A 57,671-nucleotide genomic window follows, 5' to 3' on the forward strand; every position below is an offset into this window, starting at 1 on the left:
CATATCCATGCTCCCATTTCCTTTTCCGATCGACCGGCGTGATGCATCAAGTCTCAGGCGCTCGCCAAGGATGGATGGACGTAGCGCAGGGCCGCATTCGCGCCGGCCGTGATGATGGCGTTGCGATCGAGTTTGGAGTTCTTGTTGAGTGTCACTTCGAAGCCGGCGTACCAGAAGCGCGGAACCAGGTAGTGAGGTAGCTGCTCCGATAAGCGTCCTGCTAGCAGACGCAACCCGTCATCCGACTGCGGTCCGAGAACGTAGGCATTAAGGGCGCGGGGCTGATCGTCCAGCGAAAAAATGCTGACGACCACCTCTTCCACGCCCGGTTGGGCGCGAATGTGGGCCTCCACGTCATCGAGGGCGATACGCACGCCCTGGATCTTGACCTCTCTGTCGATGCGGCCCTTGAAATACCAGAGCCCGTCGGCCGCTTTCCATCCCCAGTCGCCGGTGCGATAAAGGTCCCGTTCGGGAAAGGCGTATTCCTGCCGTTCAGGAAGGCCGACATAGCCACGGCCGACGCTTGCGCCGCGAACATAAATTTCCTGCGCCTGGTCTATGGCGTCAATGCCTGGCGAATGTCCGATACTTGTTCCCGCCCGCGCATATCCGATCGGAAGCTCGTGCTCCGCCAGGAGATGGTCATTGGTGATATCGACGCTTGTCACGGCGACGGTGCACTCGGTCGGACCATAGGTGTTGACGACGCGGCAACCCGGAAAGCGCTGAAACAGGTCGTTGACGATCGCCTTTGTCAAGGGCTCGCCGCAAAAAACGAAGGTCGCGCAATCTGGCAGACTATCGGAGCAGAACCGTCGGTTCTTTAGGAAGAGCCGGACGATTGATGGTGTGGAAACCCACAAAGATACCTTGTCGGATGCGAGGCGCCTGATATAGCCGGTCGAATTGGCTATGTCGGCGTGATCCAGTGCGGTTATCGGCAAGCGGTGCAGCCAGGACGTCCAGATCTCGAAGAGGGAGACGTCAAAGCAGTAGCGAATGTTGCCCGACACGGCTGAGAATGTCGCCGCCTCAGGCAGGAGGACATCAAGCCAATCGATGAAATCGACGAGGTTGGCATAGGTGACCTGAATACCCTTCGGCTGACCGAGCGTGCCTGACGAAAACATGATATAGGCGACGTCATCATCGGCAATGCCGGATGTTGCCAGCGCTCGAAGATGGCCGGGGTGTTTGATCCGGCTGGACTCGACGTCCACGCCGATTTCAATGATCGGAATTGCCACGTCGAGGCTCTGCAGGGCCTGGGTGGGGTCGCCGTGAGGTGCCGCGATGAGGAGCGCGCTGGCGTCGCAGGCTTGCGCAATCTGCCGAACTCGGTCAAGCGGCGTTTCCGGCTCCACCGGAACCAGCGCCCTGCCGCTTACCAGGCATGCCCAGTAAGCGACCAGATAGCTGGGATCCTTGTGTCCCCAGATCAGAACCGGGTTTCGCGCTTCGGCCACGGCCCTAAGTCGGCCAAGAAGTGCCAGAACCTGCTCGTGTAGGTCGCTGAAACGCAGATCGCCGGCCGGATGTCGGTAGCAGAAGTTTGAGCAGGTTTCGAAGTCGGCAAAGATTGCCAGCAGCCGGTCCACCGCTGTCGACGGTTGAGGATTGCGATCGCTCGCAAGCGCCGTTCTCATGCCACTTCCCCCTGCCGCAGGCTTTGGGTCACAAATGTCGCGAGGCTGTCGACAGTCGAGAAGTGTTCGGGTCTGAGCGAGGCGGGATCGATATCGAGATCGGCCACATTGTCCTCGATGAGGAGGAACAGCTCTAGCATGAGGCCGCTGTCGATACCCAAATCCTGCAGACGTGTCTCCCGCCCCACAGAGTTCGGTGCTTGAAGTTCCAACAATTCAACGATCGCATCGATAATCGCGTTCTCAATCGATTTCATGGCTTTTCCTCCTTGCTGATGGAAAGGGACTGATGCTCAAACGATTTCTGGAAGCTGCTCGCGAAGAACATGCTTGTCGATCTTGCCGTTATGGTTCCTTGTGAATTCATGCAGGATGACGATGCGTGCCGGTACCGCATGAGGTTCAAGGCGCTCGCGGCACCAATCCAAGAGGTCCTGCGAGCTGGCGAGATCCGCTGTCGAAAGTGTGACGAATGCCACCGGCCGTTGCCCGTGAACCGCGTGGTCTTCACCAATCACGGAAGCCTGGGAGACGGCGTCATGGGCGAGCAGGGCGCTTTCGATTTCGGTTGGCGCTACCTTATGTCCGGCAACCTTCAGGATATCGTCCGAGCGCGCCACGAAATAGAGAAAGCCTTCCTCGTCGAGCCTGCAAGTATCGCCTGTGTAAAGGACGAGCTCCTGAAGCTCTGGGCATATGCGCAGCTTCTCGGCCGTCTTTTCCGGGTTGTTCCAGTAGCCCTTCATAATCGTATTGCCACGAATGACCAGTTCCCCGGTCGCACTGTGGAAGTGCCTGCGGCCCTCGGCATCAACAAGCCATAATTGCGTGTTGGGGATTGCCTTGCCGATACTGGATTTGCGCTTGGCGAGCTGAGCGGGATCGAGATAGGTGCAGCGATGGCATTCGGTCAGGCCGTACATCGAGAAGATCGTGGCCTTGGCAAAGAGCTTGGCCAGCTTGTCGATATTGCTCGTATGTAATGCAGCGGCCGTGCTGGTGATACAACGCACGCTCGTCAGGTCAAACCGATCGGCGAGAGGCTCGATGAGCGGGACCATCGTCGGCACGATCGGTAAGACGGTTGCCCGATTGGTCACCACGCGGGAAAGGGCAAACAGAGGCTGGGCAAAGTTCTTTTCAACATGCAAGGTCGCGCCGACCAGCGTAGCCATGGTCAGCTGATGCAGCCCATAATCGAAGGTCAGAGGTATTGCGCAGGATATGATGTCGCTTTGAACATATCCCAGATACTGCGACACGGATCGCGCCGCCGTTGTCATATTGAGATGCGTCAGCATGACGCCCTTCGGATCGCCGGTGGAACCCGAGGTGTAAATGATTGCTGCCAGATCCCTGTCGATGATGGACCCCAGGTCGTCGTTCAAGTCGGCCTCGCCGCTTGTCGGGTTTTCGGCATCGAATGCGATCCATTTCGAGCCCATCAGGCCGGCATTGTGAAGTGTCAGGAAATAGACATCCGACTTGCTTGCCTGGACCGCTTCCACAGCGACGGAAAGAAGGGCGTCATCGACGATAAGGCTTCGTGGTCCGCAATCCTTCGCGATCCAGGCAAGCTTGTCGCGCTTCGTTTCCGGATTAAGTGGTACCGCAACCGCGCCGGCAAGGAGAACGCCCCAGAAGGCGATGCAAAATCCGACCGAATTGTGCATCAAGAGAATGACGCGCTCACCCTCCATCACGCCATTTCGTCGAAGGTCATGCGCAACCGCCAGGGCCAGCCTGTATGTCTCGTCATAGGTCAATTTGCGCTGCTCGTCTTGCACTGCAATTTGTTCCGCGCGCGATTTGGCGCTGTTGACCAGGAAACTCGTCAGCGTATTCGTTGAAGACATCATCGGCTTGCTCCATTGGAAAAGATATCTGCTTGTGGATCGTGCAGGCGCCGACGAAGCCTCCCATTCCGACCGATATGAGGGTCGCGGCGTTTGCGTCGGTATCGGCCCTGCTTAGTAGCTCCGACAGCAATAGAAACGGATCGCTCGTGTAGCAGTGGCCCACGTCCGGCAGCAGGCTCAGGTCGACACGGTCGTAGTCGAGGCGGTAGTCCCTGCACAGCTGCTGCCATGCGAGCCGATTGACATTGTGGGGAAGCAGCGGTGCTGGCCCGAGCCAATCAAATCCTGCCTCGTCGAGGGCCGCCTTAACCATCGAGCTGTGGCTGGAAAAGAAGGCGTTCATCTGTTGCGGCGTTCCGGCGCGCCCGAAATAGAACTCCGGCTTGATATGAAGCACGATCGGTTCGAATCTCCAGCCATCGTCCTCCCGATCGACGATGAGGCCGCAATAGGCTTCGCCCATCAATGTGCATCCCGGTACATACCTGTCGGCCAGAGGCACGTTGGCATGACTGTCGCCCGCAATGATGAGAACCGAGTGTGCGACTTTGCCGTGCAGCAAATGCCTCGCCATCTCCAATGCCCAGAACACGCCACTGCAATTGTGCTGGTCGACCTCATATTTGACCTTCACGCCGGCGAGCAGAGGATGGGAATTAAGTTCCGTGAACGGGGAGCGGCCCCGCGCGTATTGCAATGGGAGGCCGTGCACATAGATCATCGCATCGGGGCGTGGCCCGCTGTGGCTATCCAAAAGCTGGTCGAGGATCAGCTCGAAGTCGGAAGCTAGCGGCCCCGGTGCGCTCGGTGCGGATACCTGCTCTATCCCGAACAGGTGCTTGAACACCCGAGCCTCTGAAAGAGGCCGTCCGGCAGCGCGGATTATATCGTCCGCGTCAATCCGGCCGGCGGGTATATGCGCAGCGATCGCGGCAAGTCTCATAACACATCTCCCCGTTCTGAAGACAGGTAAACGCCGCTTGCGCCATCGGTCTCCCAGTTCATCAGCAGATAGTCGCGCCCCTCGGCGCTATGGTCCGCCAATGCCGCAAAGGGAGCAGAGCAGAGCAGCCGCGGTTCTTGCGGCAAAACGGGGCCCGACCAGTCGACATGGGGCAGGATGTGCCGATCAGCGACGAGGATGCAGTTTGCGGCATCCAGATCGAACCGTTTTGCAAGCCGATAGGCAGCCGTCTCAACCGTGTCGCATGGCTGGTTGGGTAGGCGGCGGTATCCGCGATAATGGAGAGGATCCTCGCAGCCTTGGCTCAATACGACCATGCTGGCGGCGTTGAAGGGATTGGCGGCCTCGACAATGGGGGAACGATAGAGAAGGTGCTTCTGGTCCATCGTGACCAGCAATGCCTTCTTTCGCCCGTTTGCGAGATAGCGCCCGATACAGTGAAGCGCAAAGAGCGAGGCCGATCGACCACGGTCGGAAACGGCAAAGCCGAGGCCGTCGTCGATTCCGAGGCTATGAAGCGCGAGATTGGTGACGGAAGTGCCGAGGTGAATATCCGGCAGCCAGTGTGCCAGTATGACGAGGTCAAGATCGCAGAGGTCCGCACGTTCGCGCAGTATAGGTAGCAAAGCCAGCAGCATGTTGGCAAAGGGGGCACGATCGCTGGCGGTCAGCCATCGTGCAACATTGCTGTCGTCGCGCGTATAGTCCTTGCCGTTCGAGCGAAAAAACCGGCTGGTGTAATCCTCCCAATAGTCGACCTGGTCTTGCCACCCGGCGATCGGCGGTTCGAGACCGTCGAACGTATTCCAGACAATCCGCTTCGGGTCCAGTGATATGGTCATTGCGGCATCCTTGCGACATAGGAACGAAATGCGTTCTGCGCGTGGATGTTGGATGCGCCTTCCATGTACTCGAAGGCCTTGGCATCGCGTGTCTTCTTTCTCAGGGTTGGGTCCATCATGAATTCCGCCGATGAGGGCAATGAGAATGCGCGCTGGATCACCCGGTCGGCAAATTGTACTGCCTGTAGCTTTATCAGGCTGATCTCGTGCGCCTTGGGACGACCGGTCTCATAGGCCGCAAGGACGATCTCCAGCCGCCGCAGCAACGCAGCATGTGTCAGCTCCAGGTCGGCGATGGCGTGGGCGGCAACCTTCGATGTGGCGCGAAGATGATCGAGAATTCCGCGAGCGGTCCCAAGGGCGAGAGCGGCCACGATCGGCCTGTTTCGCTCAAAGACTTCATTGATGGCCAGGAACCCGTCTCGTAGGCTCGGGTTGCCCCCGCCCAAGATCATATTGTCGTCGATCGGCAGCTCGTCGATAGTGATGCTGCAAAGCATGGCCCCGCAGAGCCCGAATGTCTGAAGATGCTCAATCTTCACATTCGAGGCATGCCGGTCCGGCTCGATCAGCACGAGGATCGGACGATTGGTCTCGGCGGCCTTTGCAAACACCAGGCCGATCGCAGCTCGTTGCGCATTTCCAACCAGCATTTTTCGGGCGGTGAGGCGCGGCGTTCCCGTCGTCGCCGAAACGGCCGAAATGCCAAGCGAAGGGTCGGAGCCGGCCTCCGGTTCGGTAACCGCAAAAAAGGTTCCTTGCGAGCCGGTTCTGTACCGGGAAAAAAACTGCTCGATCTGAGCCTCGGTGCCCATTTTCAAGATCGCACCGCCCGCTAGCGACGGACCTTGCAGGGCAAGAATGCAGGATGCGTCGAACCGCGCCAGGCGTTCGATCATCGCGATGTGGAGACTGTAGCCGCAGTCCTCGATGCCGAGGCTGGTATCACCGAGCGAAAACCCGTTGTAGCGCTCCGGAACGCCCACCAATGTGAAGGCACGCATGATCGGATCCGCCCAGAGATCACGCCATGCTTCCGTGTCCCGCTCGAGCTTGTGTCCCGTAGCGATAAGGAGATCCTTCAGATCGTCGAGCCGCTCGAGGCAGGGATGTTGAAACACGGACGTACTGCTACTATTGCAGGATGTCTTAATCTCTCTTGACCTGGATGCCCCAGAGATGCTTCGCGGGCGTTGCTCGTTCAGAAGATTCGCGATCGACGCGCGCTCGCGGACCAGCGTTATCGTCTCGCCATCAACCATGACTTCGGCAGGCTGCCCGAACCCGAGGAAGTTGACGGGAGAGGCGGTCGCTCCATAGGCGCCCGATTGGTGGATGCAGATCAGGTCGCCCGCCTCGGGACGATCAAGCAACACATCCTTTCCCAGGATATCCATCGGTGTGCAGAGCGGGCCTGTAATGGTCCACTGACCGGCGGCAGGCGCGCGGTCGTTCCCTTTGACCAGTGAAATGGGAAAATTCTTGCGCAACAGCGAGCCTTGCCCAGCCGCGGCGGAGTGGACATTGGATCCACCGTCGCAGATCGCAAAATTTTCTCCCTTGGTGACTTTCGTCTGCCTGATACCAGCGACGAACCGTCCGGCCGAGGCAACCATATAGCGGCCGAGTTCAATGCAAACCTTGGTCCGCGGATACTCCGCTTCATAGCTGGAAATGATCGGCTCGAGCTCGTAGCGAAGCGCGTCGAGATCCAGCGCTTCTTCGCCCTCGTGATAAGGTACGCCAAAGCCCCCGCCGATGTCGACAAAGTCGAGCCGGTATCCGAGCTTGGCTGCGACTTCGCTGGCAAGCATCAGAATCTGTCTGGTATTGTTGGCGATCGTCGTCGGCTCGAGGATGCGGGTTCCCATGTAGACATGGATTCCGGCAATCCGTGTATTTCCGTGCTGGCAGGAACGAGCCAGGACTTCGTCGATCGCGGCGATGTCGATACCGAACTGGGTTGCCCGGCCGCTCATCGAAAGTCTTGCGCCTGGGAAATGGAAATCTGGATTGAGCCGCAGCGCAATGTTCTGGACCCTGTCGAGATCGCGAGCGAGCCGGTCGACCCTCTCAAGCTCGGTTAGGGATTCAACGACGATGGCCTTTATGCCTGCGACCACGCATCGTTCCAGCTCCCTATCCGACTTCGCAGGCCCGACAAAGAGCATCCTGTCGCTTCCAACACCGGCAGCCGCGGCTGTCTCGAACTCGAGGAAGGAGCACACCTCGCAGCCCATGCCGGCCGTGACCAGCTCGCGAACAATGGAAAGATTGGGGTTGGCCTTGAGGGAATAAAAGAAATCCACCGATGGGAAGGCGGTCTTGAGCTTGAAATATTGCTCGCGAATGATCGCGGCGTCAAACACGTAGAATGGTGTTCCGACCGTATCGGCGATTGCCCATAAACGCTTGTCTTCGTCGAACATATCCGATTACCCACTTTGGCTCATGCGGCCCGGTTGACTTTGCTTTCAATGAAACGGGAGAGGTCGTCGATGCTCTGGAAGGCCGTCGATGAGGTGATGTCGAGATCGCTCATGAAGGTAAAGACATCGATGTTTAGTTCCTCGCTCAACCTTGCAACGAAATGGACAAGCTCCAGCGAGTTGAGGATGCCGGTGGCACCGAACATCTGGCTTCCAGCCAGAACTTCGGCAATGCGCGTGGGGCCAAGGCCGCTTTGCTCAAGAGAAAAGCGAATGATGGATCTGACATCGAGCATGTTTGTTCTCCTAAAAAGATGATCTGGATTTCCGTTGTCACAAGTTCAGTTCACTTTCACGAGCGCGGCTGAGGCCGTTGCGCCAAGACCGACGCTGAACAGCAAAACGAGGTCGGAAGGACCGATCGTTCCGTCACGTCGTGCCTGCATTAAGTTGATGAATGGATCGGCGCCGAAACAGTGGCCATAACGCGAAATGGTCGATAATGAGATCCGGTTCTGATCGAGTCCGATATGTTGGGCGATCTGAAGCCATGATGGCACGTTGACATTATGGGGCATCACACAGCGTAACTCGCCAAGCCCGACGCCAAATCGGGAAAGGGCCCGGTGAATCCCCTCGCATGCAAACTCGAGATAGCGCTTCGAAAATTCGCCGTCGCTTGCCTCGTCGGGACGCCCGGTGATCAGTGCAAAACGTCCGTCATGATAGACGTTGCTGTCCACGACGCCGTAAGGCCCGGCTCCATGCCCGACGAGAATGGCACAAGCCGCTTCGCCCATGATCGTGGCATTTTCGATGACGCGAACGACGCGATGAAACGCTCGCTCGCCGATCAGCACAAGCGCAATCTCGCCCTCGTCAAGCAACTCACCGAGGATATTGAGAGCCGTAAGACCAGTCGCACAATGGTTCATTGTGGCGCTGAAGACTTCGAGGCCGCGAGACGAAAATGGCTGCAACACTGATTGCATTTCTGATCCCACGAGGCTCGTTGCCGGCAATGTGTGGCAATGCACGACGTGAGTGAGCCGCGAGGCAAGCGCTTCATTCCTCTGCAGGATCAGCCGAGCGGCATCGTGCAGGAATGGCGCCAGCGAGCTCGTTGGCTCGCATCGAAAGGTCTCGAAACCCAAGAACCGCTGGAACATCCGTCTCTGATCGCAAGATAGTTGCAATTGAACAGCGGCTTCATCGATGCCCTCGATTGTCTCAGGAAAGCTAAGCTGGACATCAAACAGCGTCAGCATCGGCCCACCTCGCAGTTTCGGGGTAGCCGCCAAGGAAGGCAGCGATCCCCTCGACCAGGCTTGGATGGCCGAGGATCGAGCGGTGATTGCAATCGTCGAGGAACATCGCCTTCGCCTGCGGAGCCGACGTGACGATCGAATACGCTTCTTCGACGAGAACCTGCCAGTCCGAGTTGGCATGGATTACCAGCAATTTGTCCTGGAACCGCGCGAACGTGGAATGGCCGGCATCACATGGCGAACACCTGCGCAATCGCCGATAAGCGTGGCTGATCACGTGCTGCAGGCGCTCGGGAGCTCCGGTCTGAACGAGGTAGGCTTGCAGCAGCGACGTCAGCGATTGTGGCGCGCAGATCGTGACAAGCCGATGCGCCTGCAGCCCTTCCTCCAGCGCGATGGCGGCGATCAGGCCGCCGGCCGAGTGCCCGATTACGCAATCAAAAGGTCCATACACGGCGCAGTAGCGCGCAATCATCCGCCCTTTCTCGTGGAACGACATGGGCTTTGATGTCGAAGCGCCATCTCCAGGAAGATCAGGGTAAATCACTCGGAACCCATTCTGGGTCAGGGCCGTCACCAATGGCAGGATCATTGAGCTGTCCGCGTTCCAGCCGTGAATGAGTAGGACCCGTTTCGCCCGCTCGTCGCCGGAAAAGCGGACGGCAAGGCGCCCCTTTTCGGTTTGAATGATCCGGTCGATGGGCTGCGATGCGCCTGCGGGACGAGCTGGCGCCGATGTCCGCTCGAACCTATGCAATGCGAGCCATGCGCCGGCGAATGGTGAAATTGCGGTCAGTGCATGTATGTCCAATCGGCGAAGTCGCGATTTCAATGACCGAAACTGCGCGAGCTGAGGCTCTGGGCGCGCATTTCTGATGCGTGCGAATGATCTGAGATATATCACTGGATATAAAATCTCATACAACATGGGTTTTCTCCCAGCGCTGCATGACATGCACAAGTCTTGCGACGTATGATGCAAATAAGAGTGCGGAGGATATCGTCAGAACGTGGCATATGTACCCGAGCGACTTGCTGTTTTCCGCGGAAAAGATGATCGCGCATATGGTCGCGGCTTCAGCGATGATCGTGAACACCAAGACTTTCGGGCCGTCTCCGATCTGCTCGAGAATGATTTGAATGCAGACCACGCAGGGCAGGAGGAAGAACGTTGGCAGCAGCAACCACAAGACATTGTTCGACCACATATTCAAGGTGGCTGCGCTTTCTGGAACGATCAGGCCAATCGCGACCGCTCTTGCGAACAGAATGAAACAGGTCGCCATTGCATAGAGCGTGAAAACAAGCGGAATTCCAACGGCCAGATATCGATCGCCGGAAACGCCGGTTTGATTGTTCAGGGATTGGTTGACGAGAATTGCGATTGCGGATCCAGCTGCGACGGCGGGGATCGTGAAAGCAACGCGCAGCCGCAACACAACGAGAAAAGCGGAAACCTCGGTCTCGCCGAACCGGTCGATGATCGGAAAGAGAAACGCAGCGCTTGCACTTGCGACAAGAATGGAAAAGAAGACCGGGAAACCAACCGTCGATAGCAACGGCCACACTTTCTTGGCTTCAGGCAAGTTCTCCGGCGTTTCGGTATCTTTATGAGCAATTTTGCGAACCAGAGCGTAGACTATTGGGAGGAACGCGAGCGGGCCGACGAAATTGCCGATCATCACTGCAGTGAAACCCATCGAATAGCGATCCAGCAGCACGTAGGCGACAAGCAGGCTGAGAATAGCCGCAAATGCGAAGGGTACGATCGCCAGAAGTGCGTGCCCACTGCCGCGCAGGGCGCTGTGGTGGATCTCAAACACCAGGAAAGCTGCCATCGATAGCGCTGCGATCGGAAGATAGGACAGAATAAGTCCGAGGGATTGCGACTGTGGAGAGAGTATCTGGGAGGCCCAGTAAGCAAGCAACGCGATCGCACAGATCAGCCCTAGACCCACAAGGGAAAGCACACGAGAAGATCGCAGGACTGCACCGCTTGCCGGCGTTTTCTTGCAGCGTGCGCTGAAGACCTGATTGGTGATGGCCAGGCCCTCCATCATCGCGATGACAATAAAGAAGGCAGGCTGCATGAGCGACATCAGATAAATTGCCTGGGTATCGCCGTGGCGGGCCAAGATGGTCAGCATGCCGAGATTAAGGCCGGACAGGATGCAGGCAGAGATCGCCAGTGGAGCGGCAAGCGCGATAATTCGCCCCATCAAAGTGGGAATTGAATCCTGTTGGGCTTTAACGGTCTGAATGAGCGCGGCGTCGGAACTCAATGGCTCATCTCCCGCACATGAGTGGGAAGGGAAGGGGCCGGGGATTCGCGAAGAGTTGGCACATCGCGGCGATCCCTTGCGAGGACGGTATAGCCGACCTCATTCGATACCCTGCCATCACGCAACCCGATCCGTTCGAGGTCGTCCTTCAAGACGAGAACGTTTGAATGGGTTCCAAGGAGCGCGCAGGCCATGGAAAGCGCGTCTGCAGCCGCCCGTTCGTCTTCGACGCGAATTGCAAACACGTTGCGGTTCAGGTCCAAGAGATTGAGCAGCCACTGCAGGATCGGCGAACGTATGTCCAATTGATGACCGCGATGAAGGTAAAGGACGGCAAGCTCTCGTGCCTTATATTGCGTCTTGATGTGCTCGACGAAATCTCGCAGGCTCGCATCATGTGGTGAGTTTTCAGCGAAAACAACCGTTTGCAGCACCGCGGTCTCCTCAGTCTGGAAACAGTCACGCCACGGTTGAACCAGGTCCCATTCGGCTTCGGTCAAATCTCTCCACTGCGGCGAGACAGGAAGTGTCCCGCGCAAGACCACAAATTTCTCTGCTGATATGGCGGCCGCAATCATGGTTCGTCTCCAATCCGGTCGCAGTGAGTGGTGTGGTTTCGAGATGCTGGGTTGGTGAGACTGGGGGAGAATGCCGGTTCAGCGTAGATCGATGCAATCAGGGACGACAGATATTCGAGCGTGCTGAAGCCCGAGATCAGATAGCCATGTCCTCCCATGAGTTTGGAAACCTGAGCGAACTCCTCGCTGATCGCCAAATGCATCCCTTCGAGGTCGTGCGGCTGGGTGAGTTCCTCGACAAGCCTGATCTCTTCCAGAAGCCGGACAATCAGGTTGTTCGCATAGGCGAACCGGGTTTTGACCAGTTGATGGTGCAAGGTCTTTTGGCCGAAGCTTTGCCTGCCCTCCAAGTGCTGAAAGGCCATATCCAAGGCTCGCGCCAGCAGTCCCAGTCTCGCGGTTGCCACGGCAATGGCGCTGCGCAATACGTCGGGCCGCATCCTAGCAGCCGGCTCCACGCGAACCATCGCGATGCCGATCTGAGCAAGCGCAATGTCGCTTTGCTCTTCGATGATGCGCACGGCGCCCGCACCCAATGTGGGATTGACAAGGGGAAACTCATCCTCGGCGTCACGCAATGCATATCCGTTCGCCACCAAGTAACCTTCCCTGGAGGTCACGTATAGGCAAAATGCCCGAAGCATTGTGCTTGCTTCGCTGGCGCGAGCAAGCGCGAACAGACCTTCCGTGGAGATGCGGGCGGGAACGTGCAACATTACTCTGCCTCGGCGTAGACTTGTGCGGAGATGTATGCCGCAAGACTGCCGACGGAATTGAAGTCGGTCTGACCGAGAGCTGTGGGATCGAACCGGAGATTGGGCACCTTATCCTCAAGGGAAAGGAGGAATTGAACAAACATGAATGAATCGAGATCAAAATCCCGGTCGAGTTTCATGTCGGCTGTTATACCGGAGAGCGGCCGCTCTATAACTTCGGATAGGGCTGCTTCAATTGCAGAAACAATAGTATTGTTCATGTATATATCCTCATCTTAGTTGGCTGTGTCGTGAAGCGTTGATTGATCTGAGATGCATTTAGTGAGGTTAACTAAATCAATGGTAGCATATGCCAACTGACGCACTGTCTACCTTTGAGGGTGGCCATCCGGGTTCAAAAAACGATCCGGAGATCGAATTAATGACTATTCGATATGCCGAAAGTTGATGAAGCTGCGTCCTGTTTCGCGATTTCGGACACACGAAATCGCGAAATAGGACTGAGAATTTTCTGAAGGGCCGAAGATACAAGCGTGGGATTGCTTTGTATTTGGCTGGGCGCCCTTCCATAGGCCCAATGATCGAAAGGCAAACTTTGAATAGTTGCTCTAGCGGTCATGCCTGAAAGTCTGAGTGCGCCGGTGAAGGTGGTGGTTTTGCAATGACTATGCGGGACGGCCGAGCGGCAGCGCTCACCACGCGGCGAACGGCCGCGCAGGCGCGACATCTTCGTGGAAAGGCCGGGGTGAGTAGGCCGGAGGAATTTCACCTGCCGGCCTCTCGCAGAACGGTGCGTGAACCTCTCGATTCACACCGCTCCCATCAGGTAAACGTGTTCGTTCCGAACGCCTTCCAATGCACGAACAGTCCTGGATTTTCCCGCGCCAGCTTTCGCAAGAAGAGGCTGGCACGTGTCTTATGGGAATGAAAGCGCTTGAACTTCCGCCTGATCCAAGCCCTGAGTTTCTGATTGACGTAGTCAGCCAGAGTAGACAGGGCCGAACGACTGTAACGGCCATAGTAGGCAATCCATCCCCGAAGGAGTGGATTGAGCTGTTTGGCTATTTCGGCCAGCGTCCCCGGCGTTTGCCGCGGGATGTTCAAGCTTTTGATCGTGGCCCGCATCGACATCAGTGCCCTTGGGCTGCCCGCAGGCGTGTATCCACAGAAGAACTCATCTCGCTGTGTGTTCGCCACGCGTCGCGGCCGGAACTGATACCCGAGGAAGTCGAACACGACATTCGGGTATTTCCCCCTGCGCCTTTGGTCTTTGCAATAGACTCTTTTTTGAACGTCCAGCCACACCTGCGTAGCCAAGCGTCAAGCGCACTGCGGCCGATGGAGACGGACTTCTCCTCGCGCAGGAGCAACACTCGTTGAGCGTGATGTCCTTCGCCGCCTCGATCATGCCGATGATAAAGGCCTCGTGCGCGTCCAAGCCCGAGATCTGCAATACGAACCGGGGGTCGCAGTTCTCCTCTATCGACTTCACGGCGGTACTGAAGGAGGCGGAGATCGCCATCTCCATAGACGGCAGGGGTGCATGGCGCGACAACGTCTTCGTCGAGCGGCTCTGGCGGTCGATCAAATACGAAGAGGTCTATCTCCACGCCTACAAGACCGTGTCCGAGGCCCGCGTCGGCATCGGCCGATATCCGACCTTTTTACAACATCCGCCGCCCACATTCATCCCTTGACCGGCGGATCCCGATCAGGCGTTACTTCAACGCGCTGCGCCGATGATGGCGGCAGCATAACCGAGGCGGAAATCCACTTAACAAAACGTCCGTAGCTGATCAGACAAACCGAGCCAGCTCTCTCCGCTCAGTGTTTGGAGCGGCCGTTATTTGGGACAGCCCAGCGAATGCCGGCTGTGATTGCAAGGCCAAAGAGCGGCCATGATGCCCAGAAATCGCCATTCCACGACAAGAGATTGATGGCGATCAGCAGACCTGCAATGAAGAAGACCATGGACATGAAGTAGTCACCCTGTTTTCGTGTCTTCATCCACTTCAACAGCAGCAGCGAGATCAACAAGAGCAAAGGCCACCGGGTCCAGTAGAGCTGTGGCCACGAAATCGAAATAAGCACCTCAAGAAATAGTGCGAGCAAACAGATGGCGTGACCCGAACTGACCCTCTGCGTGGAGATAAATTTTAAGTTGCTGTCGATAGCGCGATTGTCGTTTCTCGTAACGCGATTGGCGACACTGCTGTCAGTTCGGACTGCGTAGCTTGCAACTCCGCCATCTATGTTTTTTACTTCGACCTGCCCCATAAACTCAAATCCGATGCTGAGCTTGTTGCGGACCTGATCATACACCGTGTTGGAAATGACAATCCCGCCGGGCGATGCCAATGACTGCAAGCGAGCAGCGACGTTCACCCCGTCACCATAGATGTTGTCGCCATCTACAATCACATCGCCGAGATTGATCCCGATACGAAAGCGCATGCAAGCCTTGTCCGGCAGCGAGAGGTTGTGTGAACTTGACTCGTTTTGAATATCGACTGCCGCTCGCACGGCTTCGACGACGCTGGAGAACTCTGCGATCAGTTCGTCTCCCCAAGTGTTGATCACGCGGCCGGAATGTAACTCAATCAACCGCTCCATGCAGTCTCGGCTTCGTTTGAGAGTGTGTAACGTTGTTTCCTCGTCCGCCCTCATTAGCCGAGAATATCCCTCTACGTCGGCGCAGAAGATGGTCGTTAGCTTCCGTCGTACACTCGGCATCATTATCTCCTTCCCAAAAATCGCAGAGCTTACCAACTGGCGCGAAATTATTGGTTCTGATTCAGCTTGTTTTCAGTTGAACTCAGTCCTGAGGGATCGTACGTCATAGACTCGGGCTGAGCGACCTCGAACATGTTCTTGTACCTACCAAATCACGAAATAGGATCGGCATCGTGAGACATTGGGCGGGTTTCTCGTCGGTTTTGACGGTCTTGGAGAATATGGGGTCGAGATTATGTCGATATGGGTGACGGCCATGACCGCTTACGTCTAGTAGCGACGATCCAAATTGCCGGCATTCCGGATCCCTTTGCCCAACCACTTCGCGCCGAAGAAGGCAAAAACCGTTTCTGGGAATTGACGATTTCGTTGCTGGAGTAAATCGCCCCAGGGACGTCCATCGATACGCCGCGCGCGGTCGTCAGCCCAAGCCAGATACTGGGTGATATGTTCTTATCGGTCTTCTGACAAACGGATCGGATTTCCTGACACCTGGCACGGCTGAGCAGTCGGCCCCGGCATTCGTCGCAGCAGTCGCGAGAAAGGTCGGAGACGGGAGCCTCGTCGAAACAGCTTTCGTCAATCTAGTCGGCGCGCCGGCGACCCAGCGCGCGCTGCAACACGGATGGGAGTTCGCGGATATTGCCCGGCCATTTCTGTTGCGAGACGTGTCGATCGCGGCATCGGTCACAGGTGTTCCGGGCTCCATCTTTTCCATCAGATGGCGGACGACACCGGCAAATCAGATCGCGCTCGCAGCGCAGGCAAGCGGATGGCGAATGCGTTCAACCGATAATAGAGGTCCGCCCGAAACTGTCTTTGCGCTACCATGTCTTCCAGATCGCGATTGGTTGCCGAAACGATCTGGATATCCACTTTCTGCATCTTTTGGCCACCGACGGCGCGGATTTCCATGGTGTCGAGGAAGCGCAGCAGCGACGTCTGCGCCGCAAGCGGTATATCGGCAACCTCGTCGAGAAATAGCGTGGCGCGATCAGCCATGCGAGCCAAGCCGGGAGCGCCTTCCGCGCGCACTGGTGAATGCTCCGCGCTCGTGGCCGAAGATTTCCGCGATGAACAATTCCTCCGGCACTCCGCCGCAAGAACGCCTTCGGCCCGACCTGGACAGTCATCGGTCTGACCCTCGGCAATCTGCTCAGCGGCATGGTCTCTGGATGATGGCCAGCACAGGCAGATAGCGCAGCGGGCTGATGTTCGAGACGTGAACAAGCACTGGAGCGTCGCCGAATGTCCAGTCAAGGTAAGATCAACATTGCACGCCAGGATGAAGTTCTTTATGATCCGCCCCATGAACAACACCGCGATCATCGCTGCAATCTATTATGCGACGCTTCCATAAGGAGCGGCGCGTTTCGATCATGCCTTGAAACAAGCCGCCGTCAGGCGGTTTTGTTCATTGTGGAGAACCCCTGGCGGCAATACCAGGAGAGTTCCGATGACAATATCCGAGGCCGTGGCCGATCACTTCGAACCGCGTTCGGCGGTCATGAAGACGCTGGTCGAACGCGGTTATGTGAACCAAGCGACCGATCTGCCAGGGATCGATGCCGCCTTCGAAGCTGGCATCGTGCCCGCTTACGTTGGTTTCGATGCGACTGCCGACAGCTTACACGTGGGCCACCTTCTTCCGATCATGACTCTTCGCCGCCTTCAGCAGGCAGGTCATAAGCCCATTGTTCTCATCGGAGGCGGGACCACTCGTATCGGTGATCCGAGCTTCCGGTCGGAGGTGCGGCCGATGCTGACGGACGAGCAAATCACCAGCAACATCGAAGGGATCAGAAAAGTCTTTGATCGTCTTCTGACCTTCGGCGACGGCCCGACGGATGCCATGATGGTCAACAATGCTGACTGGCTGGATGGCATTGGCTGGATCGACATGCTGAGAGACGTAGGCAGGCACTTCTCCGTCAATCGGATGCTGTCTTTTGACAGTGTCAGGTCGCGGCTGGAGAAGCAGGAGAACCTGAGCTTCCTCGAATTCAATTACATGATCCTCCAGGCGTTCGACTTCCTTGAGCTATCCCGCCAGACCGGCTGCCGCTTGCAAATGGGCGGGGCCGACCAGTGGGGGAACATCGTCAACGGCATCGACCTGGTCCGGCGAAGGGACGGGAACGAAGTTTTTGGGATGACTGCGCCCCTTCTGACAACAGCTTCGGGCTTGAAGATGGGTAAGACGGCTGCCGGAGCTGTATGGCTGAACGAGGATCGCTTGTCGCCATACAACTACTGGCAATTCTGGCGCAACGCGGAAGATGCTGATGTTGTCCGGTTCCTGAAGCTCTTCACGGACCTGCCGTTGGATGAGATCGAACGGCTTGGTCAGGCAGAAGGGGCCGAACTCAACATCGTCAAGGAACGTCTCGCCAACGAAGCCACGACGCTTGTCCATGGAGCTGGCTCCGCAAATCAGGCTGCGGCTACGGCGAGGCGGGCGTTCGGGCACGGTGAGGCTGCAGAGGGACTGCCGACGCTTCAGTTGGATGATGCGGAGCGCAGGAGCGGCGTAGCTCTGGTGGAGTTACTGGTCCGTGCTGGATTGACCACCTCGAAGGGGGAGGCGCGAAGGGCGATCTCGGGGCGCGGTGTGCGGGTCAACGGCGAGATCGTGGAGGACCTTAATGTGATGATATCAGACCAGGACCTTCCGATCCGGCTTTCCTTGGGTCGGAAGCGTCACACCGTCGTGAAGTAGCTCCGGTGCGCCGGGACTGCAGAGCCCGGCGCAACACTTGTCTGCTTTCAGGCCCGAACCGGACTTTAAATATGTCTAAAGTGACTTGGACATAAAAACGAGATTATGGCCTTTTGGTAGGTCGTCCAGCTTTCCAAACGATCGGTAGCCACACTTCTGATAGAGCCGACTGGCATCGGCATTTACCGTATCGAGCCATGCCCCATGACAGCCTCGCTGACGAGCCTCGTTTTCCGCCGTTTCGAGCAATCGTGTTGCAATTCCTTGCCCCCGTAACTCTTCCGGCACAAACAATGTGTCGATTACTAACCACCCCCGTGCGGTAAGGCCTAACAAGCCTCCCACCACCTCGCCATGCTCATCGAGAACGAGCGCCGCGAGCGGTCGTCGGTCTGATGGACCGATATGTCTCTTGTTGAATTCGATAAGGCCATTTTCGATGATCGCAACGTCCTCATCCGATGGCATGTCAGTAATATGAATTTCCATCGCTTTCCGCATTTGTTGGTTGGTCGATAACCAGCGCTTATGGCGCTTGCCTTCGCGGTGAAGGATATGAAATTTAGGCAGAGGTGCAATGTCCAGTGTTGGCGCATAATTGCCATAGCGCTTCGAAAAAACTCCGGCATACGCAATACGCCTGAATAACTGGCGTTGTAGCGGTATTGTTTGAAGATGGTCCCGACGATTCCACATTTGCGTTAGTGGCTTGGCCCGCGCCTCCTCCCTCCTTTCGGGGAAGTATCGCACATACGGGGTGACATCATCATCTCATACGCTACATCTTGCTGATCGCAGTATGATGGAGGCGGCAACTATGCGCCATGTGCGGTCATTGGTATCTGTCATATTGCCAAGCAATTGACGATATGGTCGCAGATAAAAGCCCCCAGAGACCGATGATGACGATCACGATTGTTTCCACCGCAGACCGCCCCGATCTCGTGACCACGACTGGAACTTGGCGATGGGAGGAATTCGTCAAGGACGGTATGGAGTTGAGTGAAATTCTTCGGCTTGAAGCCGAATGCGCTAGTAACGGTGCGCTCATGCCGACCGTACTCGTTATGCTCGACGAGCAGCGCCCTGTTGGTATGGTGGCGCTTTGTCTGGACGACTTGGAAGGGCGACCGGACCTCAACCCATGGCTGGCGGAGCTTTATGTCGATCCGGCGCATCGGGGCAAAGGACATGCTCTGCGGCTGATCGAAGAACTTGAGGCTTTGGCTCGAAGCTCCGACATTGAGCGCCTATCGCTCTATACCTCCACCGCCCAAGGCCTCTATTCGTTGGCGGGATGGACAACGACCGAGACTTTCGAGCGCCGGGGTAAGACATTTTCCCATTTTCCATCATGCAGAAGCACTTATAGCTGTATTCTCTTATGACCGCTTCGGGCCGATACCGTTGAAAAACTCGGCATTGCCGGTGCTTGAGAGGCGTGATTCAATCCTCTGGGTGATTTGCAGGGGACAGGCGAATGATGGGATGTCAGGCGGCACCGGCGCAGCTCTTCTACGACTTCTGCCTCGATGATCACGTTCCTGCGGACCACCTTCTGCGTGGGCTGATTTGCCGAGGTCGTAACCTCGAACGAACTCGTTTCGACTACAATCGAGACCTGCTTGAAGTGTGACCGCATCCACCATTTGGCTTAAGTTACGCGGCCATGGCTGGCTCGTCCAGAATGCATAATGTTGCTGTGCTGGCGGAATGGTTCCGATCGGGTCGAGACGCCGCCGATGGTTGAACCAGTCGACTCACTCGAGTGCTGTGAACCCCACCACTGCTTTCAGGCATTGTGAGGAATTCTGCGTTATTTGGCTTTAAAATTCGTCATTCGGATTCTCTGTAAAACTTTAATTTACCGCCGCATAAATCTTTGGCGCCAGCATGCCAATCTTCTAAACTCGGCTGGTGACAAGTGAAACTCCACATCGCATTGCAGCGAATTTTCTCGACCATATGGGCTCTACTACATAGCAACAGCGGCAACGTTGCGATCTCTTTCGCTCTGGTCCTGGTACCGATGTTGCTCGCCGTCGGCGCAAGTATTGACTACGTTCGAGCGTATAACGTCCAGGCGAAAATGCAGGTCGATCTTGACGCGGCCCTGATTGCTTCCATCAAGGAGGTCGATACCTTGGAGGACGACAAACTTCAGAAAAAGGTCGAGACCTGGTTTGCTGCCCAAACCGAGCTTGATAGCAGCAAGTACTCGCTTTCCGATAGCACCATCCAAATCAGCAAGACGAATAAATCAATCCAGGCCGTTGCGACCGCCAGCGTCGATACGACCTTCATGCGCATAGCAAACATTGATAAGGTGAACGTTGCAGTGACGTCATCAGTGGCGGGCCCTGCGACTTCATACATGAATGTCTACCTCGTGCTGGATAAGTCCGCATCCATGCTGCTTGCCGCCACGACCGCTGGGCAGGCTTCATTGAGAGGTGCCGCCAGCTGTGAGTTCGCGTGCCATACGGCTGAAAAGCAAACCTACAAATATAAGGGAGCGACCTACAACACCGTCTACGATCTATCAAAGGCGATGGGCATAGCTCTACGCGCTGACGTATCAGTTGATGCTGTGAAGGAAGTCCTCACGATGATTGACAGCGCCAATCAATCGAACAGTCATGTCAAAGTCGGCCTTTATACAATCGGCGCAAGCGCCACTGAGGTTCTTTCTCCGACCTATTCGACATCGACGGCGCTGAAATATCTCGCAACCGATTCCATGAAGCTCAACAGCGCAACATCGGAAGACGCGACATATTTTGATGTCGCGCTTTCCAAGATGGCAGCCTTCGTCGGATCCGCCGGTGATGGCGGCAGCGCGTCCTCGCCGTTGAAATTGGTGCTCCTATTGACCGACGGCGTTCAATCGAACCGCAGCTGGGTGATTAATAATCCCAAAAATAAGTGGCAATGCACGGAATACTCTGGATCGATCTGCATCCGTTACAATGCGAATTACTTCCCCGATCAGCCCAAAGTCTCGCCATTGAATTCGACGTGGTGCAAGACGATGAAGAATAACGCTGTCACGGTCGGTGTTCTCTACACGGAGTATTTGTCGATCCCCAAGGACTGGGGATACAATATGACTGTCGGCGAGACGATCAAATCGAGCGCATTTAAATCAATCTGGGGCGGTACGATGCGATCCGATGTTTCAGGTGGTACGACGAGGCGCGATTACATTCCATATGCTCTCAAAGATTGCGCTTCCTCCGAAGACTTGTTCATTTCTGCATCGGATTCGAACGAGATCGAATCCGGGCTATCCTCGCTCTTCCAACAATACCTGACCAGTGTCCGGCTTACTCAATAGGTTTTTGAAATGTCGATTCTGAGACGTTTTACCGGGGACCAGAAGGGCGCTGCTGCAGTAGAGTTCGCCATCCTCGCGCTTCCTTTCTTCCTTGTGATCTTTGCCATCATCGAAATCGCCATAATGTGTTTCGTAGCTGCAGGGCTCGATGCGGCGTTACACAAAACGGCTCGACAGGTGCGCGTGGGTACCGCTGCGACCGATCACTGGGATCTCAATATATTCAAAGCGACTCTGTGCGGCAATCTCGTCTATTACTTCGATTGCTCCAACAGCTTGCTCGTGCGCGCCACGGTCATCACGGACATGAATTCGGTGAACAAAATTTCTGGGATAGCCGATGGAACGCTCTCTGTATCCGAGGACTTCAACATTGGAAGCGCAGGTGACTACGTGCTTATCCAGGCATTTCTTCCCTGGATTCCGGTCGTGCAGTACTACAGCTATTCGTCGAGCAAGTTGGATGATGGGAGATATGTCCTGGGTAGTGCTGAACTTTTCAAGAACGAGCCGTTTTGATGTCGAACCCGACACCCACACCACCGGCGCTGCTGAGCAGGAAACTATCCAGCATTTTCCGCGAGTTTCTGCGCAATCGGAACGGTGCCTCTGCGATCGAGTTCGTTCTGGTCTTTCCGATCATGGTCGTCTTGCTTGCTGGCACCGTCGACCTTGGTCAAGCGCTGCTCGTTAGCCGTAAGATGAACCAAATTGCTGCCACCGTTGGCGACATGGTCTCTCAAAAAGCCACATGGAAGGACGACGACGTAAACGCCATCATCGCAGGCGCTGCAACCATTATCGAGCCCTTCGATACAAGAGACCTCACAATCCAACTTGCAATCGTCGACATTGACAGTGATTTGGTAGCGAGCGTGGATTGGGCCGAAGCCTATAATTCCGTCGCGTTGTCGAAGGGTGCGCCGTCGCCGGTTGTCATTCCCCCAGAGATTGCTTCAGCCGGCGTCCAATTGATTGCCGTAAATGCGACATACAGGCTGACCACGCCATTTTCCGGTCTACTTCAGATCATCACCGGCATCGACTCGTATCACTACAGCAAGAACTACATTATGAGACCTCGCATCCAGGATTCGGTTGCGCTGAAAACCTGAACCCGTGCTTTGAGATGCCTCGAGAGCACGCGACCACCGCCTATCCGAAGCCTTCCAAACGTACACGACGATCTCCGGATTGCCATCGAGCTTGAGTAAATTCCGGCAAGGGACAAAGATTGGTTCCGATATTTTACCCAACTTTACACTGACTTTACTGCCGTTAACGCTGGTATCGCTAGAACAGCCCAAACCGGGATGAGCCGCTATTTTTTGGTAATCCCGCCAATCGGGTTGCCTGCACATCACGCGTTGAAAGCATGGTTGATGAAACAAGCGGAGTGGAAATCGAGAACGACGGGGACCGATGATAGATGGCATTGGGAACTCTTCAATCTTCCCATTGTCAATATCCAGGCATATGTTGGCCCTGAGCATCATCCGGACGGCGAAGGCCGAGCGGCTACCTTCGATCGACCCGCGTTTCTGGAGCTAGTGCGATTCAGTGCAAAGTGGTTATGGCAAGTTTGCCTCCGCATGCAGGACCAGGATGACAAACGATAAAAATCGAACCTTTGGATCTGACGATCGTGGCTGACCAGCTACAGAACCGCGTCCGGGGTGACAAGAGCCCGTCGTCGGATATGCTCGGCCGTGTCGGCAATCTGGTAACCCGCCTTGCCCGCAATGCGTCGGAGATCGATGCCGCGCAGGCCGTGCGCTACAAGGTCTTTGTCGAGGAGATGAAGGCGAAAATCCCACAGGACGCTGATCGCCGTAAGCGCGATGCCGACTCGTGGGATCTCGTCTGCGACCACCTGCTGGTGCTTGACACATCGATTGACGGCGATCCTGAAGACCAGATCATCGGCACCTACCGGCTGCTGCGCAAGGATGTTGCCGATAAAACTGGCGGCTTCTATTCGGCTTCCGAATTTTCCATCGGTTCGCTGTTGGAACGCCACCCGGAAAAGAGATTCATGGAACTCGGACGTTCCTGCGTCCTGCCGGAATATCGCACCAAGCGCACTATCGAGCTTCTCTGGCAGGGGAACTGGGCCTATGCGCTGAAACACGGCGTCGATGCGATGTTCGGTTGCGGCTCCTTCCCCGGCGTCATCCCGGAGGAACATGCGCTGGCGCTCTCCTTCCTGCACCACACCATGGTGGTGCGTGACGAATGGGACGTTTCGGCCCGTCCCGAACTCTTCCGCACCATGGATCTGATGCCGGTTGAAGCGATCAATATACGCAAGGCGCTCGCCGCCCTGCCGCCGCTGATCAAGGGTTACATGCGCCTTGGCGCCATGGTCGGAAAGGGCGCTGTGGTCGATCACGCCTTCCGCACAACGGATGTGCTGATCGTGCTGCCGATCACCAACATTTCCGGCCGTTATCTCAACTACTACGGCGCCGACGCCGGCCGCTTTGCGAGCTGATGTGACGGAGTGGCGGCCACAGAGTCCCGATAGAACTGCGGGCTATGTCTTACACGAAAGATCGCAGAATTACCTTTGCAATTCATTGGTAAAGCCGTGTGTGGAGGCGCGGTGCCCGACCAGCGTCAGGTTCTCGACATTCGGTTCCGTGCCAGTGGCCCGAAGCCGCTAGTGCTCCTATTGATCCACTGGCAGATGTGCGGGTCGCAGGAAGGTGAGCAATGGGGAAATGGTGGCCGCGATGTGGGTGCCGAGCAGTTTGGAGTTTGCGGACCAGGATTGTCACACCATTGCATGTTCGTCGGCAGCGTAAGCTCACGGGGATAAGCCAGACCGGGCTTGCAGAAGGGCTCGGCGTCACTTTCCAAGAGGTCCAGAAATACGAGAAGGGCACAAATCGCGTCGGTTCCGAGCCGGCTGCAGGCGATCGCCAATTTTCTTGGTGTCTCCGTCGCTAGCACACCATTTTTCAGAATACGTCATCGCTACCGAGGACCTTTATTTCATGCTTGTAATCGCATAACGCGCTTAACTTCCGAATGTGACACGTCTTGAGAATGCGGGTGGCCACTATGGATAATTACAGCAGTTCTGCCACGCGACAGTCGCGCTCATCTGCTGCGACGCCAATTTTCCTGAGTGATCTCGATGATCATTAGGCAGCCATGTGCTCCCGTTTGCAGAAAATGCCCCCCACTGTTCGACGCGCGAGATAGTGAGCTTGAAATCGCCATGGCCGAGAGGGCTGTTTTGGATGGGTCATGCCCGCAGCCATGGCGTTGCCCGTCATCATTTCGAGCAAGCGACAGAGAAGCAGGACCAGATAATTCAATCAAGTCGTCACGGCCGCTAGACACCCAAAGGATCGCATCTTGAGATCGATGTCGGCGCTTTGTGGATAGAAGTGCAGCTTTCGGACCGTAGCTCCAGACGGTTAAGCACGCGGTCCAGGTAGACGAGACCCGGTTGTCGCTAAGCTGCCGAAATCAATCCGGCAGGTTGGCTAGCGGCAGAAAGAGATGTCGAGCTCACTCGTTTTCTTGCGACGGGGATGGCTATGCATCCTCCTGCCGTTGACCACATTTACTATTCTTAACGGATAATTAACACAACTTAACGCCGACCTCAGGTCAACTGAAACTATTCGAATCACCCACACTGACCGCCGTCAGTCGGAAGGTTTCTTAATGAGATTCCCTGGATTAGGATTCGCGTTTTCAATCGCGTTAACGTGTGCAATGCCGACAATAGGGCTAGGTGCCGCTGAAACTATTGTGGAGATCAAGAATGTCGGTGTCAGCGAAAGCAAGGTCATAAGACTGGGACTAAACAAAGCTCTCGTCGTTGAGCTCCCCGAAGATGCGCATGACCTCTTAATCGCAGATCCGACGATCGCAGATGCAGTGACTCGCACGTCGCGCAGGATTTTCCTGTTCGGTAAGAAAGTTGGCCAGACAAATATCCTTATATTCGGCGCGGGCGGTCGCAAGTTGGTGGACCTCGACGTGCAAACAGAACGCGACGTCAGCGGGTTGGAGGCAAACCTTCGACGCTTCATTCAGGATTCGCGCATCGACGTTGAAATTGTATCCGATAACATCGTCTTAAGCGGGACTGTCAGAACGCCTCAGGATGCACTTCAGGCTGTTGACCTGGCCAAAGCGTTCTTGAAAGGCGGAGAGGCTACAACCAGAAATCAGACCGCCGAGTCTGCCGAGAAGGGTTCGGTTGCGATATATGCTGAAAGCCGGCAATCTTCCCAGATCGTCAACCTTCTTAAGATCGAGGGCGAAGATCAAGTCACTATAAAGGTAACGGTCGCCGAAATCAGAAGGGACATTCTAAAGCAGGTCGGTTTTGACCATCTGATTTCGAATTCAAGCGGCGCAACCTTGGCCGAGCTTGGTGCATCAACCGCCGACGCATCAACAGCAACCGAAGGAGGCGGGTTGTCTGCGTTGTTCAAGTCGTCCATCGGCGGATACAATGTCTCCAGCACATTAAATGCGTTGGAGCAGGCAAAAGCGGTACGAACGCTCGCGGAGCCCACCCTGACGGCAGTGTCCGGTCAGGCAGCGACATTCAGTGCTGGCGGGGAAGCGCTTTACTCTGATACAGATGATGACGGAAACGCTACCCAATCAACCTACGAATACGGGATCCAGCTATCTTTCAAACCTATCGTTTTGTCGTCGGGGCGCATCAGCATTGAGATTTCGACGAGCGTTTCCGAACCTACGACCTCGGTGTCGGGATCGACGCCAACCTATGGAAAACGCTCCACCAAAACGACCGTCGAGCTGCCTTCTGGCGGTTCAATTGCGCTTGCAGGACTGATCCGCGACAATGTCTCTCAGACATCGAACGGGACACCGGGTTTGAAGAAGCTCCCTTTAGTCGGAACATTGTTCCGGCAGCGTAGTTTCGAACGCAATGAGACGGAGCTCGTTATTATCGCAACTGCCTATCTGGTCCGCCCAACGGCACGCAACAGCCTGGCGAGACCCGACGACAATTTCAGCCCTGCCGATGATGCATCAGAGATATTTATGGATCGCGTCAACAAGCTTTACGGCAGAGCAGCGTCAGAGCCCCAAAGGCCGTACGCCGGCAATGTAGGATTTATCTACAAGTAAAAGAGCTGGCTCGGTTGCAGGCCATCTGATCGTTTATCTTGGCCTTTGCCCGGAACGCGGCGACATAGATATAAGCTGCGGTATGGCGCAACAGTCGATGTGAGACGAGGGCTGGATTGTCGGGTTATCAGAATATCTTGCGGAGCTCGCCGCAGTTTTGCAGTAACGCCGAGCTCGGCACAACAAGCCCGGAATCTTTTACCTTCCGGACGTTGATCGATCTCCACGGTTGTAGTGTCACATCTCTTCGAAATGAACTCTGCCGTCTCCCTGTCGCTGACCGCTGAGAACGCGACCGAAAACGTATTCTCAAACCATCGGACGTCGCGCCGCGGCCGCCATCTGCTTCGCGCATCTTGCCGATAGGAGACCACAGTTGGCTCTGCTGCCGATCAAGTCCGAGCCGTCACCAACTCTTCCCATCAGCGAATCCATCCTGGCTTCGCGCTCGCACCAGCACATGAACGGCTCATCGGCCCCATGGCCAAGCTTGAGCCTTAAACCCGGAAAATTCCAGTTCCGCTAGCCCAAAATCGGGGAGCACCTCAAAAACCGCTGGAGCGAACTCAAAATCGGATAAAACTTGGGGGTAAGTCAGGGACGACACGTAATCTAGGACGCTCGCTTGGCGTCCGAGGATGATAGGCAGGCACCGTGCTTTTCTGAGCATTTTAAAGCCAGATTTTTATGGTGAACCAACGACACGCCCAGCGATACGAAACGGGCTTGCGACTGCAGCACCGGCTGCGTCGAAGACAAAGGCACCAATGTCGCTGGCACTCGAGCGCCCGCCGCTTTCAAAGGTGGCAAGCTGCGCCCCGAACTTGGCGAGCGATGCGTAACGGTCGTGCCCCAGTCCGTCAGATCCGGTCAAAGACGTTATGTCGACAACCCGGAGTTTCTCCTTCAAAGCGGCCTCCTTGATGACGGGGTCATCGATGTCCAGACGTCCAACACGGGGTCGCTCCCCCGCTATCAGGCTCGAGGCCGTGAGTGCGCGATCGTCTTTGGAGACAAGAAGAGTTAGCGGCGTCCGCATGCTGCCGACATCCCTTAGTTGCGATCGGAATACGTCCACATCGATGTCAGGGGCGGCCAGTACCACCATGAGCTTGTCGATCACATCGTCGCGGTGCTGAAGTTTGAGTTGGCGTACCGTTTCCATGACCAGGAACCCGCCCATACTGTGTCCGAACAGAATTATGCGGTTCACCTTTCGGGAAGCTGAGAGCGATTTCACCAAAGAGTCTAGCTGGCTTCGCGAGTACAAGGCCGCATCGCGGTCGGCAACATATCCGGCGACGGCTGCTGCCGAAGGCCAGGAAAACAGGATCGGAGCGCCCGGCTTTTTTGCGTCTGCGGCTATTTGCGACGTCCTGAACAGAGCCTCCTGATAGCTGTAGTTGTAACCATGTACGAAGATCCCGACAGTGCCGTCGAATTGCGCCGTGCGTACTGCCGCTTCCATAAACGCGTCCTGCGAAAGTTGTTTCCGCCTCGTGACTACAAACTGTCGTTCGGGATTCGGCTTCGCCGTCGGGTAAGCGATCGCGGTGTTTTTCCTGTTCGGAGGCACCGAAACCTCATACTGCTCATATGTCAGGTGTTCCGCCCACGTACTTCCGAACCCGCCACGCGCAGTATCCGGGCTCCTGTTCGTTGCTGTTAGAACGGCCACTCGTTCCGAGGCGGCTTCATCGACATGTACCGGATTCAAGACAGTCGACGTTGGTCTGGTGGCACAGCTTGACGACACCATCATCACGAAGAAGAGCAGGATATAAGGCGGCAGCTTCGTATGCCGCATCGAAAGGCGTTCTATCAATCGTCTACCACTTCATGGGATATTCGGCCAGCTGGTCTCAGGCCATTTAGAGCAAAATCTAAAATATTGTGTATCTGAGCTTCCTTGTGCCTTACCCTCTGATTGGAAATCAGTTTCGGATGCCAAACTTTCGCGGTCGCCATTATGAAGATTCTTGATGTGCGGCGGGGGTTCTGGGGGACGAACTCTCCCCTATCAATGCCATCGGCGATCACTGTTGCGAGGACATTGCGGATGCGGACGATGTGTCTTTTAACAAGGTCATGATCGCGGTCCAGGCTGAGGACGATGAGGTCATAAATTGCACGGTGATTATCCGCAAGGTCAATTGTCGTCAAATATTGTTTCTGTAGATACCTTCTGATCCGGGAAGCGGCATCGCCCGACAGCTTCGCGATCGAGAGCGCTGTCGAGTAATTGCCGTCTAGGATGTCGCGGAAGATGGTCCGTCGCAATTCCTCCTTGGAACCGAAGAAACGATAGACACTCGCCCGAGACATGCCAAGGTCTCTGGCGATGTCCGCAATGCGAACCTTCTGGTAGCCGTGTTGCCAAATCAATTGCTCGGCAGCCTGGATAATAATTTTAGCATTGGCTTTCACCTGCGCGGGCATGGCTCTCTCATCATTCCTCGCCTCCAGATTTTGGCCGTCCGATACACATCAGGCAGCTCGGTTCGAAGAGCATATGCTTTGCCAATAGGGCTATCGCAGATGCGGTCCTGCTAGGCTCGCGCTCACGTCTTGGTTGTTATTCCAATTGAACTGATCAATTGAATGGAGAATAACACTGCGTTCGCGGCCCACCGTAGGGCTGGAAGGTATTGTCATAGGCTCGGTAAGACCGATACCGATGCGCGCACCAGTCAAAGTGCCGTGGGTCATAACCCGACGAGTATTCTGGCCCGGGTGGGGGTGGGGGCGGCAAAATGAGGGGCGGCGGAGGCGGAGCGATTGGCGGCGGAATCAGTGGAATTGGACCGGGTACTTGAGCCATAGCGGCTGACTCGCCCACGAGTAGACAAGCGACCGCTGCGATTGTTACAAAGTATTTCATGGAGATAACCTCACATTCCTTGCTCCGCGGGAGCGAGTTAGTTTGGGACCGCGGCCTATCCGCAGTTCCGATGTCGTGTATTCGGAACGCGGGCAGGCCGGGATGAGACCTATCGGATCTTCTAGCGACTGAACTTCAGGTCCGGCTTGTCACCATCCCAACCCTGAAGACCTCCGGGAACTTCTTGGAACCGAAGGCACCTCGTGCCCATCCTGCCGGAAATGCACATCGCATCATCCTTGAGCGTCCAGGTGACGGACAGAGTAAACGGCAGAGGACCGCGAATGCTTCCGGATCCATCGTTTCGGAGAGTGAACTTGAGGTTTTTGCCATCCGGCGCAAGGGCCGACCAGGGAGCTCCGTCGGCGAGTATGGCTGCTGCCTTTTGTGGCGGCAGGAAAGTCTGCCCCCCTGCGGCAAACGACGTGCTTGAAGCAAGAATTGCGACGGATGCTGCTGCGAACCGTAGTCCTATTTTCATTTTCGGTCTCCTACTTTCATGCTTGAAGTTGTTGGCGTCTCGTTGCGAACGATGGAACGCGGTTGTCCGAAAGTGCAATTTCGTGTCGTCTACGCTCGCTATTGGGAGGCTGCAGCCCCCTTGTCGCTCCAGCCCGGTGGCAGACCGAGTTGACCGGCGACCGCCCCTTTGATACCAGGGGCCGAGCCGAATGCCTTACACGCGTCGTATTTCGGGTCGCCGCCAAGCGACGCCTTTAATTTTTGCATCGACGGCATCGACAGCGTTCCCTTGAAGGGGTCTTGCCCCTTGACGAGCATGCGGCTGAAATCGGCGCCAAAAGCGGAAGAGAGCGAATAGGCATCACCGACCTTGGAGACCCGGGCCTTTGTCGTCAGCATGTTTGCGCCGCGCGACCAGAGCATAGCCGCCTTCTGTGAGCCGTCCTGGCCAACCGCTTCGGCCTCGATGGAGAGGCCGCCGAGACCGATCGGAAGCCGCGGGATCGGAACGAACACCACCGCGGCTCCGAGTGACGCTACGGCCGAGGTAGCTGCGACAGTTCGATTCGTTGGCACAATGTCGGTGACGGTGGCGTGGACGACGAGATCTGCCGGCTGGCTCGCAGTCACGACCTTGAAGCGATCGCTGAGGCCGGTACAAAGCGCCCGGTCAACCGCGTTGGTGAGAAGGGCCAAGTCCTTGACGTCGAAGGAACCGCCGCTGACGGCATCCGCCGACGTCGGCACGATGCGCACTGTCTGTGCGGCAAGGACCGGTCCCGAGTCGACACGCAATTTCGCCTTCGTCAGCGTGCCGCCCGACGGGGTCATACCCGCATAGGAACCAAGTGAGGTGCCCTGATGCAGGGCTACGCTTGCGCAGGAGGAGAGCGATGAGAGCAGGACCGCTGACACTGCGGCCCGCAGGTGATTTTTCGGTAGGCGAAAGCTAAAGGTCATCAGGCGAGTCTTCTGAACCGGGATCGAGGGTTCAGGTTTTAGCGAGGCCAACGTTAATGGCGGTAAAGGCAGTGTAAAGTTGGGTAAAATCTTGGGGCGGATCTTTGAGCTGCAATGCCACCTAACCAGCGAACGAAGATCGTATTGCCGAGGAAGATGAACACAGTCGAGATCGTCAAAGGGAGTACGTATTAGTAAATGCGCGTGATTTCAAATCCGCCTGATTTACCATCGCGATGTCGCCGCCACCCGCCACATTAGCTCGACTTTCCGCTTCGATCTGAATTGCGGTGCACTTGTTGTGGAAAATAGCCAGCACCTACAGCGACATAAAGATCTACATAATCTTTGGCGAGTTGCTGGACGGCTTCGGCAAGGCTTGCTTGGGCATCGGAGACCGAACGCTGAGAGTCCAAGACGTCAAGCAGGGACGAGGCGCCTTCCTTATAGCTGGCAGTTGAAAGCTCCAGCGATTCCTGCGCCGTTTTCACCTGCCTGCGCCGCGGCTCCACCGTCTGCGCGTCGCGTCGGACCGCGGACAGCGCGTTTTCGACCTCTTCGACCGCGTTCAGCACCGCGGCCTTCCAAGCGAGGTACTGAGTCTTGGCGTCAGATTTTTCAATATCGACGTTTGCCCGCAGGCTACCGCCATCGAAGATCGGAAGGCTGAGCGTCGGTCCAAAGGACCAGGTGGTCAGGCCTCCGCCGTTAGCACCAGCCAACTTGACCCGGGTTGGTGAAATCGAGCCGGAGAGCGAGATCGACGGATAGAGCTGGGCTTCGGCAACGCCGATGTTGGCAACGGTCTCCGCCAGCTCGCGTTCGGCCTTGCGGATATCCGGACGGTTGCGGATGAGATCGGCCGGAATACCAGCCCGAATATCGCCATGATAGACCGGCTGTGCGCCTCCCTTGCGCAACTCCGCCATCAGCGAGGATGCCGGCAGGCCAAGGAGGGTAGCGATATGATGGGCTTCGGAATTGAAGCTGTTTTCGAAGCCCGGGATTTCGGCCAGCGTTGACTTCACCAAGCCTTCCGCCTGAACGACGTCCAGGCGAGAAGCTCCACCAACCGTGAGCTGCAGCTGAGTGAGATTGTATGTCTCTCGACGAGACTTCAAGTTCGCCTTGGAGAGCGCGATCCGCTCCTGATAATAGCGGGCGTCGATATAAGAGGAGACGAGATCCTTGAGGAAAGTGAGCTTTGCGTCGTCGGCCGTCGCATAAGCTGCCCCGAGCGAGGCAAGTGCGCTCTCTTTCGAGCGCCGGTACTGACCGAAGAGGTCAAGCAGCCAGGAGACGTCGGCCTCGCCGCCAGTGGTGTTGGTTGCGCCAATCTTTGTGCGTTGCGAACCCATCTCGCCTGATACCGTGTGCGACGCACCGACATCAAGGCTCGGTAATCCACCGGCGCCTGCGACTGTTACATTGGCGGACGCCGAATTGATGCGCTCCAGCGCCTGCAGCACGTCGAGATTCCGGTCAAGGCCGCGGGCGACCAGATTGTCCAGCTGCGTGTCACGATAGGCCGCCCACCACTGCGCCGTCAAAACATTGGCGTTACTCTTAATATCACCCTCATCGAATTTTGCAGGAAGTGGTGTCTCTGGGGGAACGTGATCCGGACCGCTCACGCAACCCGCTAGCAAAACCAATAGTGCCGGTGTGGCATAACGGAGGGAGATCATTCAGTTTTCTTCCTGTAACGCCGCCAAGTAAAGACTTGCGCGAAGCAATGTGCTCATGGGCGAATTTTCTGAACCGGGATCGTCCGTTCAGGTTCTAGCGACGCCAGCGTTAATGACGGTAAAGGCAGTGTAAAGTTGGGTAAAATCCAGGAACATCGGTCCTGTCGATTGCCGAGGTTCAACCTTGCCTGGGCTTCTGATTGGTCGATCCGTTCAATGTGTTCGAGGAGGCTCGATGGTGATGGTCATGTCCGTCGGGTAGCGATGCATAGCATGCCCGCCACGGCGCTCGATGGCCTACCCAGTGGTCGCAAGGTCTAGAGTGGCAATCGAACGCGCAAAATTTGCACGAGGGATACACCGTGCAGCAGCTCGCCGAGGATTATGTGCACCTTTATACCGTGGTGGGTGCTGGCAATTTGCTAGGCGCAAGAAAACAAAAAATCGAGCTAATGCGGGCGTCGCCCGTGGCATTGGTGGCGCTGCAGGTCGGGCGGATTGCTAATGCTGCTCCCGATCTGCGTCGTTGAATTTTCTCGACAACTCGGCCTTCATTCGCTTGTGAAATGGCATTTTGGCACCTGAGAGAGCTTCCCCAGATTTTACCGAACTTTACACCGCCTTTACCGTCATTAACGCTGGCGTCGCTAGAATCTGAACCCACGATCCCGGTTAAGAAGAACCGCCAATGACTTTCGCTGGCGCAGACGGGGCATCTCTAGTCTCGTGGGCGTGCGTCCATTAAGGAAATGCAGAAAATGAATAAAGCTCTGAATATCGTGCTCAAGCCGGGCCGAAAGGACACGGTTTTCAGCGAGGACGAGCCGCCAGTTGATGATTTTTCCTTCAACGCCCAAGTCGCCGACGTATTTGACGACATGGTCAGCCGCTCCGTGCCATACTACGAAGAAATGCAGCGTATGGTCTGTGAACTGGCGCAGGATTTCGCAAAACCGAATACCAACCTCTATGATATCGGTTGCTCGACGGCGACCACACTTCTGACGCTCGACCCGATCTTGCATCCCAGTGTGAAGTTCGTTGGCGTCGACAACGCGCCCGACATGCTTGAGAAGGCGCGGCAGAAGGTCGCCCAGACAGGCACACAAAGGCCGATAGAATTGCAGATGGCCGATTTGCATCAGGGCCTCTATATGGAGAATGCCAGCGTCGTCACGATGCTGCTCACTATGCAGTTCATCCGTCCGCTCTACCGCGAACGAATGATCAAGACGGTCTCCTCGGGCCTGAACGACCAGGGCTGCCTGCTGTTGATCGAAAAGCTGACGAGCGAGAATACTACCTTCAATCGACTGTTCATTCAGCACTATTACGATTTCAAGCGACGAAACGGCTATTCAGAGATCGAGATCTCCAAGAAGCGCGAAGCGCTCGAAAACGTTCTTATTCCTTATCGACTGGAAGAGAACATCCTTCTTCTCAAGGAAAGCGGGTTCCGGCACGTCGAGGTATTTTTCCGCTGGTACAACTTCTGCGGCATCGTCGCTGTTAAATAAGTGAAAAAAATGAAAACTGTGACAATCTCGATCGGCAATTTTCTGTTCAGGTATCGAAATCAGATCTTCCCGTTCACCATCGTTACGCTCTTTTTCTCCGCGGCTCCCGCGACGGAGGTATTCGAGAGCACGAAGGTCGAATTTGCCACGGATATTGCCGCATGGCTCATCGCCTTCTGCGGACTTTTAGTCCGTGGGACAGTGATTGGTTACGCCTATATCCAGCGCGGTGGCCTGAACAAAGAAGTCTATGCCAAAAACCTCGTCACCGAAGGCATGTTCAGCACATGCCGCAATCCGCTGTATGTCGGCAACTTGTTGATATATGCAGCCGTCTTCCTGATGCATGGAAACCCGGCAACGGTGGCCATCGGGATCCTATTGTTCTGTGTCATGTACCAGTGCATCGTTTGTGCGGAGGAGGCGTTTCTCGAACGCAAGTTCGGCGAGGGATACAGAGCCTATTGCGCTGACGTCCCGAGATGGATTCCGCGCCTCGCTAAAATTTCGCAGGCCACTGAAGGCATGGTCTTCAACTTCAAGCGGGTGATCGCAAAAGACTATTCTACTGTCTCCGCCACGCTAGTCACCTTGCTGCTCGCACAAGTATACGAGTCCATGGCGGCCCCGATCGCGAACAAGGATGTCCTGTACCTGTCCCTGCTCGTAACGCTCGCCATTGTAACCGGAGTCGCCACCGGATTGATCAGCCGGTTGAAGAAACGTGGCGTTTTCAGCGAAAACAAATCTGTGTAGCGGGCAAGTGGCGGAAACAGAGGGCGTGCCGGCCGTCTCCTTTGGCTCTGTCGGGCATGGAAACTGGGACGTGCGACCAGGCGGGACGAGTACAAAATCGAACGGGGGCGCAAAGCGCGGGGGCACGATCCAAACGTTCGAAGGGCGACAAGCGACTTCTTGACCCCGAGGTCGGACGATGGTGGCAATTGTCAGACGAATTCCGCCTTCGTCCAACACCTTCTGATATCTGTCGGACTATGATCGACCTAATAGACATCGACCAGGGGCGGCGCATGATGTTGCCTGGCCGTGACTTCAGCCTGTGACGCGGTGCACAAATCTTGGCGGCATCGGTGATTTTGCCTCATTGATGTCGATCGAGACGCCCGAAAGCACCAAACTTTACCTATCTTTACAATGTCTTTGCGCAGCTTAACGCAGTCGGCAGTACCTTTTTTGAAGCGGTCAGGCGATTCGTCGTTCAGCTTTCTGCAGAGACAAAATGCATCACGTGACGATCACTTGGGAAAACCAAAATCAGATCAAGAAGCTCATTGAGCTGATACGAGAAAACGTGGGCGAGCTTAGCAACAAGTTGCATGAGACGCGGAAGCGCGAGCGACTAACTCAGCAAGACGTTGATGAATGTGTCCGGCTCCTGACCCTTAGCAGCATGCTGCTTTTGGAGCTCCATCAAGCAGACTCGATTTGTGAAGCAGACGTCATTCCGCCCGCCACAGGGGCAGTGCAGTCGTATTCATGGCTGGCCCTCCGGTACCTCGCGCCAAGAGATAGTCGAGCCGACATCGGTGCAGACCCGGAACAATAGCGAGGGTGATGGAAATATATCAGAGTGCCAACCGGCGGTAACCACTTCAGTTTGCACGGATCTTGTCGCCCAATGCTTGATCGCCAAACGGCAGTAGACGGCCGGACGCCGGCCGGGAAGCGCGACGTCGACGATCTCTCTCGAGTTGTATCGGTGCTGACCAAGTTCCCTCGAGCCTCACCTTGCGCTGCGTGGGCCGATCGTCCGGCCCGTTGATCGTCCCATTCAATCCTTCGGAAATACGCGGAAGGTAACGCGCTGAAAACTTCAGCCTGCCACTCGACATGCTGTTGGCGAACCATGCCGAATAGCTGGGCGCTAGAGGAGACGACTGCACCGAGTTCGGCTGAGCGCGAGCGATGAGACCGTCATCGGCCGTGACGGTTGTCTGGGCAAGCCTGATCCTTGCGCTATCGAGAGCTGTCTCTTCGCATTCGAGGCTTACCGAGGGGCAGGCCGCTCCAGTTTCACAACCGATGTCATCGCGCCCATGAGTGGTCGAACGAGCATTAAAACGGCCAAGTTAGTGTTAAGGTAGGTAAAACTTGGTCGCGTGCTTGCATTTGTGCTGTATGAATGGCCAATATGAATGACGGACAAAATGAATGACTAAGGTTCTCCTCATCGACGACGATGTCGAGCTGACGACACTTCTGCAGGAATATCTGGGCGAAGAAGGATATGATGTCGCGACGGACGCAGACGGTCGCGCAGCTATTGCCGCTGCCGCCGGCAATACGGTCGATATCATCGTGCTCGATATCATGATGCCCCGAATGAACGGGATCGAGGTTCTCCAAAGGATCAGGAAGCTGAGCCAAATCCCCGTCCTGATGTTGACTGCACGGGGGGATGACGTCGACAGGATAGCGGGCCTGAATCTTGGCGCCGACGACTATGTACCAAAGCCCTGTTCTCCGGGAGAGCTTGCCGCCAGGCTGCGTGCGATCCTTCGCCGAGCGGGACAGCCCGCAGCCGGCGCGTCAACTGATACGTTAAAAGCGGGGCAACTCGTAATCCATCCTGGCAGTAGAACCGCCGAATGGCGCGGCGAGCCTTTGGATCTTACCGGTACCGAGTTCAGCCTGCTCGAAGTCCTCGCTCGCAGTGCCGGCCAACTGGTGTCGAAGCAGGACATCTCGAAACGGGCCTTTGGAAAGCCGTTGACTCCATTCGATCGTCGCATCGACGTCCATATCAGCAGCGTTCGTCAGAAGCTCGGGCTCAGGGAGGATGGGCAATCCTGGATCCAATCCGTTCGTGGCCAAGGCTATCAACTTCTCATGGACTGACCATGCCCCGGCTCTTTTGGAAGTTTTTCACGACAATTTGGCTCACCCTTGCGGCAACGGTCACGGTAATAATCCTACTCGTCAACTACTTTCAGACGGTTCCCTTCGCTCGTGAACTGGAGCTTCGGGAGCAGGAATTCATTCTAAACCTGACCGCGAACGTGCTTGCAAAGGATGGCGAGGATGCCTCGGCGCGTTTGGTGCGCGCAAGTGAGGATACGGTGCCACTCGGCCTCACGATTTCCAAAGCCGCCGAATCCGGTGCATGCGCGAACGAGAACATCGTCGACACAAGGTTCATCGTGAAGGACGGGGTTTGTTACCGGATCTCCGTTTCCGGACAAGCCAGCCTCGTTTTCGACTACCTTGCTCTGTTGATGCCGTGGATTGCTATATTCGTCTCGAGCACGATAGCGGCGGCGGCGCTTGCCCGATACCTCATTCGCCCTGTCGTGCACCTTCGCGACGGCCTGAGCGCGCTTGCCCACGGCCGATTCAATGTGCGGATCGGGGATAAGATGGCCGGCCGTAGGGACGAGGTGACCGCGCTTGCGCATGATTTTGATTCCACTGCCGCGCGGCTGCAGGAGCTTCAGGAAGCACAACAGAGGCTCTTTCATGATGTGTCCCATGAATTGCGCTCGCCGTTGTCTCGCCTGCAGGCGGCTGTCGGCGTTCTTCGCCAAAGTCCAGCGAAACTCGGCGCGATGCTGGACCGCATGGACCGGGAGGTCGAACGGCTCGATGCGCTGGTGGGCGAAGTCCTGACCCTTGCCCGGCTGACGGCCGGATCAAGCCTTCCGCTGAAAACGCAGACCCTAGATGTCATCGACCTCCTGAATGAAATCCTGGGCGATGCAGCGTTCGAAGCCCAGGCACGGGAAGTCTCGATTACAGCGAGTGTCGATGGCATCTTCCTCGCCGAGGTCGAAGGCGAACTAATCTACAGGGCGCTCGAAAATGTCGTCCGCAACGCCATCAAGTACACTGCCGAGCACTCGCAAATATCCGTGCTTTGCGAGACGACAGCCGACCTTCTCAAGGTCTGCGTCATGGATCAGGGACCAGGCGTCAGGCGAGACGAACTCGAACGTATCTTCCAGCCGTTCTCGCGAGGGAACGAGGCAGTGTCGAGGGGCGGATACGGTCTGGGGCTTGCGATTACCCGGCAGGCCATCGAGCGCCATGGAGGGCGGGTGTATGCGTCCCTCCCGGACGCCGGCGGGTTGGCCATCACCATCGAGCTTCCTCGCAAGCCGACGAGACATGGCCAGACGGACGAAAAGTCTGAACTGGATCGATCAACCAAGCGGAAAAGATAGAGGGATAGCGGCTGCCGCGGACGAGACGGCACGGCTCGAAACTCGGCCACCGACAGAACCTGCTTCCAGGATTTACCCAACTTTACAATGCCTTTACCGACGTTAACGCTGACGTCGGTAAACCTGAACCTGCAACCTCGGTTCAGAAGATTCGGCTCATGACCTATAGCTTCCAACTACCTGAAATCCACCCGTAGGCCGCGCTCCGCGTCAACTCGCATCACTCAGTGAGCGTCGGATGCCGACAGATGGTCTGCAGGTGGTTGGATCCTATCTGAAGGGTGGCCAGCTGATCGAGAACTGACCTTAGATTGAATATCCTTTCGCAACTTTTCCATTCCGCATGCTCTTAGCCGAAGGACAACCAGAAATGGATTGGGATTATGAGCTTCGATAACGACTATATCGCCCAAAGTGTTCTAGAAGCGATGCGGCATGGGCGCATCGGCTTTTCGCTGCAACACGTGAATTCGGTGGGCGAGGGGTGTCATGCCCTTTACTCCGAATGCTTGGGGCGGCTCATCGAGCCAAATGGAAGCGTCATCGACTCGAACGAGTTCATGGCCTATCTTGAGAGTTCGGGAAATGCACCTGCATTCGATCGCCACATGTTGTCGTTGGCATTCGCATGGCTTTCGACCAATGAAAATAGTACGCTCGGAGTAAATCTTTCAGGGGAGAACTTGTTCAACACGAAGTATTGGACTCGTCTCTACGACCAGCTCTATGGGTACCGATCGATTGCTTCTCGACTTGTGCTTGAGATATCCGAAATCGCTCCGGCCTTCCTACCGACAGCGAACGAGCTTATCCAAGATCTTCGCTTGCTCGGCTACAAAGTAGCGATCGACGATTTTGGGACGGGATTCTGCACGCCAGAATCACTTTTTTCCATCGCTGTGGATATCGTGAAAATCGACGCGTTCTTCGTCCGCGATCATATGCGCCAAGATGTGGAGCGTTTCCTCAATCACATTGTCGGCTTGGCAGCATGCGCGGCCCCGGTGGTCGTCGTTGAAGGAGTAGAGACTTATTGCCAGTTCAAACTCGCAAAGCAGGCCGGTTGCACACATGTACAGGGCTTTCTGCTCTCCGAGCCGACCCTTTCTCCTTCGTTCATGGGTGTGGCGGGTTTGGTGGCATAGCACGGTCTTTCCTCCCGCTGATCTCGCTTCGCTATTCCCATGCCCGCGTCCTGCACTGAGGTCACAATTCTCAAGTCCGCCTGGCATTGGAAAGACGACGATTGCCCGCGCTTTGGCACAGCGGCTGAATGCGGTCTTGTGCGCGCGTTGCAAGGGTATCCCCCGATCAGCCGTTTCGCAGCCATAGCGAAACCGCATTCCGGGAAGAAGAATCTCCTTGACGCCGGTGGCAGGCGGCAGGCGCCCGATCGGTTTGGCGAGCTCGGCTACGTCCTCTTCGAGATGATTGGCCACACCGAACCCCACGGGATTATGGCTATTGTGGGCCATTGAACCCGCTATCCCTCCTTTCGCGGGCATCCGCAAACCGGTGCTGGTTGAGGTATTTCGATCGAAAGCGTCCGTTGAAGGCTTCGATGAAGCCGCTATCCGTCGGCTTTCCCGGTCGTGGGTAGTGGTAGTGGACCGGTCAAAGTCGAGCGCTCCGGCGGCAACAGCCCGGCGTACTTTTTCTTCCAGTAAAGTAGGTCGCCTGCTTCTCAGAGTCGCCGTGCTTTTTAAACTATTCTAGAAATTTTACCCAACTTTACATGCCCTTTACTACCGTTAACACTGGCATGGGTAAAACCTGAACTTAGATCCCTGTTCAGGATTTTCGCAAATGACCTTCAGATCCGAGTTATCTGGACTACGTTCGCATGCAACGCCCTGCGCAACAGAGATGGGCCACCTCTCAATCGGTACACCAGGGCAAAGCCGGTCACCACCCGTGCATCCCCCGCTGCCATCTCGCGCCGCTCAAGGAAAAACTGACCAACGGCCACCATCGCCGCTCCCACGACTATCAACTATCCGTTTCACAACGTCATCGAGGCAATGAGATGTCACGCATCTACGATTTTGCATCCAAAGTAGTCCGGCGTATTTACGAAAAACGTATCAATGCGCCAGCAATTCTTGACGCAGCTACCGAATTTCCGAATTCAACGAAATTCATCGCTGATTGGCAGAGCATCCGCGAAGAAGCGTTCGCGGTGCGTCTGAACAGGGCGCCCCGCTTCCACGACCTCATGCCGGAGCAAACTGAAATTTCGGCGAGTGACGGTCTTGATTGGCGTATGTTCATACTCAAGGCCTACGACGTTGCTGTTCCCGAAAACCTCGCGCGGATGCCGGTTCTCAGCCGACTGCTCTTCGAATGCCCTGAAGTCAAATCCGCGGCCATTTCTTTCCTGGCTCCTGGAAAGCATATCCCTATCCATCGCGGACCCTTCCGGGGAATCATGAGATTTCACCTTGGCTTGGACATCCCACGGCAGGCAGATGGTAGTCCCGCAACCGTCATGGTGATTAACGACCAGGAGAAGCGAATCTCCGACGGAGAAGGCATGTTATGGGATGACACCTTCCCACACGCGGTGACAAATTACGCCAATCAAGCTCGCGTCGCTCTTCTCCTGGACGTCTGGCGTCCGAGAATGCCGCTAGACATGGAAATCCTGTCTCGGCTGATTGTTCGCGGGGTGCAAGCAGGAATGCGCTACAGAGGAGTGTCTTTCGCCGCCTGAATGTAATCCCGCATTGGAGTGAGCCTGCGGACGGGGCGACGACCGAAGAAGTTTAGATGTTGCTGACTGACCATTGTTGCCACAGCGCATATGCGGAAGATCGGCATCGGTTAGGATGGGCAATTGTCGGGGACGTGAAGCATAGCTGATCCGAACATTCGGTCACCAGCAGAAAACGACTGTTTCGGAGATCGCGGGAGTGCCTTGGGATGGCTTCCGAAACTGCTCTTGAATTTTACGCGAGGCGGTCGACGATAGCGTCGGCAATCGTTGAATTGCCGATTAGTCCTACCAGTGATCGACGGGCACCTGACGGATGATGGGAGATCGCTTCTCGCGCCCCTCGAGCTCCAGGAGATTGCGACGCAGGAAACCATCACCGTCACTCGATAAGACAGAAGATAAAACCTCAGCCATCGCGGGAGCTTCGGCCAAGCCATCATAAATGGCATCGGGTTCTAAGCCGGACATCAAGGTGTGGCAGTCCACCTTGGGACTATATGACGTCATAGGGATTCGTAATTGCGAGCCCTCTCGGGCGCTTTTTAAGTTTAGCCACAGGTCGATCAGCGAAAAACCGGGCTGTCTTTCCAAAGAGTTCCAGCGGCAGCCTCCGCATATCCGAGGTTATAGACGGCGCGCATATAGTTGGTGTTGAACGGATCGAGCATCGAATAGGGGACCTGGACGTCGATCGACGCGAGATGGAAACTTGCGTTGGTCAGTTTGGAGTAGTTATAGAGGGCCGTCAGTGCGCTCTGTGTCTGCGACTTGACGAAGATCGAATATGCCCTTGCGATCACAGATAGAGTTTTATCCGGTGTGATGGAATATTCCGGCATCAGCGCGTTGTTCACGATCACATAAAAGTCGACGCTTTGTCTTTTGGTTGCCAGACGGGTGCTGCTTGTCAGCAGAAACTGTGGAAATGTGAGGATCTGAGACGCGGAACCTCCATCCGAGTGCATTTCCTCGAAGTGACGCCCACCCGACTCCGCCTTGATCATGACTGCCGGGTAGACGCCTGGGATGCTCGACGACGCCACTAGAATGTCCTGAAACAGCTTCAGCGCGTCCGGCCGGCCGCTGTTGGCGATGACGCCCATGTTCCAAACGACGGCACGCTGGGTGTCGAGGTTGGTCGTCAGAACGAGAAGGCGGCGACCCTTGCGATGTTCGGCTGCAACCCGGTGCAGGATGGCGGGCGTGATAAAGCGCTCGACCATCCGTCTCAATGGGTCGGCCCTCAGCAAGCTCGGCCCAAACAATCCTCCGGCTCGCTTGCTTCGGACAAGGTCTTCGGCGACGCCGCTCGTGTAGAGATGCACCAGGGTGTCGTCGTAAGACGATCCCAGGAACGCAAAAGGTGCAATCAGGGCTCCGGTACTGACGCCGGTGACGACATCGAATTGCGGGCGGCTCTTCTCGGCGCTCCACGCAGAGAGCACGCCGACGCTGAAGGCGCCGCCGGCGCCGCCGCCCGAGATCATCAGAGAGGTGAGCCTATTCCGCCGGGTCGCCGGCCTCCAGTCGAGGGTATTTCGTGGAGCCTCATCAGAACGGACGTCGAGATAGGAACGGATTTCGCCGTAGCCAGCGATGGTAGCTGTTTCAGCCTCCTTCGCATCAAGGGCTCTGTCAAGCGTCTGCGTGCATCCGAACAAGATGAAAGCGATCGGAACCAGAGCGATAAGTGCTCGCATCAGGCGCATCTTCAAAGGCAGGGCCGTTTCGATGCATCGTTACCCGACCGGCGCACTTGGGGTGGCAGGACGCGCAGGCGGCGCGGGGCCGCCTGCGGGGGGTGTACGTCCCGCGGCCTCGTTCCGGGGGAGGGAACTCGACCGAAGAGGTTGCCATACAGATCAACAGGCATCGCCTCGACCCTGACCATCTGGCCAATTGTTCGCGAAGAAACAATCATCTTTGACCTTGCCCTCTCTTTGAATGGAGAGGCTTAAAGGCGATCGTCGCGCGATCGTTGGATGCGTGGGCTTGCTGATCGGCGGTGGCGTTGCGTGACCCGGCCCGGCGTACGAGCCGCTTGAGCGCCTCGTTCAGATCATCGATGAAGGTGAAGATGACCGGAATAACGACAAGGCTGAGCAGCGTCGACAGCATAACCCCGCCGATCACCACGATGGCCATCGGCTGCCGGAAACTTGAATCGCCTCCCGTCAGGCTGAGTGCGACGGGAAGCATGCCCGATGCCATTGCGATCGTGGTCATGACGATTGGTCGCGCCCGCTTGTGGCAGGCATCTACAAGAGCATCGAACCTGGACATGCCCTGACGGCGTGACATGATCGCGTATTCGACGAGAAGAATCGAATTCTTTGTCACCACGCCCATGAGCATAAGCAGCCCGATGACGACCGACATTGAGAAGCTGGTTCCGGTCACCACAAGCGGCACCAAGGCACCACCGAGCGAGAGCGGGAGAGCCATCAGGATGGTGAATGGCTGCAGGAAATCATGGAAGAGCAGGACGAGAACCGCGTAGATGCAGAACACGCCGATTGCCATTGCAAGGCTGAAGCTCTGGAACAGTTCCGAGCTGCGTTGAATTTCGCCTTGCTCCACAAGGGTGACACCCGGCGGCAGGTGCTGGAGCGCCGGCAGCGCCTTTGCTTCGTTATGAACGTCGCCCAGGATGCGGCCGTTGAGCTCGACGGAAAGAGTGACATTGCGCATGCGATCGATGCGGTCGATCTGCGAAGGACTGCCGCCGATCCGGATTTCAGCAATCGATCCGAGATCGACGTTTCCGCTCGTTCCGGCCACCCTCATGTTCTTGATGTCATCGAGCTTCGTGCGTGTCTCGGGGGAGAACCGGACAACGATCGGAACCTGCCGCTGTGGCAGGTTGAGTTTAGGCAATGCGGAAGAGTATTCCCCGTCTGTCGCCACGCGCACAGCTTCAGCGATGGCGCTGGACGTCACCCCGAGTGCTGCTGCACGCGCAAAATTTGGCGTAATCTGGACCTCGGGAGCCTGTCTGGACGCGGTCGATGTCACCGCGCCGATACCGTGCAGAGTACGGAGCTGCTCCTCCAGCGCTGTGCTTGCGCCATCGAGAGTGTTGGCGTCGTCACCGGCAAGGGTGAGCTCAAGCTTCGTGCCGTTGGCGCCGCCGCCGACTGCGACCCTAACGCCCGGAAGGACGGAGAGCCCCTGCCGGATGTCATTTTCGACTTCCGACTGCTTACGGTTGCGCTCATCGATGGGTTTCAGCGTGACGACGATCGTGGCGGATCCGACACTGCTCGTGGTGGTGACATCGGGACCGCCGCCCGATGATGCCGAACCGATCGAGGAAAAGACATGTGTCACGTCGTCGAGCTTGCTCACAATGTCCGCGGCTTTTCTGGTCGTGGCTTCAGTCTGCTCGATGGTAGCACCGGGTTGTAGAGTCAGCGTGACCTGGGTCCTCGCGTCGTCAGCGGCGGGCAGGAAGCCCGATTTCAGGAAGGGGATCGTGGAAAGCGAAAGCGCGACGACGACCGCGGTGACGGCCACCGTCGTCTTCCGGTGCTTCAAGGCTGCCTTCGCGGTTGCTATATAGGCACGCATGATGCGGCCGTCCTTTTCCTCCTCTGTCGAATGGGCCTTCATGAAGTACGCTGCCATCATCGGCGTCAGCAAGCGTGCGACGACCAGTGAAGCGAGGACGGCGACGGCTGCGGTGACACCGAACTGGCGGAAGAGAAGTCCTGGTATGCCGCTCATGAATGCCGTCGGCAAAAAGACCGCGACCAATGTGAACGTGGTGGCGATGACTGCTAGTCCGATCTCGTTGGCCGCTTCGAGCGCGGCATCGATCGGCCGCTTGCCCATCCGAAGGTGGCGGGCGATGTTCTCGATCTCGACAATCGCATCATCGACCAGGATGCCGACTACAAGCGACAGCGCAAGCAGCGTGACGATATTCAGGCTGAAGCCAGCCAAGTACATGACAAGAAAGGTCGGGATGACCGACAACGGCAGCGCAACGGCCGACAGGATCGTGGCACGCCAATCCCGAAGGAAGAGCCAGACGACGACGATCGCGAGGATCGCGCCTTCGAACAGCATCTGCATCGAACCGTTGTAGTTGTCGATGATCGGTCCGACCGTGCTGTATGCCTCATCGATCTGCGCATTCGGGTGCGCGGCTGCGAACTGCTTCATTGCCTTGTCGACATCAGACGCGACGCCGCTGTCCGAGAAGCCATTCGAGCGTTTGATCTCCACCGCGACCACCGGTTTGCCGTCGAGATATGCCATCGAGGACCGGTCCGCGAAGCTGTCCGTGACGGATGCGATGTCGTCGAGGCGAACCTGCTGCCCGTTGGCCAACGGAATCCTCAGCCCCTTCAGATCCTCGACCGATGCCACCGCGCCGAGTGTTCGCAATGTCTGGCGGGTGCCGCCGACTTCTCCGAGGCCACCGGATGTGTCCGCCTGAACGGCTTTCAGCTGTGTCGATACCGTGGCCGCCGTGACACCGAGAGACGCCATCGTTGCGGGATCGAGATCAACATGAACCTCGCGGTCGATCCCGCCCACACGGCTGACCTGCCCTACGCCCGGCACCGACAGGAGCGCTTTCGTCATATCGTTGTCGATGAACCAGGAAAGCTCGGTTTCGTTAAGAGCAGTCGAACGGACAGCGTAAGTGACCAGCGCTGAATTCTGCACGGTGACCTTCGTGACGCTCGGCGTCTCCATTTGCGCCGGCAGATCGGCCTTGGCACTATCCACGGCATTGCGGACCTCATTCAAGGCTGCTTCGCTGTCCTTTTCCAGCTTGAAGGAGACTCGGATCGAGACGGTTCCATCGGTGATCGTCGTGGTGATGTGGTCGAGATAGCTCAGCGAGGCAAGATTGTCCTCGATGGTGCGGGCAACTTCCGTCTCGAGTTGTGCCGGTGCTGCACCGTCGAGCGTGGCGGTGACGCTGATGGTCGGAAGATCCATATCCGGGAAGTTTTGGACCTGCAGGAGCTTGAATGCCAACAGCCCGCCGACTGCAAGCATTGCGAATAGCAGTATCGCCGGTACGGGGTTGCGGATTGACCATGCGGAGAAGTTCATCAGCCTTCTCCCGCAATCTTCACGACATCGTTGTCCGACAGAAACGCTCCGCCCGACGTCACGACCTTCGACGACCGGTCTAGACCGGAGACGATTTCGACTTCACCATTGTTGCGGCGGCCTGTCTCGACGCGGATGCGCCTCACTCGCTTGTCCTCGCCGGCTGTGAAGACGTAGCTTATCCCGTCACGAAACACGATCGCCGTCTCGGGAATCGTCAGCGCCGGCGTGGTCTCAAGTTCGATGCTGCCGGTGACGTAAAGGCCGACGCGCGGACGGACATCGGAGGGAAGCGCGACATAGACAATCGCCCGGCTTGTATCGGTGCTGACCGACGGTCCCACGAGCCTCACCTTGCCCTGAACGGGGTGGCCGTCCGGCTCGTTGATCGTCACATTCAATCCTTCGGAAATGCGCGGAAGATAACGCGCCGAAACCTCAGCCTGCCACTCGACACGTTGCTGGCGGACCAGGCGGAACAGCTCGGTACCTGAGGAGACGACTGCGCCGAGTTCGGCTGAGCGCGAGGTGATGAGACCGTCGTCAACGGCCGTGACGGTTGTTTGGGCAAGCTTGATCTTTTGGCTGTCGAGCGCCGCCTCTTCAGAGGCAAGACTTGCCGTCGCCGTCTGTTCGTCAGCCAGATATTCGACGATCTTCTCGTCGGAAAGGGCGCCCGAATGGCGAAGCTGCCGGGCCCGGTCCGCATTTGCCTTGGCCTTTGTCAGGTTTGCTTTGGCGGTCACGACCGCCGCTTCCTGCTTTCGAAGATCCGCCAGCACGCTGTCCTGGGAAAGCCGGACAAGCGTCTGCCCCTTGACCACAGCGGATCCCACATCGACGAGGATGTCGGTTATGCGCAGGCCGCTCGTCTCGGAGGCGACAATCGCTTCTTGCCATGGTTTCAGCCAACCGCTTGCCGGAACAGTCTCCGGCCACTGGCGTTGCGCCGGCGCCGCGAGCGAGACGGTGAGGGCGGGTGCCGCGGCTTGGTCCGCTACGGCATTGCGGAAGGAGAGCAGCAGCGCTGCCGCAACAAGAGCAACGGCGAATGATATGGACGGCTTTCTCAACGATGCATTCCTCGTAATTTCAGAGCATCGGCGCCTTCCCTGTTCCACACCAGCTCGACGGGGAGTTCATTGGCCCGATAGCGTAGACGCCGGGGTGGACGTTCATGGCCCACGTCCGATGTCCTCGCATCCACAAGTAGCCGAGCGAACGTTAAGTGCGGTCAAGTTTGTGTTAAGCTAGGTAAAACTTGGTCACGCGCTCGCGTTTGTGCTGTATGGATGGCCGATGTGGATGACGGACGACATAAACCAACGAAGTTCTCCTCAACGACGCTGCAAAGGCGATTGCGCAGGCGGTGTCGACAGAGACGGAGACTCAACCCTTTCAGATTTCCGACAACTAAGCCGTTCATCGAATGAGTGTCCTCTTGAGCCAATCGGCTCGGCGCTGGAGGCGCTTGAAGGAGCGCTTCGTCAAAGCTTGTGGTCACACTTGTCGTTCAAACGCCGGAACATGATGTCCTGTCGCAACCTTCCGGGAGGGCAACTTATCCGGTATGCGACGCTCAGTCCGATTTGCGAAACAGAGACCGCTGCGACGCGGCGAAATCAGCGTTCTTTTAATCTTCTCATTCGGTAATTGGCCAGCGCGCCAAGGCGCTCGGCTCTTCGCGCTCGCAGCGCCGAAACCACTACACTCGCGGATCCGCCCGAATGAATCGTGCGATTGTTGAGAATACTGTCGGATGCATGACGCCTCCCAACGACGCGGCCAGAAGGACCTCCATGAAGTTCCCACATTTTTCAAGTAAAGCACACCACCTCACCCTAGAGGCAGAATTGCCCACGGACTGCAATCCGGTTCCGCGATCCAACGGACTCTCTCCTAGGGGCATCGGCGCCAAGAATGAGGCCGGCAACTCGCTGCCCGCCTGCGCTGAGCGTCGCGCCGGTCCGGATCCGTACCTGACTATGGATGATGTGGCGCCGGTGCTGGCGTTGCGCCAAGATGAAGGTGCAGACCCGCTGGTCGCGGCATTGCGTCGATTGGGCGAAGCAATGGCATCCTGTTCCCTAAGCTTAGGCGACGACCGTCCTGCGGTCGCTGAAGAGACTGAAGCCGCAGAGGACCTGACGTGCTACCAGGATTCCGGTTTGACGTTTAGTGACGGAAAGATCTCATTCGAACTCCTGCTCGAGGCCGCGGCTGTTCCCATCGTGTACAAGAATCTGGAGGGCGTACATCTTGGTTGTAACCGCGCGTTTGAGAGTTTTTTCGGCGTCACGAAACAACAGCTCGCCGGTAAGACCATCTTTGATATCGTTCCCAGGCATCTCGCAGAACACGTTTCTGCTCATGACGAGCTCCTCGTTAAAGAGGGCGGCATACAACGATACGAAGCCAGGGTCGCGAAAGCCGACGGAGCCTTCCGCGATGTCTTCCTCAGCAAAGCATTGTTCACAAACAACCGCGGCGAGCCGGCCGGCCTAATCTCTGTGATGGTCGACATTACCGAGCGTAAGCAAGCCGAACAACGTTTGAAAGAGGCGCTTGAATTCGCCGAAGGGATCATTTCCGCGGTTCCAGACACTTTGTTCGAGGTAGACCGCGACGGCCGATATCTAGAAGTCTGGGTAAAAGACCCCGACCTCCTGGCTCAACAAAGAGCGCTACTGCTTGGAAAAACGGTAAATGATGTGCTCCCGCCAGATCAGGCCGCCATTGCTGTCGAAGCCCTTCGTGAAGCAGACGAGAACGGTGTTGCTTATGGCAAGTGCTTGCGAATCCCGCTACCGAATGGCGAAACTCGATGGTTCGAGCTATCCGTGGCAAAAAAGCCGGGCACCGACTCATCCGCGAGAACCTTTCTGGCGTTGTCACGCGACATTACGGAAAGAAAGCGGGCGGACGATGCCTTTAGCAAGCTGCGGACGCACCTGATAAGCGTGCTGCAGACTATTCCCGACATGGTGTGGCTTAAGGACGCGGAGGGGGCGTATCTATTATGCAACCACGCATTCGAACGTCTTACCGGGAAAACAGAGTCCGATGTCGTAGGAAAGACTGATTTTGAGCTGTTCGATATCGAGCTGGCAAAGTCATTCCGCGAGAAGGACCAGGCAGCTATCGAAGCCGGCCAGATACTCATCAACGAGGAATGGGTTGCCTCTGCCGACAACGGTCAGGCTGTTCTTCTTGAAACACGCAAAGTACCAGTATTCGGCGCGGAGGGAGGGATAACCGGGATCCTCGGCGTGGCGCGGGATATCACCGAGTTGAATGCCTCTCGCCAAAAGATTCACCAGATGGCTTTTTACGACTCTCTCACATCATTGCCGAACCGGGCACTGTTCCATGATCGCTTGCGGCAGATGATCACAGATTCGGCGGAGAGCGGTCAACTGGCGGCTGTAATGCTCATCGACATTGATCATTTCAAAGCAGTCAATGACGCAATGGGACATCCCGTCGGTGACGAACTGCTCTGTCAGGCGGCATTACGTCTAAATGCCGGCGTGCGCCACTGCGACACCGTCGCGCGTCTCGGCGGTGACGAATTCGCAATCCTTCTGCCCAACATTCGGCACAGCGACGAACTAAGCCAAATCGCGAGCAGGATACTCGAAACGTTTAGCGACCGATTCCTGCTAGACGGGAAGGAGGTGCATATTTCCTGCAGTATTGGGATTGCGCTTTATCCCGATGACAGCATTTATGCGAATGATCTGGTGAAATTCGCCGACTCCGCGATGTATCTTGCTAAACGCTCTGGGCGCAGCAGTTTCCGGTTCTATTCGACAGACTTAACGGCCAGCGCCCAACAGCGCCTGACGCTTGAAATGGAATTGCGACGCGCCATCGAGCGTGGGGAGCTGGAATTGTACTTCCAACCCAAAGTGCTGTTACGGAGTGGCATGATGATTGGTTCGGAAGCCTTGCTGAGATGGCGCCACGCGGAATTGGGCTTGGTTCCTCCGAGCCAGTTTATTCCGATTGCCGAAGAGACTGGACTGATCGCAAATTTGGGCCGATGGGTGCTGCGTGAGGCCTGCCAAACGGCGGCCGATTTGAATGCCGGTGACAAACCGCTCCATAAGGTCGCAATCAACTTGTCTGCCCGGGAATTTCAATGCCAGGACCTGACCCGAACCGTCGCCGATGTGCTTGGCGAAACCAGCTGTCGCCCAGGATGGATCGAACTTGAAATAACCGAGAGCCTCCTGCTCGATGAAAAAAATAGAACGCTGGAGACGCTTTCAGCACTGCGGGCCATGGGAATTACCATTGCTATAGACGATTTTGGTACCGGCTATTCGGCATTGAGCTATTTGACACGCTTCCCCATCGACACGCTTAAAATCGATCGGTCATTTATCAACAGCGTCGACAAGCGTAGCGCGGAATTGGTGAAGGCTATCCTGTCTATTGCGCGCTGCCTCGGACAAAGCGTCGTAGCCGAAGGCGTCGAGACGGCGGATCAGGCTGTGTTTCTAATGGCTAACGGGTGCGATGCCGCGCAGGGTTTCCTCTACAGCAAACCCTTGCCGAAGATCGAAATCCTAAGGTTACCTCGCTATTTCCGAGAGATCAGCCTGGTCGCCGATACTGTGCAAACGGCACCTGATACGGGGATCCATCCCTCGTTGGCCGACGACGAAGGTCTGCCGTTTGTGCGATCCGGGCGCTGGTCCAACAGCGCGAACTTCTCGTGATCTCATGCTGGACCGAGGTGCGAACAATTCGAACCCGGTCAACGGGATCCGAAACTCAGCGCCGAATGGGGTGGGCTTCGCAAGCGGAAGACTTCCCAATGTCTTCAAGGCCATCTCAGTTCTTTTTCGAGTAACTGCTGTTCCTTACTAGCAAATCTCGTTAGGGGACATCGATCTTCAATCGATCAGGTGGTGTGCAGGTATTCTGGTTGCGTCCGAAGGTGAGACACCAAAGCGCTTTCGATATGCGATCGAAAAGCGCCCGGCATGAGCAAAACCCCATTTCAACGCAATGTTTTTGACTGGCTGGCTGCGGTCGCCCTTTGAAAGCTCTTGATGAGCGGCATCCAATCGCAACTGCTGCAAATACGCCATGGGTGTCACCATGCGAAACTCTCGAAAGCCCATTTGCAATGTCCGCATGCTCACTCCACAAACACTGGCAATTTGGTTCATTGTCAGAGGTTCCGACATGTGAGCATGCATGTAATCGACCGCTCGCTTGACATGCCAGGGCAACGGCGGCTCGACTATGCGAAGTCTGCCTGAATAGCGATGAGGTATCGCGTCAAGCATGAGATCGATTAGTCCATCGCTTAGATTTCCCAACGCTGCTGGGGATTGCTGAAGCGTTCCGTCGCCCAGTTCCAGATGCATAAAGGCTGCCAAGCGAGCCAGGGCCAGTCCGGCACCGGTGCTCAAGTCGATCTCACGCGCCAGGTCCAGGTTGCCGTGAACTGGCACGTTCAAACGCTGCTCCAAGCGTCGTCTCAATTCACCGTGCGACACTTTGAGACCGAGATGCTTCCTGAAGCCGATGAAGCGTACCGTCTCTTCCGACCCGCCGTCGGCTACTATGGTGCGATTTCCTTCGGACAAGAAGTCGCGGCCATCTTTCGTGATGACGGCCCGCCCTTCCAACGGAACGAGAAGCACATAGGCATCAGTCGGATCTCGATGACGCATGACGAGGTCGCCTTTGTACGTGCTGGCTATGACCGACACGGGGCCGGCCACCAGAAGATGCATATTGTAGAAGAGCGGCTGCTTGCCCACCGGCATCATCACTTTGGTGGGGGATTGAGCTGATAACGTCGTCGCAAGCTCTTCGAAGTTCGTTCCCTGGATCGAATGATGATGAAATCCACAAACCGAAAATGATTTAGTCATCGTTTCCCCGCGATTGCTCGCACCTTCTGGTGCTTTTGTGAAAGGTGATGGCCGGCAGATTACCCGCTAGGCGCGTTAGGCCGGTTCCTCATGCAAGGAACCACCTTGGTCTCCTGGCGAGACTTTGTAGCGTATGCCTAATCGTGAAAGTCCTCGTTTAACTTCAGGTGCCCCCATGAACAGTCGCCAGAGCAGCCCAGACCGGAAATTCTCGATCATTGCAACGACAGGACCCTGGTTTATAGCAAGATAGCAATTGGAAACCCAGTTTTGCCCAGGTGCAAATGCGTCCGCGAACCCGAACCTTCCCCATAGGCGGCCGTTGCCGTAAGCAAGGAATGCCCTGAGCGCGCTTTCGGCCTCTTTGGGTAGGAATGGAAAGCTTGAAAGGGCAGCCATCGGCGCCAGTATCCCGCGATCGTTCACTGGACAGCTGACAACATATCCGGACGGGCCATCCGAAGCGGTCAGACCCCAGCCATAAGTGCCGTATCCGATGTGACCGTTGGGATTGCGTCGGCAGTGTTCGAAATTGATCTTCGTGTGTGCAACAACCTGCTGCCAGTAATCGATTTGGTCATCCTGCATCTGTCTCGGATCAAGCGCACAGAATGAATACTGCGATAGGAACAGCGGCCCGCCAAAGGAGGAACCTGCCGGGAGGGAAGTCCCATAGAAGTTTGATCCATTGCGGAATCTGCCTTCATTCGTCCAACCGATGTGGAATATCTCCGGTTCTATGGCGTGGCTCGCCGATCCGGCCGCAAGGACGTAGGTACTCAGCGCCTCATTCCAGCCGGTAATCGGCGTATTCAACGCCCATCCATGCTTAGGGCTCCAATGCCAGTAGAGCGAAGGACGAGCACTCGGTCGAACATAGGATACCCACTCGATGTCAACGCACAGAGAATCGATCCGCCTACGCAATCCAGCCTCCGCATCTGAAGGACAGTCGAAGAACTCACGTGCACAGATGAGACCTTGGACGAGCAAAGCTGTTTCGACGAGGTCTCCTCCGTCGTCATGAGGAACAAAAGGCACGACTTCTAGCGTGTTGGCACTGATAAAATGAGGAAACGCGCCCCGGAAGCGGGGGATTTTTTCCAAAGTTGCCACGATCTTCAATATACGGGCATAAGCGTTGGAGCGTGATACCCATTGGCGATGCACCAAGACAAGGATTGCCATTATACCGAAACCGGTTCCCCCAATGGAAATCAGGTCGCTGATAGGTCTTCCGTCAGTCGAGCACCTGTCAAAGGGCAGGCCAGTTGGCGGATGAGCGCCCTCCCAGAAATAGGCGGCATATCCTCGTTGGACGCGTTCCATTAGCTCGGACAACGGCGCGGTGGCGTTCGTGGCGGTCCAGAAAATATGTTCTGGTCCCGGATCGGCGTGAGGTTCTTCGTCCATCATGAAGGCATTGACCATAATCGGGTTCTCTGATGTAGGGACGCGATGCGCTAAACAGTCATTTCGACTAGTTTGCGATCGACGGTAACTGGATTAGGCCATACAATTCGGTCTGTTGGCACCAATCGAGCGTCTAGGCTTTGCTCTCGTCAATGAATCGCTTAATCGGCATAGGAGTTATGTATGCGGCCTTGAAATACGCACTGAAGCCCCAGTTGCGTTTGGCCTATCTTCTAATGAGATCTTCCATTAGTTCCTTGAGTTGCGCGGCGACTTCGTAGCTGTTTTCTTGATGCTGGCGGCTACAAAACAGCTCGCAACTCCACCAACCCACAAAACCGGTCGATTTCACGGCATCTACCCACTCCTGCAGATGGAGTACACCGCTTCCCGTGGGCACGTTTCTCAAGATTGCCTCGTCCGGAACCCCGCCGGAAAAGGGAAGGGAATCACACAGATGGACCCCATAAATGAGGTTTTTGTCGATCTTCGAAAGAACTTCAGGAGTATCTCCCGAGGTATATGCGTGCCAAAAATCGATCACGAGCCGAAGATTGTCGCGAGCCGCCGTCTCGATAACCCGAAGCTGTTTTTCGATCATGTTTAGAGGCGTCCAGGACAAGCCCTCGAGATAAACGACAAGATTGTGTCCCGCGGCGATGTCTGCGACTGCTCGCAGATTGGCTGCAGTCAAGTCTATCTGCTCATCGATCGGAAGATCGACGAGGCCTCTGTATAGGTCTGGATGCGCTGCTGCAGCACGCGGCTCAAGCGCCAACGTGCTGAGGGGACCTGTTATTGCTTCGATGCCCTTGGCTTGAACCGTAGTGGCCAACTCGCAGAGCCTTTCTGCTTCGTTCAGCATTTCGAGCCGCCGGCTATTCTGCCGCTCCACATCGGTCAAGAAACCAATGCCGGGGACGGTCAAGTTTGCCAGTTGCGCCCTGAGTTCTTGCTTGGAAATGCCTGCGTCTAGACAGGCTTTGATTTTACTGCCGGACGTCTCGAGGCCGTCGAAGCCAACTTCGCGCACAATGTCGATGTCGATCGCCAATGTGTTGAACTTAGAAGCGAGAGAATGAAATATGAGTTGGTGCGCAGATTTCACGCAGATACTCCTTTGTCGGCTTTTGACTGCGGCGGCGTGACTCCTTCGAGGACTATAGAGCGCCGCTTTTTCACTGCTTGGGCGACCGCTTCGGCAGTACGCAGGGCGATCAGATTGTCCTGTCCGTCTGCGAGCCAGGAGTTTTTCCGGCGCAAGGAAGCCGTGAAACCTTCGACGACGGCCAGATAGGGGTCACGTTCTCGGACAGGGATCAACTCGTTGCGACCGTCAATGCGTCGAATGAGAGTGCCGGTTCCCCGTCCATTCAACGTGCCGTTTGCAATCAGAACGCCTTCATCGCCCGCCACCATAACGAGGCTCTCCATGTCCGCGGTGGTAAAGCTTTCGTATGCCTGGAGAACGATATTGTTGCTCATGTAGACGGCGTAGGCCAATTGCCCTCCTGAGCCCTCGCCATGCCTTGTGGCAAGCGCGCTCACCTCTAATGGGTTGGCGCCTGTCAGAAACCGACCCAAGTCGATGTCTTCGACACAAGTGTCCAATGAGGCATCCCCTTCCACGGGAGCGTATTCGCTCCGCCGCGTAGGAACCGGATGATAGGGACCACCTCTGATGACAAGGACGGATTTGACCGAGCCAATTTCCCCTTCTGTCACAAGCCTTTGCATAACCTGATGAATTGTGGAGGCACGTGGTGGCTGATTGACGATCAGGGCAACCCCTGATCTCTGGCACCGTTCAATCAGGCTGGAAGCGATTTTGGCATTTCCTGCGATAGGGCCGTCGCACAAGACGTCCTTGCACGCTCCTGCGGCCGCCGCGATATAGTGCTTGCGGCGATCTCGTGTGGCGCTCACATAAATGAAACTTACGGATGGATCGCCAACGGCGCGATTTGCCTCGGTGGACCTGTTCGGTATATCAAGATCTTCCGAGAAAAAATTTGCATATTCTCTGTTGCGACTGACCACCCAAAGCGGTTCATGCCCGAATGCGCGGATAGCTGCGACCATGTGCTCGGTGGCGATCGTTCCCGTACCCATCACCGACCACCCAATTTTCGCTATAGCAACCATTGGCACATCCCCTGCAGGCTGACTCGTCAACTGTGGAGCGTGCTGTGCCAAGCGACAACTTCGCAAGCCGTTGATGTCCTTGTCATTGTGGCGTACAATTAGCTTCATATTGCGTCATCTTGGGAGGAGCGGACTTGGACTATCAGGGAAGGGATGGAGCCGCGTTGGCTGCCAATCTTCGCACACTTTGCGAACGTCACGGGTCTGTCGCGGCGGTATGCAGGAAAATCAATGTCAACCGGCAGCAATTTAACAAGTATCTCTCAGGCGCACACGTCCCGTCGACGGCGAATCTAAGGATAATTGCAAATTTCTTCGGTCTCAGCGTGCCGATCCTGTTTTCCGACCCGGATGAATTCCGAAACTTGGTCGACGGGAACTTTTTCCATGCCATGTCGACGGCGCGGCAATTGCCCGAATTCTCCCGGTTTGTTTCGAACATGATCGTTGAGAGCAACACCAACGACAGCGATATTGTCGGGGTCTACGATCGCTATCAGTTCTCATCCATCTACAAGGGATTCATCCTAAGATCCGCCTTCTGCATCTACCGCAACAAGGAATTCCTGCAACATTACTATGTCGAGCGGTTCCCAAGCTTCGACGATCCCTCGAAGATCGAATACGTCTTCAAATACTACGGGTTCTGCTTCCCCGTGGCAGACCGTTTGTTCACTGCCGACTTTGAAGGGATCCAGTCAAACGAACTCACGTTCGGGGTCTACGCGCAGGTAAAGCGCAATGCGAAAAAGTTCATGTTTGGTATCTCGAGCGGCATAGCGGCCACTGTATTTCGCCAGCCATATTCAACAAAGGTGGCGCTTCACTACCGCGGCCCCGGTCTTCTACGAAGGGAACACCTAAAGGACCTAACCGTCATGGACCGCAACAATCCGGCCATCCCGCGGGAGGCGCTACAGTACCTCGGAGATGGTTCGGATATGATCCAAATGACCTAGAGCTCTCCAGGTCATCCTAACCATCTTGGCACTGCTAGGGATGAAGCTCGATTGCGAGCCAGACGCTGTCGGTTTCTGCATAATAGCGATGCCAAGGATAAGTCCACTGGTTGGTGCCGGTCACGCGGCAGAACGGATCGTGGGAGTAGCCGATCGGCATCACGACATCTTCGTAGAGCGTTGACTGATCGCGTTCCCGGAACTTCTGCATCCGGCCAACGCCATGGATCTGAGTATGTGTCTCCAGGAAGGGATGTTCATTGTGGATGAAGCAATCCGTATCACCGGGTGACCACCAAAGGTTCAGCTTGAGCGTGAAGGTCTGGGGAGCCTCGGAATCCTTCCGCTCGTTGGTGAAGACGCGAGGATCGAGACTGACTGTGCCAATTTCATCCTGTGCGGAGATATAAAGCGGCGTATCCCGCGGAAAGCTGCGAATGCGGTTGCCGAGCCAATCCCAGCCGCGAAACATGCAACCGCCTAGATTTGTCGGATTTACAACCTTAATGATGGCGGCGCGTTCGGCCGACTGTATATGTCCACCTTTGAGCCACGTCGATTTCCAGGCAGGCACGATTGCGGGGTGTTCATCGCCCGTCACCATGTTGGAGGGGCTGATGTTGACAACTACGGCATCCGAAACCTCGTAATTGACGACATTCTCTACGAGTATCGCATTGATGAACGCGTCCGCAAACGCCAGATCTCTTAGCCGGTTCTGCATTTTTGGGGCTTCCTTATTCACGATTGTGCCAGCACAGAAAGCCACACTACACGCGCGGGCGACAGTGCGCGCATCAGTTTATTTATTCGCACAGTGACGCAGTCCGTAATTCAAGCTGCGAAGCCTGCGGCGATTTGAATGCCAGAATTCGGGAACGGGCGGCGTTCCCGATGCTGGCCCGCTGACCTTCCTTAAAGCTTGCCGCCCAGTCAAAGGTCAAATTCAACCTGCATCCCTTGGCGCATGATGAACCCACATGTGCGCCATCTTGCGTCACCGATTCCCCGCCTGCGAACTTGTAAGTTTAAGCGACCTCGGCCCAGAATAAACTAATCGTTGGGAGGCCGGCCAGATGGGCACGGCCCTCCAAGTTAGAAATCAAAGCGAGTTTAGAGGGTCGAACAAATGAAGCTGACAGGTGGCCAAGTCGTAGCGAAAGCGCTGAAGGAATACGGTGTCGAATACGTGGCGGGTGTGCCTGGTCACGGTATCTGGTCACTGTTCGACGCGTTTCTCGAAAAAGGTTCGGAGCTTCCCTTTATACAGGTG

49 protein-coding genes and 7 pseudogenes (1 of these 56 running past the window's edge) are annotated in these 57,671 nt (G+C 56.2%); 20 read left to right on the forward strand and 36 right to left on the reverse strand.

Translation table 11 applies throughout. From position 1 onward, the window contains the following. Nucleotides 1-53: 53 nt before the first annotated feature. The 16 genes and pseudogenes from BLP23_RS30840 to BLP23_RS34155 form a co-directional block, all read right to left on the reverse strand. Nucleotides 54-1,649 carry an AMP-binding protein gene (locus BLP23_RS30840; RefSeq protein ID WP_092588503.1) on the reverse strand — a complete coding sequence of 532 codons (1,596 nt, stop codon included), beginning with the start codon at nt 1,647-1,649 and terminating at the stop codon, nt 54-56. Further along, nucleotides 1,646-1,906 (reverse strand): phosphopantetheine-binding protein, encoded by a 261-nt coding sequence (locus tag BLP23_RS30845; protein ID WP_092588504.1) that lies wholly within the window; start codon nt 1,904-1,906, stop codon nt 1,646-1,648. The genes BLP23_RS30840 and BLP23_RS30845 overlap by 4 nt, the downstream gene beginning before the upstream one ends. 36 nt (nt 1,907-1,942) lie before the next feature. Beyond that, on the reverse strand, nt 1,943-3,508 hold the full coding sequence (locus BLP23_RS30850; protein ID WP_092588505.1) for a class I adenylate-forming enzyme family protein: 1,566 nt from the start codon (nt 3,506-3,508) through the stop codon (nt 1,943-1,945). Further along, nucleotides 3,405-4,451: a beta-ketoacyl-[acyl-carrier-protein] synthase family protein gene (locus BLP23_RS30855; RefSeq protein ID WP_092588506.1), complete on the reverse strand. Its 1,047-nt coding sequence runs from the start codon at nt 4,449-4,451 to the stop codon at nt 3,405-3,407. The genes BLP23_RS30850 and BLP23_RS30855 overlap by 104 nt, the downstream gene beginning before the upstream one ends. Beyond that, nucleotides 4,448-5,314, reverse strand: coding sequence for a hypothetical protein (locus tag BLP23_RS30860; protein WP_092588507.1), 867 nt, complete (start codon nt 5,312-5,314; stop codon nt 4,448-4,450). Before BLP23_RS30860 ends, BLP23_RS30855 begins: the two co-directional genes overlap by 4 nt. Further along, nucleotides 5,311-7,743 carry an acyl-CoA dehydrogenase family protein gene (locus BLP23_RS30865; RefSeq protein ID WP_092588508.1) on the reverse strand — a complete coding sequence of 811 codons (2,433 nt, stop codon included), beginning with the start codon at nt 7,741-7,743 and terminating at the stop codon, nt 5,311-5,313. The genes BLP23_RS30860 and BLP23_RS30865 overlap by 4 nt, the downstream gene beginning before the upstream one ends. A 20-nt stretch (nt 7,744-7,763) precedes the next feature. Continuing rightward, entirely contained in the window at nt 7,764-8,039 is a 276-nt protein-coding gene (locus tag BLP23_RS30870) for a hypothetical protein (RefSeq protein WP_092588509.1), read from the reverse strand. A 45-nt stretch (nt 8,040-8,084) separates the two neighbouring features. Continuing rightward, on the reverse strand, nt 8,085-9,011 hold the full coding sequence (locus tag BLP23_RS30875; protein WP_092588510.1) for a 3-oxoacyl-[acyl-carrier-protein] synthase III C-terminal domain-containing protein: 927 nt from the start codon (nt 9,009-9,011) through the stop codon (nt 8,085-8,087). Then, nucleotides 8,995-9,966, reverse strand: coding sequence for an alpha/beta fold hydrolase (locus tag BLP23_RS35015; protein ID WP_092588511.1), 972 nt, complete (start codon nt 9,964-9,966; stop codon nt 8,995-8,997). Before BLP23_RS35015 ends, BLP23_RS30875 begins: the two co-directional genes overlap by 17 nt. Further along, nucleotides 9,929-11,293, reverse strand: coding sequence for a hypothetical protein (locus BLP23_RS30885; protein ID WP_092588512.1), 1,365 nt, complete (start codon nt 11,291-11,293; stop codon nt 9,929-9,931). The genes BLP23_RS35015 and BLP23_RS30885 overlap by 38 nt, the downstream gene beginning before the upstream one ends. After that, on the reverse strand, nt 11,290-11,727 hold the full coding sequence (locus BLP23_RS30890) for a hypothetical protein (RefSeq protein ID WP_139187143.1): 438 nt from the start codon (nt 11,725-11,727) through the stop codon (nt 11,290-11,292). Before BLP23_RS30890 ends, BLP23_RS30885 begins: the two co-directional genes overlap by 4 nt. Nucleotides 11,728-11,867: 140 nt before the next feature. Beyond that, on the reverse strand, nt 11,868-12,470 hold the full coding sequence (locus tag BLP23_RS30895; protein WP_167364041.1) for an acyl-CoA dehydrogenase family protein: 603 nt from the start codon (nt 12,468-12,470) through the stop codon (nt 11,868-11,870). A 116-nt stretch (nt 12,471-12,586) separates the two neighbouring features. After that, nucleotides 12,587-12,847 carry an acyl carrier protein gene (locus BLP23_RS30900; protein WP_092588515.1) on the reverse strand — a complete coding sequence of 87 codons (261 nt, stop codon included), beginning with the start codon at nt 12,845-12,847 and terminating at the stop codon, nt 12,587-12,589. 350 nt (nt 12,848-13,197) lie between these two features. Continuing rightward, a pseudogene (locus BLP23_RS35415) lies at nt 13,198-13,329 on the reverse strand (IS630 family transposase); the annotation flags it as partial. Between the two features lie 80 nt (nt 13,330-13,409). Beyond that, a complete protein-coding gene (locus BLP23_RS30910) occupies nt 13,410-13,823 on the reverse strand; it encodes a group II intron maturase-specific domain-containing protein (RefSeq protein WP_233426873.1) in 414 nt (137 codons plus the stop codon). A gap of 41 nt (nt 13,824-13,864) precedes the next feature. Continuing rightward, nucleotides 13,865-14,031 (reverse strand): annotated as a pseudogene (locus BLP23_RS34155) (IS630 family transposase); the annotation flags it as partial. On the opposite strand from BLP23_RS34155, the pseudogene BLP23_RS30915 reads away from it, so the two are divergent. Further along, nucleotides 14,024-14,330 (forward strand): annotated as a pseudogene (locus BLP23_RS30915) (integrase core domain-containing protein); the annotation flags it as partial. The pseudogenes BLP23_RS34155 and BLP23_RS30915 sit on opposite strands and share 8 nt — an antisense overlap. Nucleotides 14,331-14,411: 81 nt before the next feature. Here the strand turns inward: BLP23_RS30915 and BLP23_RS30920 are convergent. From BLP23_RS30920 to BLP23_RS35425, 3 genes are all read right to left on the reverse strand, one after another. Further along, entirely contained in the window at nt 14,412-15,320 is a 909-nt protein-coding gene (locus BLP23_RS30920) for an adenylate/guanylate cyclase domain-containing protein (protein WP_092588571.1), read from the reverse strand. Nucleotides 15,321-16,037: 717 nt separating this feature from the next. Continuing rightward, complete coding sequence (locus BLP23_RS35420) at nt 16,038-16,355, reverse strand: sigma 54-interacting transcriptional regulator (protein ID WP_407691821.1); 318 nt, start codon at nt 16,353-16,355, stop codon at nt 16,038-16,040. Then, nucleotides 16,315-16,413, reverse strand: a complete 99-nt coding sequence (locus tag BLP23_RS35425) for a sigma 54-interacting transcriptional regulator (RefSeq protein ID WP_167364042.1) — start codon at nt 16,411-16,413, stop codon at nt 16,315-16,317. The genes BLP23_RS35420 and BLP23_RS35425 overlap by 41 nt, the downstream gene beginning before the upstream one ends. A 363-nt stretch (nt 16,414-16,776) precedes the next feature. Between BLP23_RS35425 and tyrS the strand changes: the two genes are divergently transcribed. Beyond that, nucleotides 16,777-18,039, forward strand: a complete 1,263-nt coding sequence (tyrS, locus tag BLP23_RS30935) for a tyrosine--tRNA ligase (protein ID WP_092588519.1) — start codon at nt 16,777-16,779, stop codon at nt 18,037-18,039. 75 nt (nt 18,040-18,114) lie between these two features. On the opposite strand, the gene BLP23_RS30940 is transcribed toward tyrS, so the two are convergent. After that, complete coding sequence (locus BLP23_RS30940; RefSeq protein ID WP_233426874.1) at nt 18,115-18,735, reverse strand: GNAT family N-acetyltransferase; 621 nt, start codon at nt 18,733-18,735, stop codon at nt 18,115-18,117. Between the two features lie 203 nt (nt 18,736-18,938). Here BLP23_RS30940 and BLP23_RS30945 point away from each other — a divergent pair, with 203 nt between their 5' ends. The 7 genes and pseudogenes from BLP23_RS30945 (at nt 18,939) to BLP23_RS30980 (ending at nt 26,506) form a co-directional block, all read left to right on the forward strand. Next, nucleotides 18,939-19,427: a GNAT family N-acetyltransferase gene (locus BLP23_RS30945; protein WP_208603222.1), complete on the forward strand. Its 489-nt coding sequence runs from the start codon at nt 18,939-18,941 to the stop codon at nt 19,425-19,427. 536 nt (nt 19,428-19,963) lie between these two features. Beyond that, on the forward strand, nt 19,964-21,376 hold the full coding sequence (locus BLP23_RS30950; RefSeq protein ID WP_233426875.1) for a TadE/TadG family type IV pilus assembly protein: 1,413 nt from the start codon (nt 19,964-19,966) through the stop codon (nt 21,374-21,376). A 9-nt stretch (nt 21,377-21,385) separates the two neighbouring features. Continuing rightward, nucleotides 21,386-21,895, forward strand: a complete 510-nt coding sequence (locus BLP23_RS30955; RefSeq protein ID WP_092588522.1) for a TadE/TadG family type IV pilus assembly protein — start codon at nt 21,386-21,388, stop codon at nt 21,893-21,895. Further along, nucleotides 21,895-22,491, forward strand: coding sequence for a TadE/TadG family type IV pilus assembly protein (locus BLP23_RS30960; RefSeq protein ID WP_092588523.1), 597 nt, complete (start codon nt 21,895-21,897; stop codon nt 22,489-22,491). Before BLP23_RS30955 ends, BLP23_RS30960 begins: the two co-directional genes overlap by 1 nt. A gap of 527 nt (nt 22,492-23,018) precedes the next feature. Further along, nucleotides 23,019-23,870, forward strand: a complete 852-nt coding sequence (locus tag BLP23_RS30970; RefSeq protein ID WP_233426884.1) for a l-ornithine N(alpha)-acyltransferase — start codon at nt 23,019-23,021, stop codon at nt 23,868-23,870. 266 nt (nt 23,871-24,136) lie between these two features. Then, nucleotides 24,137-24,317 (forward strand): annotated as a pseudogene (locus BLP23_RS34830) (helix-turn-helix domain-containing protein); the annotation flags it as partial. 740 nt (nt 24,318-25,057) lie between these two features. Further along, the gene (locus BLP23_RS30980; protein ID WP_092588525.1) at nt 25,058-26,506 is read left to right on the forward strand and encodes a type II and III secretion system protein family protein; all 1,449 of its coding nucleotides are present in this window, start codon (nt 25,058-25,060) and stop codon (nt 26,504-26,506) included. Between the two features lie 685 nt (nt 26,507-27,191). Here BLP23_RS30980 and BLP23_RS30985 read toward each other — a convergent pair. The 6 genes and pseudogenes from BLP23_RS30985 to BLP23_RS31010 all read right to left on the reverse strand — a co-directional run bounded on the left by BLP23_RS30985 (nt 27,192) and on the right by BLP23_RS31010 (nt 32,497). Continuing rightward, complete coding sequence (locus BLP23_RS30985) at nt 27,192-28,313, reverse strand: alpha/beta hydrolase (RefSeq protein WP_092588526.1); 1,122 nt, start codon at nt 28,311-28,313, stop codon at nt 27,192-27,194. A 14-nt stretch (nt 28,314-28,327) separates the two neighbouring features. After that, complete coding sequence (locus tag BLP23_RS30990) at nt 28,328-28,945, reverse strand: TetR/AcrR family transcriptional regulator (protein ID WP_092588527.1); 618 nt, start codon at nt 28,943-28,945, stop codon at nt 28,328-28,330. Between the two features lie 154 nt (nt 28,946-29,099). Then, nucleotides 29,100-29,300: pseudogene (locus BLP23_RS35430) on the reverse strand (BA14K family protein); the annotation flags it as partial. Nucleotides 29,301-29,508: 208 nt separating this feature from the next. Next, nucleotides 29,509-29,868: a hypothetical protein gene (locus BLP23_RS31000; RefSeq protein WP_092588528.1), complete on the reverse strand. Its 360-nt coding sequence runs from the start codon at nt 29,866-29,868 to the stop codon at nt 29,509-29,511. Nucleotides 29,869-29,966: 98 nt separating this feature from the next. Further along, complete coding sequence (locus BLP23_RS31005; protein ID WP_092588529.1) at nt 29,967-30,809, reverse strand: DUF3313 domain-containing protein; 843 nt, start codon at nt 30,807-30,809, stop codon at nt 29,967-29,969. A gap of 257 nt (nt 30,810-31,066) precedes the next feature. After that, nucleotides 31,067-32,497: an efflux transporter outer membrane subunit gene (locus BLP23_RS31010; RefSeq protein WP_092588530.1), complete on the reverse strand. Its 1,431-nt coding sequence runs from the start codon at nt 32,495-32,497 to the stop codon at nt 31,067-31,069. Between the two features lie 362 nt (nt 32,498-32,859). Here BLP23_RS31010 and BLP23_RS34005 point away from each other — a divergent pair, with 362 nt between their 5' ends. From BLP23_RS34005 to BLP23_RS31020, 3 genes are all read left to right on the forward strand, one after another. Then, nucleotides 32,860-33,027 carry a hypothetical protein gene (locus BLP23_RS34005; RefSeq protein WP_167364044.1) on the forward strand — a complete coding sequence of 56 codons (168 nt, stop codon included), beginning with the start codon at nt 32,860-32,862 and terminating at the stop codon, nt 33,025-33,027. Between the two features lie 228 nt (nt 33,028-33,255). After that, the gene (gene cmoA / locus BLP23_RS31015; RefSeq protein ID WP_092588531.1) at nt 33,256-34,014 is read left to right on the forward strand and encodes a carboxy-S-adenosyl-L-methionine synthase CmoA; all 759 of its coding nucleotides are present in this window, start codon (nt 33,256-33,258) and stop codon (nt 34,012-34,014) included. Between the two features lie 9 nt (nt 34,015-34,023). Further along, entirely contained in the window at nt 34,024-34,770 is a 747-nt protein-coding gene (locus BLP23_RS31020; protein WP_092588532.1) for a methyltransferase family protein, read from the forward strand. A gap of 894 nt (nt 34,771-35,664) precedes the next feature. Here BLP23_RS31020 and BLP23_RS34835 read toward each other — a convergent pair. Further along, nucleotides 35,665-36,029, reverse strand: a pseudogene (locus BLP23_RS34835) (HlyD family efflux transporter periplasmic adaptor subunit); the annotation flags it as partial. A 157-nt stretch (nt 36,030-36,186) separates the two neighbouring features. Here BLP23_RS34835 and BLP23_RS31030 point away from each other — a divergent pair. The 4 genes from BLP23_RS31030 (at nt 36,187) to BLP23_RS35435 (ending at nt 39,527) form a co-directional block, all read left to right on the forward strand. Then, nucleotides 36,187-36,873 (forward strand): response regulator, encoded by a 687-nt coding sequence (locus BLP23_RS31030; protein ID WP_092588533.1) that lies wholly within the window; start codon nt 36,187-36,189, stop codon nt 36,871-36,873. Nucleotides 36,874-36,875: 2 nt separating this feature from the next. Then, on the forward strand, nt 36,876-38,195 hold the full coding sequence (locus BLP23_RS31035) for a HAMP domain-containing sensor histidine kinase (protein ID WP_092588534.1): 1,320 nt from the start codon (nt 36,876-36,878) through the stop codon (nt 38,193-38,195). A gap of 383 nt (nt 38,196-38,578) precedes the next feature. Further along, nucleotides 38,579-39,340, forward strand: coding sequence for an EAL domain-containing protein (locus BLP23_RS31040; protein WP_092588535.1), 762 nt, complete (start codon nt 38,579-38,581; stop codon nt 39,338-39,340). Continuing rightward, a complete protein-coding gene (locus BLP23_RS35435; protein WP_139187145.1) occupies nt 39,267-39,527 on the forward strand; it encodes an AAA family ATPase in 261 nt (86 codons plus the stop codon). The genes BLP23_RS31040 and BLP23_RS35435 overlap by 74 nt, the downstream gene beginning before the upstream one ends. 156 nt (nt 39,528-39,683) lie before the next feature. On the opposite strand, the pseudogene BLP23_RS31050 reads toward BLP23_RS35435, so the two are convergent. Beyond that, nucleotides 39,684-39,794 (reverse strand): annotated as a pseudogene (locus BLP23_RS31050) (integrase core domain-containing protein); the annotation flags it as partial. 244 nt (nt 39,795-40,038) lie between these two features. Here BLP23_RS31050 and BLP23_RS31060 point away from each other — a divergent pair. After that, a complete protein-coding gene (locus BLP23_RS31060; protein WP_233426876.1) occupies nt 40,039-40,908 on the forward strand; it encodes an aspartyl/asparaginyl beta-hydroxylase domain-containing protein in 870 nt (289 codons plus the stop codon). Between the two features lie 566 nt (nt 40,909-41,474). On the opposite strand, the gene BLP23_RS31070 is transcribed toward BLP23_RS31060, so the two are convergent. From BLP23_RS31070 to BLP23_RS31080, 3 genes are all read right to left on the reverse strand, one after another. After that, entirely contained in the window at nt 41,475-42,611 is a 1,137-nt protein-coding gene (locus BLP23_RS31070) for a patatin-like phospholipase family protein (RefSeq protein WP_167364046.1), read from the reverse strand. A 217-nt stretch (nt 42,612-42,828) separates the two neighbouring features. Beyond that, entirely contained in the window at nt 42,829-45,984 is a 3,156-nt protein-coding gene (locus BLP23_RS31075) for an efflux RND transporter permease subunit (protein ID WP_092588541.1), read from the reverse strand. Continuing rightward, nucleotides 45,984-47,057 carry an efflux RND transporter periplasmic adaptor subunit gene (locus BLP23_RS31080; protein ID WP_092588542.1) on the reverse strand — a complete coding sequence of 358 codons (1,074 nt, stop codon included), beginning with the start codon at nt 47,055-47,057 and terminating at the stop codon, nt 45,984-45,986. Before BLP23_RS31080 ends, BLP23_RS31075 begins: the two co-directional genes overlap by 1 nt. A gap of 726 nt (nt 47,058-47,783) precedes the next feature. Between BLP23_RS31080 and BLP23_RS31085 the strand changes: the two genes are divergently transcribed. Further along, nucleotides 47,784-50,711, forward strand: coding sequence for a sensor domain-containing protein (locus BLP23_RS31085; RefSeq protein WP_233426877.1), 2,928 nt, complete (start codon nt 47,784-47,786; stop codon nt 50,709-50,711). 177 nt (nt 50,712-50,888) lie between these two features. On the opposite strand, the gene BLP23_RS31090 is transcribed toward BLP23_RS31085, so the two are convergent. The 4 genes from BLP23_RS31090 to BLP23_RS31105 all read right to left on the reverse strand — a co-directional run bounded on the left by BLP23_RS31090 (nt 50,889) and on the right by BLP23_RS31105 (nt 55,439). Then, nucleotides 50,889-51,881, reverse strand: a complete 993-nt coding sequence (locus BLP23_RS31090) for a helix-turn-helix transcriptional regulator (RefSeq protein ID WP_092588543.1) — start codon at nt 51,879-51,881, stop codon at nt 50,889-50,891. A gap of 75 nt (nt 51,882-51,956) precedes the next feature. Next, nucleotides 51,957-53,312, reverse strand: a complete 1,356-nt coding sequence (locus BLP23_RS31095; protein WP_233426878.1) for a glucoamylase family protein — start codon at nt 53,310-53,312, stop codon at nt 51,957-51,959. A 208-nt stretch (nt 53,313-53,520) separates the two neighbouring features. After that, a complete protein-coding gene (locus tag BLP23_RS31100) occupies nt 53,521-54,402 on the reverse strand; it encodes a sugar phosphate isomerase/epimerase family protein (protein WP_092588544.1) in 882 nt (293 codons plus the stop codon). After that, nucleotides 54,399-55,439 (reverse strand): Gfo/Idh/MocA family protein, encoded by a 1,041-nt coding sequence (locus BLP23_RS31105; protein ID WP_092588545.1) that lies wholly within the window; start codon nt 55,437-55,439, stop codon nt 54,399-54,401. Before BLP23_RS31105 ends, BLP23_RS31100 begins: the two co-directional genes overlap by 4 nt. A gap of 134 nt (nt 55,440-55,573) precedes the next feature. On the opposite strand from BLP23_RS31105, the gene BLP23_RS31110 reads away from it, so the two are divergent. Continuing rightward, the gene (locus BLP23_RS31110) at nt 55,574-56,398 is read left to right on the forward strand and encodes a helix-turn-helix domain-containing protein (RefSeq protein ID WP_092588546.1); all 825 of its coding nucleotides are present in this window, start codon (nt 55,574-55,576) and stop codon (nt 56,396-56,398) included. A 34-nt stretch (nt 56,399-56,432) separates the two neighbouring features. Here the strand turns inward: BLP23_RS31110 and BLP23_RS31115 are convergent, their stop codons facing one another. Next, nucleotides 56,433-57,122, reverse strand: a complete 690-nt coding sequence (locus tag BLP23_RS31115) for a hypothetical protein (RefSeq protein WP_092588547.1) — start codon at nt 57,120-57,122, stop codon at nt 56,433-56,435. Between the two features lie 405 nt (nt 57,123-57,527). On the opposite strand from BLP23_RS31115, the gene BLP23_RS31120 reads away from it, so the two are divergent. Further along, nucleotides 57,528-57,671, forward strand: the beginning of a protein-coding gene (locus BLP23_RS31120) for a thiamine pyrophosphate-binding protein (protein ID WP_092588548.1). It continues 1,659 nt past the right edge of the window; only the first 144 of its 1,803 coding nucleotides appear in the window; it begins with the start codon at nt 57,528-57,530; the stop codon falls past the right edge of the window.

Origin of the sequence: Rhizobium mongolense subsp. loessense (assembly GCF_900099775.1) — a bacterium.
GTDB lineage: Bacteria > Pseudomonadota > Alphaproteobacteria > Rhizobiales > Rhizobiaceae > Rhizobium > Rhizobium loessense.

What these genes read in the sequence shown, in the direction of transcription:
- BLP23_RS35015 (WP_092588511.1), bottom strand. Translation starts at nt 9,966, where the DNA reads ATGTCATGCAGCGCTGGGAGAAAACCCATGTTGTATGAGATTTTATAT.
- cmoA (WP_092588531.1), top strand. Translation starts at nt 33,256, where the DNA reads ATGAATAAAGCTCTGAATATCGTGCTCAAGCCGGGCCGAAAGGACACG.
- BLP23_RS31075 (WP_092588541.1), bottom strand. Translation starts at nt 45,984, where the DNA reads ATGAACTTCTCCGCATGGTCAATCCGCAACCCCGTACCGGCGATACTG.
- BLP23_RS31115 (WP_092588547.1), bottom strand. Translation starts at nt 57,122, where the DNA reads ATGCAGAACCGGCTAAGAGATCTGGCGTTTGCGGACGCGTTCATCAAT.
- BLP23_RS30840 (WP_092588503.1), bottom strand. Translation starts at nt 1,649, where the DNA reads ATGAGAACGGCGCTTGCGAGCGATCGCAATCCTCAACCGTCGACAGCG.
- BLP23_RS30985 (WP_092588526.1), bottom strand. Translation starts at nt 28,313, where the DNA reads ATGCGGCATACGAAGCTGCCGCCTTATATCCTGCTCTTCTTCGTGATG.
- BLP23_RS30940 (WP_233426874.1), bottom strand. Translation starts at nt 18,735, where the DNA reads ATGTGGAATCGTCGGGACCATCTTCAAACAATACCGCTACAACGCCAG.
- BLP23_RS31005 (WP_092588529.1), bottom strand. Translation starts at nt 30,809, where the DNA reads ATGACCTTTAGCTTTCGCCTACCGAAAAATCACCTGCGGGCCGCAGTG.
- tyrS (WP_092588519.1), top strand. Translation starts at nt 16,777, where the DNA reads ATGACAATATCCGAGGCCGTGGCCGATCACTTCGAACCGCGTTCGGCG.
- BLP23_RS30990 (WP_092588527.1), bottom strand. Translation starts at nt 28,945, where the DNA reads ATGCCCGCGCAGGTGAAAGCCAATGCTAAAATTATTATCCAGGCTGCC.
- BLP23_RS30875 (WP_092588510.1), bottom strand. Translation starts at nt 9,011, where the DNA reads ATGCTGACGCTGTTTGATGTCCAGCTTAGCTTTCCTGAGACAATCGAG.
- BLP23_RS31070 (WP_167364046.1), bottom strand. Translation starts at nt 42,611, where the DNA reads ATGCGAGCACTTATCGCTCTGGTTCCGATCGCTTTCATCTTGTTCGGA.
- BLP23_RS30945 (WP_208603222.1), top strand. Translation starts at nt 18,939, where the DNA reads ATGATGACGATCACGATTGTTTCCACCGCAGACCGCCCCGATCTCGTG.
- BLP23_RS31085 (WP_233426877.1), top strand. Translation starts at nt 47,784, where the DNA reads ATGAAGTTCCCACATTTTTCAAGTAAAGCACACCACCTCACCCTAGAG.
- BLP23_RS31000 (WP_092588528.1), bottom strand. Translation starts at nt 29,868, where the DNA reads ATGAAAATAGGACTACGGTTCGCAGCAGCATCCGTCGCAATTCTTGCT.
- BLP23_RS31060 (WP_233426876.1), top strand. Translation starts at nt 40,039, where the DNA reads ATGCAACGCCCTGCGCAACAGAGATGGGCCACCTCTCAATCGGTACAC.
- BLP23_RS30955 (WP_092588522.1), top strand. Translation starts at nt 21,386, where the DNA reads ATGTCGATTCTGAGACGTTTTACCGGGGACCAGAAGGGCGCTGCTGCA.
- BLP23_RS30845 (WP_092588504.1), bottom strand. Translation starts at nt 1,906, where the DNA reads ATGAAATCGATTGAGAACGCGATTATCGATGCGATCGTTGAATTGTTG.
- BLP23_RS31030 (WP_092588533.1), top strand. Translation starts at nt 36,187, where the DNA reads ATGACTAAGGTTCTCCTCATCGACGACGATGTCGAGCTGACGACACTT.
- BLP23_RS31040 (WP_092588535.1), top strand. Translation starts at nt 38,579, where the DNA reads ATGAGCTTCGATAACGACTATATCGCCCAAAGTGTTCTAGAAGCGATG.
- BLP23_RS35435 (WP_139187145.1), top strand. Translation starts at nt 39,267, where the DNA reads ATGTACAGGGCTTTCTGCTCTCCGAGCCGACCCTTTCTCCTTCGTTCA.
- BLP23_RS30865 (WP_092588508.1), bottom strand. Translation starts at nt 7,743, where the DNA reads ATGTTCGACGAAGACAAGCGTTTATGGGCAATCGCCGATACGGTCGGA.
- BLP23_RS31035 (WP_092588534.1), top strand. Translation starts at nt 36,876, where the DNA reads ATGCCCCGGCTCTTTTGGAAGTTTTTCACGACAATTTGGCTCACCCTT.
- BLP23_RS30855 (WP_092588506.1), bottom strand. Translation starts at nt 4,451, where the DNA reads ATGAGACTTGCCGCGATCGCTGCGCATATACCCGCCGGCCGGATTGAC.
- BLP23_RS31090 (WP_092588543.1), bottom strand. Translation starts at nt 51,881, where the DNA reads ATGACTAAATCATTTTCGGTTTGTGGATTTCATCATCATTCGATCCAG.
- BLP23_RS30980 (WP_092588525.1), top strand. Translation starts at nt 25,058, where the DNA reads ATGAGATTCCCTGGATTAGGATTCGCGTTTTCAATCGCGTTAACGTGT.
- BLP23_RS31095 (WP_233426878.1), bottom strand. Translation starts at nt 53,312, where the DNA reads ATGGTCAATGCCTTCATGATGGACGAAGAACCTCACGCCGATCCGGGA.
- BLP23_RS30960 (WP_092588523.1), top strand. Translation starts at nt 21,895, where the DNA reads ATGTCGAACCCGACACCCACACCACCGGCGCTGCTGAGCAGGAAACTA.
- BLP23_RS30870 (WP_092588509.1), bottom strand. Translation starts at nt 8,039, where the DNA reads ATGCTCGATGTCAGATCCATCATTCGCTTTTCTCTTGAGCAAAGCGGC.
- BLP23_RS30850 (WP_092588505.1), bottom strand. Translation starts at nt 3,508, where the DNA reads ATGATGTCTTCAACGAATACGCTGACGAGTTTCCTGGTCAACAGCGCC.
- BLP23_RS31105 (WP_092588545.1), bottom strand. Translation starts at nt 55,439, where the DNA reads ATGGTTGCTATAGCGAAAATTGGGTGGTCGGTGATGGGTACGGGAACG.
- BLP23_RS31020 (WP_092588532.1), top strand. Translation starts at nt 34,024, where the DNA reads ATGAAAACTGTGACAATCTCGATCGGCAATTTTCTGTTCAGGTATCGA.
- BLP23_RS31010 (WP_092588530.1), bottom strand. Translation starts at nt 32,497, where the DNA reads ATGATCTCCCTCCGTTATGCCACACCGGCACTATTGGTTTTGCTAGCG.
- BLP23_RS30900 (WP_092588515.1), bottom strand. Translation starts at nt 12,847, where the DNA reads ATGAACAATACTATTGTTTCTGCAATTGAAGCAGCCCTATCCGAAGTT.
- BLP23_RS30860 (WP_092588507.1), bottom strand. Translation starts at nt 5,314, where the DNA reads ATGACCATATCACTGGACCCGAAGCGGATTGTCTGGAATACGTTCGAC.
- BLP23_RS30920 (WP_092588571.1), bottom strand. Translation starts at nt 15,320, where the DNA reads ATGCCGAGTGTACGACGGAAGCTAACGACCATCTTCTGCGCCGACGTA.